General features: G+C 37.0%; 61 protein-coding genes and 5 pseudogenes (1 of these 66 running past the window's edge). 54 read left to right on the top strand and 12 right to left on the bottom strand.

Annotation, left to right across the window (positions count from 1 at the left end):
- Positions 1–131 precede the first annotated feature (131 nt).
- Positions 132–302, top strand: a complete 171-nt coding sequence (locus Q1X33_RS03600) for an LPXTG cell wall anchor domain-containing protein (protein ID WP_104872539.1) — start codon at positions 132–134, stop codon at positions 300–302.
- A 344-nt stretch (positions 303–646) separates the two neighbouring features.
- Here the strand turns inward: Q1X33_RS03600 and Q1X33_RS03595 are convergent, their stop codons facing one another.
- Complete coding sequence (locus Q1X33_RS03595; RefSeq protein WP_071869432.1) at positions 647–730, bottom strand: type I toxin-antitoxin system Fst family toxin; 84 nt, start codon at positions 728–730, stop codon at positions 647–649.
- Positions 731–928: 198 nt separating this feature from the next.
- On the opposite strand from Q1X33_RS03595, the gene Q1X33_RS03590 reads away from it, so the two are divergent.
- Positions 929–1,285, top strand: coding sequence for a helix-turn-helix transcriptional regulator (locus Q1X33_RS03590; RefSeq protein WP_002337567.1), 357 nt, complete (start codon positions 929–931; stop codon positions 1,283–1,285).
- A gap of 379 nt (positions 1,286–1,664) precedes the next feature.
- On the opposite strand, the gene Q1X33_RS03585 is transcribed toward Q1X33_RS03590, so the two are convergent.
- A complete protein-coding gene (locus Q1X33_RS03585; protein ID WP_002337568.1) occupies positions 1,665–2,159 on the bottom strand; it encodes an ATP-binding protein in 495 nt (164 codons plus the stop codon).
- Positions 2,160–3,065: 906 nt separating this feature from the next.
- Between Q1X33_RS03585 and Q1X33_RS03580 the strand changes: the two genes are divergently transcribed.
- From Q1X33_RS03580 to Q1X33_RS03515, 14 genes and pseudogenes are all read left to right on the top strand, one after another.
- Complete coding sequence (locus Q1X33_RS03580) at positions 3,066–3,488, top strand: cupin domain-containing protein (protein WP_002307506.1); 423 nt, start codon at positions 3,066–3,068, stop codon at positions 3,486–3,488.
- Positions 3,489–3,571: 83 nt separating this feature from the next.
- Positions 3,572–4,225, top strand: a complete 654-nt coding sequence (locus Q1X33_RS03575; RefSeq protein ID WP_002307505.1) for an ATP-binding cassette domain-containing protein — start codon at positions 3,572–3,574, stop codon at positions 4,223–4,225.
- Complete coding sequence (fetB, locus tag Q1X33_RS03570) at positions 4,222–4,986, top strand: iron export ABC transporter permease subunit FetB (RefSeq protein ID WP_002337614.1); 765 nt, start codon at positions 4,222–4,224, stop codon at positions 4,984–4,986. The genes Q1X33_RS03575 and fetB overlap by 4 nt, the downstream gene beginning before the upstream one ends.
- A gap of 163 nt (positions 4,987–5,149) precedes the next feature.
- A pseudogene (locus Q1X33_RS03565) lies at positions 5,150–5,368 on the top strand (IS256 family transposase); the annotation flags it as partial.
- Positions 5,369–5,902: 534 nt separating this feature from the next.
- Positions 5,903–6,475: a Dps family protein gene (locus tag Q1X33_RS03560; protein WP_002292150.1), complete on the top strand. Its 573-nt coding sequence runs from the start codon at positions 5,903–5,905 to the stop codon at positions 6,473–6,475.
- 144 nt (positions 6,476–6,619) lie between these two features.
- Positions 6,620–7,324, top strand: coding sequence for a Crp/Fnr family transcriptional regulator (locus Q1X33_RS03555; protein ID WP_005225219.1), 705 nt, complete (start codon positions 6,620–6,622; stop codon positions 7,322–7,324).
- Positions 7,325–7,552: 228 nt separating this feature from the next.
- Positions 7,553–7,891, top strand: coding sequence for a hypothetical protein (locus Q1X33_RS03550; protein WP_003102891.1), 339 nt, complete (start codon positions 7,553–7,555; stop codon positions 7,889–7,891).
- A pseudogene (lgt, locus tag Q1X33_RS03545) lies at positions 7,876–8,730 on the top strand (prolipoprotein diacylglyceryl transferase). The gene Q1X33_RS03550 and the pseudogene lgt overlap by 16 nt, the downstream one beginning before the upstream one ends.
- 146 nt (positions 8,731–8,876) lie before the next feature.
- The gene (locus Q1X33_RS03540; protein WP_003125439.1) at positions 8,877–9,110 is read left to right on the top strand and encodes a heavy-metal-associated domain-containing protein; all 234 of its coding nucleotides are present in this window, start codon (positions 8,877–8,879) and stop codon (positions 9,108–9,110) included.
- A 319-nt stretch (positions 9,111–9,429) separates the two neighbouring features.
- Entirely contained in the window at positions 9,430–11,334 is a 1,905-nt protein-coding gene (locus tag Q1X33_RS03535) for a heavy metal translocating P-type ATPase (RefSeq protein ID WP_005225221.1), read from the top strand.
- A 113-nt stretch (positions 11,335–11,447) separates the two neighbouring features.
- Positions 11,448–12,044 (top strand): annotated as a pseudogene (locus tag Q1X33_RS03530) (HAD-IC family P-type ATPase); the annotation flags it as partial.
- A 63-nt stretch (positions 12,045–12,107) separates the two neighbouring features.
- Positions 12,108–12,344, top strand: a complete 237-nt coding sequence (locus tag Q1X33_RS03525; protein WP_005225223.1) for a heavy-metal-associated domain-containing protein — start codon at positions 12,108–12,110, stop codon at positions 12,342–12,344.
- A 1-nt stretch (position 12,345) separates the two neighbouring features.
- On the top strand, positions 12,346–12,897 hold the full coding sequence (locus tag Q1X33_RS03520) for a DNA starvation/stationary phase protection protein (protein ID WP_005237709.1): 552 nt from the start codon (positions 12,346–12,348) through the stop codon (positions 12,895–12,897).
- 16 nt (positions 12,898–12,913) lie between these two features.
- Positions 12,914–13,606, top strand: a complete 693-nt coding sequence (locus Q1X33_RS03515) for a Crp/Fnr family transcriptional regulator (RefSeq protein ID WP_005225225.1) — start codon at positions 12,914–12,916, stop codon at positions 13,604–13,606.
- Positions 13,607–13,647: 41 nt separating this feature from the next.
- Here Q1X33_RS03515 and Q1X33_RS03510 read toward each other — a convergent pair.
- The 3 genes and pseudogenes from Q1X33_RS03510 to Q1X33_RS03500 form a co-directional block, all read right to left on the bottom strand.
- Positions 13,648–13,980 (bottom strand): annotated as a pseudogene (locus tag Q1X33_RS03510) (transposase); the annotation flags it as partial.
- A 111-nt stretch (positions 13,981–14,091) separates the two neighbouring features.
- Entirely contained in the window at positions 14,092–14,712 is a 621-nt protein-coding gene (locus tag Q1X33_RS03505) for a CadD family cadmium resistance transporter (protein ID WP_005237707.1), read from the bottom strand.
- 401 nt (positions 14,713–15,113) lie between these two features.
- The gene (locus Q1X33_RS03500) at positions 15,114–15,308 is read right to left on the bottom strand and encodes a hypothetical protein (protein ID WP_005225228.1); all 195 of its coding nucleotides are present in this window, start codon (positions 15,306–15,308) and stop codon (positions 15,114–15,116) included.
- Between the two features lie 599 nt (positions 15,309–15,907).
- Here Q1X33_RS03500 and Q1X33_RS16660 point away from each other — a divergent pair.
- The 4 genes from Q1X33_RS16660 (at position 15,908) to Q1X33_RS03485 (ending at position 18,037) form a co-directional block, all read left to right on the top strand.
- Positions 15,908–15,985 (top strand): hypothetical protein, encoded by a 78-nt coding sequence (locus Q1X33_RS16660; RefSeq protein WP_226869574.1) that lies wholly within the window; start codon positions 15,908–15,910, stop codon positions 15,983–15,985.
- A 929-nt stretch (positions 15,986–16,914) separates the two neighbouring features.
- On the top strand, positions 16,915–17,175 hold the full coding sequence (locus Q1X33_RS03495; protein ID WP_213357283.1) for a hypothetical protein: 261 nt from the start codon (positions 16,915–16,917) through the stop codon (positions 17,173–17,175).
- A gap of 22 nt (positions 17,176–17,197) precedes the next feature.
- Complete coding sequence (locus Q1X33_RS03490) at positions 17,198–17,353, top strand: hypothetical protein (RefSeq protein ID WP_249641318.1); 156 nt, start codon at positions 17,198–17,200, stop codon at positions 17,351–17,353.
- A gap of 330 nt (positions 17,354–17,683) precedes the next feature.
- Positions 17,684–18,037, top strand: coding sequence for a nucleotidyltransferase family protein (locus Q1X33_RS03485; RefSeq protein ID WP_060792970.1), 354 nt, complete (start codon positions 17,684–17,686; stop codon positions 18,035–18,037).
- A 574-nt stretch (positions 18,038–18,611) separates the two neighbouring features.
- Here the strand turns inward: Q1X33_RS03485 and Q1X33_RS03480 are convergent.
- Positions 18,612–18,698 carry a type I toxin-antitoxin system Fst family toxin gene (locus tag Q1X33_RS03480; RefSeq protein WP_115224856.1) on the bottom strand — a complete coding sequence of 29 codons (87 nt, stop codon included), beginning with the start codon at positions 18,696–18,698 and terminating at the stop codon, positions 18,612–18,614.
- Between the two features lie 121 nt (positions 18,699–18,819).
- Here Q1X33_RS03480 and Q1X33_RS03475 point away from each other — a divergent pair, with 121 nt between their 5' ends.
- The 3 genes from Q1X33_RS03475 to Q1X33_RS03465 all read left to right on the top strand — a co-directional run bounded on the left by Q1X33_RS03475 (position 18,820) and on the right by Q1X33_RS03465 (position 20,114).
- Positions 18,820–19,053: a hypothetical protein gene (locus Q1X33_RS03475; RefSeq protein WP_005225230.1), complete on the top strand. Its 234-nt coding sequence runs from the start codon at positions 18,820–18,822 to the stop codon at positions 19,051–19,053.
- 312 nt (positions 19,054–19,365) lie between these two features.
- Positions 19,366–19,740, top strand: a complete 375-nt coding sequence (locus Q1X33_RS03470; protein WP_249641317.1) for a hypothetical protein — start codon at positions 19,366–19,368, stop codon at positions 19,738–19,740.
- A gap of 26 nt (positions 19,741–19,766) precedes the next feature.
- Entirely contained in the window at positions 19,767–20,114 is a 348-nt protein-coding gene (locus Q1X33_RS03465; protein ID WP_213357269.1) for a hypothetical protein, read from the top strand.
- 115 nt (positions 20,115–20,229) lie between these two features.
- Here Q1X33_RS03465 and Q1X33_RS03460 read toward each other — a convergent pair whose 3' ends face one another.
- The 3 genes from Q1X33_RS03460 to Q1X33_RS03450 are packed head-to-tail and all read right to left on the bottom strand — an operon-like array spanning position 20,230 to position 21,374.
- Positions 20,230–20,406 carry a hypothetical protein gene (locus Q1X33_RS03460; protein WP_010748115.1) on the bottom strand — a complete coding sequence of 59 codons (177 nt, stop codon included), beginning with the start codon at positions 20,404–20,406 and terminating at the stop codon, positions 20,230–20,232.
- A 50-nt stretch (positions 20,407–20,456) separates the two neighbouring features.
- Entirely contained in the window at positions 20,457–20,906 is a 450-nt protein-coding gene (locus Q1X33_RS03455; RefSeq protein ID WP_229078527.1) for a hypothetical protein, read from the bottom strand.
- Between the two features lie 21 nt (positions 20,907–20,927).
- A complete protein-coding gene (locus Q1X33_RS03450; protein WP_010748117.1) occupies positions 20,928–21,374 on the bottom strand; it encodes a hypothetical protein in 447 nt (148 codons plus the stop codon).
- A 245-nt stretch (positions 21,375–21,619) separates the two neighbouring features.
- On the opposite strand from Q1X33_RS03450, the gene Q1X33_RS16655 reads away from it, so the two are divergent.
- From Q1X33_RS16655 to Q1X33_RS03390, 14 genes are all read left to right on the top strand, one after another.
- Positions 21,620–21,832, top strand: a complete 213-nt coding sequence (locus tag Q1X33_RS16655) for a ChbG/HpnK family deacetylase (RefSeq protein WP_213357281.1) — start codon at positions 21,620–21,622, stop codon at positions 21,830–21,832.
- A 201-nt stretch (positions 21,833–22,033) separates the two neighbouring features.
- Entirely contained in the window at positions 22,034–22,582 is a 549-nt protein-coding gene (locus tag Q1X33_RS03445) for a hypothetical protein (protein WP_225582131.1), read from the top strand.
- Between the two features lie 16 nt (positions 22,583–22,598).
- The gene (locus tag Q1X33_RS03440) at positions 22,599–22,790 is read left to right on the top strand and encodes a hypothetical protein (protein WP_002314345.1); all 192 of its coding nucleotides are present in this window, start codon (positions 22,599–22,601) and stop codon (positions 22,788–22,790) included.
- 795 nt (positions 22,791–23,585) lie between these two features.
- Complete coding sequence (locus tag Q1X33_RS03435; protein WP_225582132.1) at positions 23,586–23,945, top strand: transcriptional regulator; 360 nt, start codon at positions 23,586–23,588, stop codon at positions 23,943–23,945.
- Between the two features lie 346 nt (positions 23,946–24,291).
- Complete coding sequence (locus tag Q1X33_RS03430) at positions 24,292–24,435, top strand: putative holin-like toxin (RefSeq protein WP_221928441.1); 144 nt, start codon at positions 24,292–24,294, stop codon at positions 24,433–24,435.
- Positions 24,436–24,861: 426 nt separating this feature from the next.
- Complete coding sequence (locus Q1X33_RS16650) at positions 24,862–24,954, top strand: hypothetical protein (protein ID WP_139016457.1); 93 nt, start codon at positions 24,862–24,864, stop codon at positions 24,952–24,954.
- 236 nt (positions 24,955–25,190) lie between these two features.
- On the top strand, positions 25,191–25,607 hold the full coding sequence (locus tag Q1X33_RS03425; protein ID WP_347246531.1) for a DUF2599 domain-containing protein: 417 nt from the start codon (positions 25,191–25,193) through the stop codon (positions 25,605–25,607).
- Positions 25,607–26,032 (top strand): thioredoxin family protein, encoded by a 426-nt coding sequence (locus Q1X33_RS03420; protein ID WP_118214683.1) that lies wholly within the window; start codon positions 25,607–25,609, stop codon positions 26,030–26,032. Before Q1X33_RS03425 ends, Q1X33_RS03420 begins: the two co-directional genes overlap by 1 nt.
- 647 nt (positions 26,033–26,679) lie before the next feature.
- Entirely contained in the window at positions 26,680–26,994 is a 315-nt protein-coding gene (locus tag Q1X33_RS03415; RefSeq protein WP_005225242.1) for a helix-turn-helix transcriptional regulator, read from the top strand.
- A 13-nt stretch (positions 26,995–27,007) separates the two neighbouring features.
- Entirely contained in the window at positions 27,008–28,087 is a 1,080-nt protein-coding gene (gene arsB, locus Q1X33_RS03410) for an ACR3 family arsenite efflux transporter (protein WP_118214687.1), read from the top strand.
- A 17-nt stretch (positions 28,088–28,104) separates the two neighbouring features.
- Positions 28,105–29,772 (top strand): FAD-dependent oxidoreductase, encoded by a 1,668-nt coding sequence (locus Q1X33_RS03405; RefSeq protein WP_301969551.1) that lies wholly within the window; start codon positions 28,105–28,107, stop codon positions 29,770–29,772.
- A 121-nt stretch (positions 29,773–29,893) separates the two neighbouring features.
- Positions 29,894–30,250, top strand: coding sequence for a hypothetical protein (locus tag Q1X33_RS03400; RefSeq protein WP_225582134.1), 357 nt, complete (start codon positions 29,894–29,896; stop codon positions 30,248–30,250).
- A 413-nt stretch (positions 30,251–30,663) separates the two neighbouring features.
- The gene (locus Q1X33_RS03395; protein WP_301969550.1) at positions 30,664–31,572 is read left to right on the top strand and encodes an IS982-like element ISEfm1 family transposase; all 909 of its coding nucleotides are present in this window, start codon (positions 30,664–30,666) and stop codon (positions 31,570–31,572) included.
- A 55-nt stretch (positions 31,573–31,627) separates the two neighbouring features.
- Complete coding sequence (locus Q1X33_RS03390) at positions 31,628–32,125, top strand: GNAT family N-acetyltransferase (protein WP_002295755.1); 498 nt, start codon at positions 31,628–31,630, stop codon at positions 32,123–32,125.
- Between the two features lie 36 nt (positions 32,126–32,161).
- Here Q1X33_RS03390 and Q1X33_RS03385 read toward each other — a convergent pair whose 3' ends face one another.
- Positions 32,162–32,845 (bottom strand): PHP domain-containing protein, encoded by a 684-nt coding sequence (locus Q1X33_RS03385; protein ID WP_213357278.1) that lies wholly within the window; start codon positions 32,843–32,845, stop codon positions 32,162–32,164.
- A gap of 306 nt (positions 32,846–33,151) precedes the next feature.
- On the opposite strand from Q1X33_RS03385, the gene Q1X33_RS03380 reads away from it, so the two are divergent.
- From Q1X33_RS03380 to Q1X33_RS03340, 9 genes are all read left to right on the top strand, one after another.
- Positions 33,152–33,904, top strand: coding sequence for an amino acid ABC transporter permease (locus Q1X33_RS03380; RefSeq protein ID WP_003125416.1), 753 nt, complete (start codon positions 33,152–33,154; stop codon positions 33,902–33,904).
- 35 nt (positions 33,905–33,939) lie between these two features.
- On the top strand, positions 33,940–34,752 hold the full coding sequence (locus Q1X33_RS03375) for a transporter substrate-binding domain-containing protein (protein WP_081117244.1): 813 nt from the start codon (positions 33,940–33,942) through the stop codon (positions 34,750–34,752).
- Between the two features lie 12 nt (positions 34,753–34,764).
- Complete coding sequence (locus tag Q1X33_RS03370; protein ID WP_021150492.1) at positions 34,765–35,475, top strand: amino acid ABC transporter permease; 711 nt, start codon at positions 34,765–34,767, stop codon at positions 35,473–35,475.
- Positions 35,472–36,218 carry an amino acid ABC transporter ATP-binding protein gene (locus Q1X33_RS03365; protein WP_054114517.1) on the top strand — a complete coding sequence of 249 codons (747 nt, stop codon included), beginning with the start codon at positions 35,472–35,474 and terminating at the stop codon, positions 36,216–36,218. The genes Q1X33_RS03370 and Q1X33_RS03365 overlap by 4 nt, the downstream gene beginning before the upstream one ends.
- Positions 36,219–36,241: 23 nt before the next feature.
- Positions 36,242–37,462: a PLP-dependent aminotransferase family protein gene (locus Q1X33_RS03360; protein WP_005470347.1), complete on the top strand. Its 1,221-nt coding sequence runs from the start codon at positions 36,242–36,244 to the stop codon at positions 37,460–37,462.
- Positions 37,463–37,474: 12 nt separating this feature from the next.
- The gene (locus Q1X33_RS03355; protein ID WP_118214693.1) at positions 37,475–38,446 is read left to right on the top strand and encodes an NAD(P)-dependent oxidoreductase; all 972 of its coding nucleotides are present in this window, start codon (positions 37,475–37,477) and stop codon (positions 38,444–38,446) included.
- Positions 38,447–38,471: 25 nt separating this feature from the next.
- Positions 38,472–39,224 (top strand): amino acid ABC transporter ATP-binding protein, encoded by a 753-nt coding sequence (locus Q1X33_RS03350; RefSeq protein WP_060792673.1) that lies wholly within the window; start codon positions 38,472–38,474, stop codon positions 39,222–39,224.
- Between the two features lie 14 nt (positions 39,225–39,238).
- On the top strand, positions 39,239–40,411 hold the full coding sequence (locus Q1X33_RS03345) for an MFS transporter (RefSeq protein WP_213357277.1): 1,173 nt from the start codon (positions 39,239–39,241) through the stop codon (positions 40,409–40,411).
- A 92-nt stretch (positions 40,412–40,503) separates the two neighbouring features.
- Positions 40,504–40,950 (top strand): Lrp/AsnC family transcriptional regulator, encoded by a 447-nt coding sequence (locus Q1X33_RS03340; protein ID WP_005470356.1) that lies wholly within the window; start codon positions 40,504–40,506, stop codon positions 40,948–40,950.
- 58 nt (positions 40,951–41,008) lie between these two features.
- On the opposite strand, the gene Q1X33_RS03335 is transcribed toward Q1X33_RS03340, so the two are convergent.
- The gene (locus tag Q1X33_RS03335; RefSeq protein WP_003125427.1) at positions 41,009–41,440 is read right to left on the bottom strand and encodes an Lrp/AsnC family transcriptional regulator; all 432 of its coding nucleotides are present in this window, start codon (positions 41,438–41,440) and stop codon (positions 41,009–41,011) included.
- Between the two features lie 158 nt (positions 41,441–41,598).
- On the opposite strand from Q1X33_RS03335, the gene Q1X33_RS03330 reads away from it, so the two are divergent.
- The 5 genes and pseudogenes from Q1X33_RS03330 (at position 41,599) to Q1X33_RS03310 (ending at position 47,585) form a co-directional block, all read left to right on the top strand.
- Complete coding sequence (locus tag Q1X33_RS03330) at positions 41,599–42,945, top strand: aspartate ammonia-lyase (protein ID WP_081117241.1); 1,347 nt, start codon at positions 41,599–41,601, stop codon at positions 42,943–42,945.
- A gap of 290 nt (positions 42,946–43,235) precedes the next feature.
- Positions 43,236–44,426, top strand: a pseudogene (locus Q1X33_RS03325) (IS256-like element ISLgar5 family transposase).
- Positions 44,427–44,657: 231 nt separating this feature from the next.
- A complete protein-coding gene (locus Q1X33_RS03320; RefSeq protein WP_225001478.1) occupies positions 44,658–45,113 on the top strand; it encodes a GGDEF domain-containing protein in 456 nt (151 codons plus the stop codon).
- Positions 45,114–45,541: 428 nt separating this feature from the next.
- Entirely contained in the window at positions 45,542–46,612 is a 1,071-nt protein-coding gene (locus Q1X33_RS03315; RefSeq protein WP_005225247.1) for a chromate transporter, read from the top strand.
- 769 nt (positions 46,613–47,381) lie between these two features.
- A complete protein-coding gene (locus Q1X33_RS03310; protein WP_005225249.1) occupies positions 47,382–47,585 on the top strand; it encodes a hypothetical protein in 204 nt (67 codons plus the stop codon).
- 75 nt (positions 47,586–47,660) lie between these two features.
- Here Q1X33_RS03310 and Q1X33_RS03305 read toward each other — a convergent pair whose 3' ends face one another.
- The gene (locus Q1X33_RS03305) at positions 47,661–47,810 is read right to left on the bottom strand and encodes a hypothetical protein (protein WP_005237684.1); all 150 of its coding nucleotides are present in this window, start codon (positions 47,808–47,810) and stop codon (positions 47,661–47,663) included.
- Between the two features lie 295 nt (positions 47,811–48,105).
- Between Q1X33_RS03305 and Q1X33_RS03300 the strand changes: the two genes are divergently transcribed.
- From Q1X33_RS03300 to Q1X33_RS03290, 3 genes are all read left to right on the top strand, one after another.
- Positions 48,106–48,306: a cold-shock protein gene (locus Q1X33_RS03300; protein ID WP_005225251.1), complete on the top strand. Its 201-nt coding sequence runs from the start codon at positions 48,106–48,108 to the stop codon at positions 48,304–48,306.
- Positions 48,307–48,372: 66 nt separating this feature from the next.
- A complete protein-coding gene (locus tag Q1X33_RS03295) occupies positions 48,373–48,588 on the top strand; it encodes a hypothetical protein (protein WP_005225252.1) in 216 nt (71 codons plus the stop codon).
- A gap of 716 nt (positions 48,589–49,304) precedes the next feature.
- Positions 49,305–49,347: the 5' end (the start) of a YfbU family protein gene (locus Q1X33_RS03290; protein ID WP_301969549.1), read on the top strand. The gene runs 485 nt beyond the window's last position; the window shows 43 of its 528 coding nt (coding positions 1–43); it begins with the start codon at positions 49,305–49,307; its stop codon lies off the right edge, out of view.

Genomic DNA, 49,347 nt, shown 5'->3' with positions numbered 1-49,347 from the left:
ATTCTACCTTATTTGATAGTAGATTTAAAACTTTGCAACAGAACCGCTGATTATTTAGCTTATTAACGATAGACTCAATTGGTTTATTGAAACATACGCTACCTAAAAAATAATTAATCGTCAAATGATTTTTGAATATAGGAACAACAAAAAAAGTTGAAGCTAAAGAAATTGGAGCAGACGTTCAAAAAGACGGAACAGTTACAGTTAAAGGTTTAGACGGAAAAATGAAAGTTTTACCAAAAACAGGTGAAACAGCAAATATTGCATTGTCTGTCCTAGGTTCATTAATGGTATTATGATCAGGAATCATTTTTAAAAAGAGAATTTAAGTAAATTTAAAAGCATGGTCGCAAGTTTCACTAGCAGCCATGCTTTTATTGAATCATTGTAGGACATTTTAAAGATAAAATTGCCCACTTTAAAATTAAACATGTGCTTAGAATCGTTCTAGGCAACACCAATAACAACAGATAGAATCAGCAACTTGGCTTCATTTTGAAATCATGCTATAATGAATGTGCGAAACGAGATAAGTTCTAATGAATAGCACAAAAGCCCAACCTATTGCGAGTAGGTCGGGCTTTTCTTTGCACTTGTTGCGAATACAAGCGTGTGAGTTAGACAGCAACTTGCTTGCTATCGTCTAATCATCTAACCAATGATCAACTAATGTGATTATTAGACCCACTAAAAGTGGTGCGATAACTAACGAGATAATTTGTTCCATGAATAGCACCCCCTTACGGGGCAAGTTGCCGTTAATTAGTATAGCATACTTAATATTCTAAACAGTTGATAAATTAAGATAAAAGCTAAAATCACTAATCACAAGTGATTTGTGATTAATCACTTGTGATTTACAAGGTGTAACGATATAATTAAATGGAAAACGTGCAAAATATTTACATAAACAGGGGGGAGAAACTTGGAACTAGCATTTAGAGAAAACTTAAAAAAGATGAGAGGTACCAAATCAAAAGAAAAATTCTCCCAAGAATTAGAAATGAGTAGATCAAATTATTCACGAATAGAATCAGGAAAATCAGATCCAACCATAAAAACACTAGAACAAATTGCAAAGTTAACTAACTCAACGCTAGTAGTGGATTTAATCCCAAATGAGCCAACAGAACCAGAATCAGAACAAGTAACATTGGATTTAGAAATGGAAGAAGAAATAATCTCAACTCTCCAAAATCCTCAAAATACCGCTATATCAAGCCATTTCCAGCCTCTACTTTTCCACCCTTGTTATCAATCCCACCAACTCGATGTGGCTTGAGAGGACAGAATGAATGTCATTTGAGTATGTTCGTTCTCGGAAACATATTCACTGCGTTTTTAGCACCATCGGTAGACGGGAACATATCCATTCATGATAAAAAATAACGTGTCTAATTGCATAATCATGATTGAGTAGAGTTGTCAAAAGAATAAACATAACGTATTTCAGTAAGTTTTTTTCCTGTAATTTCAATAATGCATTCATCGTCTTCATTGCATCGCCACTTATTCTTCCGGCTGAATCAATACTACCCCCTGCTCTGAGATGACAATAATGATATCACCTGAAGCTGGTATCCCCTTGTTGGAAGTATATCTTTCAAAAAATTTGACAAAACTTATCATCTAGTACAATTTCCATGCCTAAAACCACAATATTAATATCCCTCGACTACTATAACTTCACCTTCTTCATCAGTTGGGGGTTGAAAATGATCATAATAAGTGGAAGCTGTTTGCTCCGTCAATATGATATCATTTTGATGATTTCCGTTTCTTTTTCGAATACGTTCCATAACAACTTCCTTAGGTGTCTTTATATAATAGATTTTGGGTTCTATGTCGTATTTCTTTAATAATGAAATATATTCATTTCTCATTTCTCTAGACCAAAATGAATAATCGAGAACAATATCAATGTTTTGCATGATAAGTGAAATTAGTTTTTCATCAAGATAGGTTTTAATATCTTCTAAAACCTCCTGAGGTAAAGGATGTTCATTCAAACCTCGTTTGAATGATTCTTCATCATAAGATAGTATTGTCATCCCGGTACTTTCAAATTTTTTTGCTAGTGTTGATTTACCTGCTCCCGCAGGGCCGCACATTAAAATAACTTTACTTTTCGACAAATTATCTACTGTATTTTTCATTGATATAACCTCCTATAACAAACCAAGAAAACATGACACTCTCCTTAAGCATTATTACTATTCACTCTTTTCATGATTTCCTGTACTATTGATGTTTTAGCATTCGCATAGTGCTGGACATGCCTCCATTTATGCATTGGCACTTAATCTCTTATTACTGGAGTTAAATTCATATGATTTTTAATCTGCAAAAAAGTTTATAGCACCGTCGCTTATACCAGAAAATATAACAAACGCCGCATTGTTTTTTGTGCACTTTAATAATCTATTCAACTAAGGAATTAAGCTGGCTGTCAAGAGAGTAATATCGTATCGAATCTCAGGTGGAAATTTTCTGCGGTATCTTTTTTGACTGAAATGACATTAGTGTTTTTTGGGGATTGTGTATGTAAGTATTTTTTAAAATCATTTTAACAAGTTTTGGACAAAAATTCTCATGAAAAAACAGAATTTAAATAGCATGATAAATTAGAGAAGATAGTTTAATGTGCTTATAGGAACACCCCACTTTTACAGTCACAATCAATAACCTTGCTACTTTCTTTCGAAATTGATAAGAGTCTAAAGGATTGACAACGCTTGATAGTGAGCATAAACTTAATGTACGCTAGTTAGTTTACAAGTGCAAACTAAAAAAGTATGATGTGTCGTCTCTGAAATTCTCCCTGATTCAAGTCATAACCAGAGTACATATCGGTTATTTTTTGATTCCATATTTTTTCCTTTATGTGCTGAGGATTAAGGGGTACCAATTGTAATTGCGCATTATATGGTCTTTGTTTAGAATCGCTCTCCAAAAAGCCAATTTTTTTGCATAGAATTTTAGATGTGGTACCATTAATTAGAATTATTATAAATAAGAAGTAGGTATCATTGTTTCAGTACAAAGACTAGGAGGAATGGAAGATGGAAATAGACTACAAGGATCATGGGAAGAAGCCGTATATCATTAATATTGAAGACGCCACCACAGGAAATGATAATTACCGGACGACCATTTGGACAGGCAGTAAACTGCAAGTCACCGTAATGTCCATTCAACCGGGCGATGACATCGGTTTGGAAGTGCACGAAGGCATTGACCAATTTATCCGTATTGAAGAAGGAGAAGGCGTGTGTAAAATGGGGCCTTCTAAAGATAACTTACATGTTCAACAAAAAGTGATGGATGATGACGCCGTATTTGTTCCGGCGGACATGTGGCACAACATCGAAAACACCGGTGATAAGCCGCTCAGACTGTATACCATTTATGCTGGTCCAGATCACCTTGAAGGAACGGTTCACCCTACTCATGAAGACGCCAAAAACGATCCAAACGAACACTGAGGTACACTAGGATGAAACAAAAGCCCTGCACCCGTATGGATGGTCCACTGGTGCAGGGCTTTTTTATAAAGGAGAGATGTGGTATGAGTGATTCATTGTTTCAATTAGAGAAGGTTGGTTTTCAGGCAAACGGAAACCAAATCCTTCAAGATATCTCTTTTACAGTAAACAAAGGGGAAGTGATTGTTTTTTCTGGTCCTTCTGGAAGTGGAAAAAGTACCCTTTTGAAATTAATTGGTACGCTGCTTTCCCCAACTTCCGGAAAAATTTATTATCGAGGTACGGATCTGCAAAAAATCGATCCTGTGGAGTATAGAAAAGAAGTCTCTTATTTCTTTCAAAACGCTTCTCTATTCGATGAGACAGTTCAAGAGAACTTGTCTTTTCCTGCCCGCATAAGAGAAGAAGGATTTGATCGGGAACGTGCAAAAAAATTGTTAGAACGAGTTCAAATACCTGAAACTTACTTATCGAAAGAGGTCAAGGAACTATCAGGAGGGGAAAAACAACGGGTTGCATTGGTCCGAAATTTGATGTATCAACCGAAAGTGTTGCTCCTGGATGAAGTTACCAGTTCATTGGACCAAGAAAACAGAGCGATTGTCCTTGATTTAGTCCGAGACATGATGAAAGACCAACAAACTACGGTGTTGGCCGTCACTCACAACCAGGAAGAAATCGACCAAGCTTCTCGTCTGATTACTATCAAAGGTGGAAAAATGGAGGAATCGAAATGACAAACAATTTGGAAATCAGTAATCTTTCTTTGCTTTTATCCTCTGTCCTCTTGATAGTTGCCTTGTTGATTGATTACAAAGAGAAATTGGGATTAGGAAACGACATTTTTATTGCGGGAATTCGCGCTGTCGTTCAATTATTCCTTATTGGATATGTATTGAGCTACGTATTACGAGTGGATAACAACTTTCTCACTTTAGCGATGGTTTTGTTCATTGTGTTCAACGCTTCTTATAACGCCCATACACGCAGTGAGGGGATCAACCGCTCTTTTAAAATTTCAACGACGGCTATTGGAGTAGGAACAGCCTTGTCCTTACTCATTCTTGTTTTTTCAGGAGTCATTGACTGGTCCCCTTCCCAAATCGTTCCAATTACAGGCATGATTGCCAGCAACGCCATGACTGCGATTGGAGTGACCTATCGGTCTTTGAATTCAAAATTTACGGACCAACGCCAACAGGTATTGGAAAAATTGGCATTGGGAGCCAATAAAAAACAAGCGTCCATGAGTATTGTAAGAGAAAGCGTCAAAACGGGCATGGCTCCTTCAATTGACCAAACAAAAACGGTTGGACTTGTCAGCCTACCAGGTATGATGTCAGGGTTGGTTTTTGCGGGAATTGATCCTGTTCAAGCGATTCGTTACCAAATTGTTGTGATGTTTATGTTGATTTCAGTTACTGCGATTTCTTCGTTTATTGCTAGTTATATGGCTTACCGTGAGTTTTATAACAATCGCAGTCAATTAATTATATGATTTGGGATGATACACTACTCTTAAAACCAGTGGTTACAATTTTATGTAGTTAAAAGAAGACCTCACGAGAATAATTGCAAAAAGAACTTCATTTTTTAAGGAAGAAGGATATTTTTGTCATCGAATCTTTGGAACGACTAGGGCGAAACTATGATGAAATTTTTTATATAGTGCAGCAACTGGATTGATTGAATCCTTTAATAAGCAAATCAAGAAATACAGCCACCGCAAGGAACAGTTCCAAAATGAAGAGTCGATGGAACGTTTCTTAGTCTCGTCTTTTGATACTCACAACCAAAAATTCCTAGGTCGCAGTCATAAAGGTTTCCAACAGGCCGAAGGCGAGCTCGAACAAATGCTGAGTCAACCGATGGAGAATTAGAAACAATCTACAGTAGGAAAGAACCATTTACACAAAATTATTGACGCTCCCAAGCTAAAACTCCTATTAATCGATCTACTAAAAATAAATAAAAAATTCTTTTCAATTTTTATTTATGGTATGACATAAATAAAGTAAAGTTATTCTTCTAGGTTAATCTTATTAATGCTCTTTCTCACTAGTGTTGCATGCAACACTAGTGAGAAAGAGCATTAAATATACTGCAAGGCAAGACATTTGGTAATTGAAGAATAACAAGCAAAAAAATAGCAGTCAGGTCTCTTGACAAAGTATAGTTGCTATTCTTTTTTTAGGCCCTACTTTAATGAAATTTTTGTTTGGAGGGAACGACTTCATTCCTTTGATTATTTCAGTTGAATTTAATAGAGAAGCCTGGCGTCTATTAAGAAATACTTTTCTTGATGAGCGTCAATTTTTTTAACGGAAATCTATCCTATACTAAATTCAGTAAAGAAAAAGGAGGAATCAAAGAAAGCTATTTTAAACAAACCAAAATTATAGGAGGAATAAATCATGACTGAAAATAAAGCTACTCAAGAAAGAACACCCCAAGAAAGATTGCAAGAAGAACAAGAACACAAGGAACATGTTCATCATACGAAAATTAATGCAGCGGCCATTGCGGATCATCTTTTAGGCAACATGCATACATTACATGTGAAACTGCACCAATATCACTGGTATGTAAAAGGAGCCAATTTCTTTACGTTGCATGAAAAATTTGAAGAGTTGTATAACGAAAATGAAAAATGGTTCGACAAACTTGCGGAGCGTCTAATTACTTCTGGGCATAAACCTGCTTCGACAACGGTTGAATTTGAAAAATATTCGATGCTTTCGGAAGATGCAGTTAATAAATACGCTAAAGCAGAAGACATGGTTGAAAATATTATCGAGGACTTCAGAAGCACTCGTGACCTAACTATTCGCGCGATTCGTTTAGCTCAAGACGAGGGTGACGATGCTTTAGAAGATACATTGATTGCTTTTAAAAATGACTTAGACAAGAACATTTGGATGCTGCAAGCGTTCATTGGTAAAGAAGCATTAGAAGATGATGACGCTCTTGATGAGGATGAAGATTAAGGTAAAAGTAGAAGCTGATTTAGGGATTGGAATTCTTTCCAGTCCTTTTTCCATTTTCTTGATGTGCATCAATTTTTTTGTAGTAAGAGACTTATATAATAAAAGCAGCGAATATAAACAAAATAAATAAAGGGGGAGAATGAATTGACTAAACATACCCATCATGAAATTGGCGACCACGCAGCCTGTATCCGCTTGGTTCCAATATTCAATCACTTAGAGGATAGCGCGATGAATTACATTGCTGAAAAAGCCCACACGAAACAGTATCAAAAAGGAGAGTTTCTGTTTCGTTCACAAGAAAAAGAGGATACTTTATATATTATCAATCGTGGGAAAATCCGTATTTATCGATTGGCAGACTCTGGCAAAGAGCAGCTAGTGCGGATCTTGAACCCTGGTGATTTCACCGGAGAATGGACCTTGTTCAACCCGGATACAGTACACGAGGAATATGCCGAAGCAACCCGAGATACCGTTGTCTGTATGATTCAGCAAAAAGATGTCCAAGATTTTCTGGAACAATATCCAGCTATTTCTTTAAAACTATTGGCGGAAATGTCTAAACGGTTAGAAAGTTCAGAACGTCAAACGACACAAGTAGCCTTGGAGAGTGTCATTACCCGTTTAGTTTTGTTTTTGGCAGAAAATGTGGAACCTGAAATGGGCAACTCTCCCACCATCACCCTGCCGATGGAAAAAAAGGACATTGCTTCCTACTTAGGAACGACACCTGAGACCATCAGTCGCAAATTTGGAGAATTGGAGGACGAGGGATTGATTCAACAGCTGTCTGGGAAAAGGATCAAGATTCAGGATTTAGATGATTTATTGCTTTACAGCGAATAATCGGACACACTTTTTTCTACACGTTGGTGTTCTGTCGCTCTTCATTAACAACGGGACAGAACTCAGTGCTTTTGCTTCCATCTGTCCGTTTTTGGCTTTTTTAAGACAGAACGACCTTCATTCATTGGAAAAATAAAAGCACAAACATGATAACCCTCAAGTTTTTTTGTTTTATTTTTCTTTAAGATAGGGTTGTCGAACAAAACGTAAAAATAAGTAGGGGTGAATGTGCATTATTTTTGGGTGATAGTTGCCATCACGTTGTCAGCAGCGGGTGCATTCTTTGTCGTCCCTTTCACCAAGAACACGATTGGCGGCGAAGCAAAAACGTCTAACGTTGTTGAGGCAGATAGGTTAGCTATGGAAAAAGAAGAGGAAGTTGTAAAAGGAGCCGGCGTAATCGGACACGGAAAAGTGGCGTATTACGAAGCGAGTGACCAGGGAGATAAAAGTGTATTCACTGTTTGGTTTCCATGGAGCTTAGCCGGAATCTTGTTCAGCATCACCATGACTAGAATGACGCGAAAAATTGAAGAAATGGAGCAAATAGAATGGAATTCGTATTAGGCGTTTTGAATCCCCATGCGGTGGAGATTGGTTCTGTTGTGATTCATTGGTATGGAGTCATTATTGCAGCGGGCATATTAGCGGCTCTCCAGTTGAGCACCAAGGAAGCAAAGAAAAAAGGACTGGAAGAGGATACCATTATCGATATGGCCTTATGGGCAATTCCGATTGGACTCCTCGGCGCTCGGCTTTATTATGTGTTATTTGAACTTGGTTATTATCTGCAAAATCCAGGACAAATCCTTGCGATTTGGAATGGCGGCATTGCGATTTATGGGGGATTGATTGCAGGAGGGGGTACGCTATATTGGTATGCAAAGAAAAAAGGTACTTCTTTGGCACTCGTTCTTGATATTTTAGCGCCCAATGTATTGTTAGCCCAGTCTATTGGTCGTTGGGGCAATTTTATGAATCAGGAAGCTCATGGTGGACCGGTTACTCGTCAATTCTTGGAAAATCTTTATTTACCTGAATTTATCATTGAACAAATGAATATCAATGGTACCTACTACCATCCGACTTTTTTATACGAGTCATTGTGGAGTTTGTTGGGCTTTGTCCTCATCGTCACTATACGGAACCGAAAACAGCTTTTGCGTCAAGGAGAAGTCGCTTTGAGTTACGTTTTGTGGTACTCAGTGGGTCGGTTCTTCATTGAAGGTATGCGAACGGACAGTTTATGGATTGGCGAGTAGATCCGCGTTTCACAAGCCTTGTCTCTGGCCCTGTTTATTGGCGCGATTGTAGTATGGTTTATACGCAGACAAGACTATCCACCAATTTATTATTATTCTGATGGCAATAAGGGGCAGAAAAAGACTATTAAGATGGTGAATTGAGCAAAAAGATAAAAAGAAGTGCAAAACTTGATATGCGTCAATTTTCGTTTGCTAAAAGTGAGATATACTACAGTTGTAAAGAGGAAAAGGCAGTGTTCATTAATCTGCTGCGGATAAAATAAAAACAAATAAAGGAGATAGGAATTATGGAAAAAGCTATATTGCAATTAGAAACGTTGTCTTGTCCAAGTTGTATGCAAAAAATTGAAGGTGCCTTGAAATCAGTTAACGGTATTGATAAAGACAGCATTAAAGTATTATTCAACTCCAGCAAAGTCAAAACCAATTTTGATTCAGCTGTCACTTCGATTGAAGAGATTCAAAAAGCTATCGAAAACGTAGGCTATCCGGTCCTTAAAGCAAAAGTCAAGGCCGCTTAACAGATTAAATGAACTAGGCAATTCTGGAAGAAAAGCTATTTTTCCGGGATTGCTTTTTTGTTGCAATCCGATTCGAGGTGCTTAGAAACGATAAAAGAGAACTTTCTAAACTTGATAGCCGTAAATTTTTATTCGATAAAAAGAGGGTATCGTTATAACTGTAAAGAGGAATAAGTGTCATTGAGGCTGTTAGATCAAAAAAATAGTGAGAAGGGACACGTATTTTTTCAAAACTTGATGTCAGTCAATTAATTACTTAGGCAATTATCTTATACTGTGTTTATCAATAAAAGAGAAATTAAATTTGGAGGGAAAAAGCATGCAACAATATATATTAAGCAAGAAAAATGTTATCACCGTCATCAGTGGATTGTTAATCGCACTCGGTTTCTTCAGTCACTTTGTTTTAGAAAACGTAGGACTTTCAGAGTGGTCTTTAATCATCGCCTCTGTCTTTGGGATTACGCCAATTGCCATTCAAGCGTTTCAAGCAATGAAAGTCAAAGTCATCAGTATTGATGTCTTAGTCAGTATTGCAGCGATTGGTGCGCTTTTTATTCAAAATTATGAAGAATCGGCTATTGTCACGTTCTTATTCTTATTCGGACACTACTTGGAACAACGAACATTGAACCAAACGCGATCTGCTATCAAAGAATTGACTGAAATGGCACCCGAAAGCGCCTTGAAACAAATGGATAATGGCGAATTTGAAGAAGTAGAAGTGGATGATGTAGATGAAGGGGATATCTTGCTTGTTAAAACGGGTGCGAAAGTTCCAGTGGATGGCACAGTCCTTACGGGCGAAGGGCATATCAATGAAGCTAGCATTACAGGGGAAGCTGTTCCGGTCAACAAGCTAGCTGATGCAGAAGTTTTTGCAGGAACCATTTTAGAAAACGGAACGATTCAAATCAGAGCTGACCGAGTTGGTGAGGACACCACATTTGGAAAAATTATTGAACTCGTGGAAGAAGCACAAGATTCTAAATCCGAAGCGGAACGGTTCATTGATCGCTTTTCTAAATACTACACACCAGCTGTCTTGGTTCTGGCAATTGTTGTATGGGCGTTCAGTCAAAATATTGAGTTAGCAATCACCATCTTGGTTCTAGGTTGCCCAGGCGCATTAGTTATCGGAGTGCCTGTCTCAAACGTTGCCGGTATCGGGAATGGTGCTCGTAACGGTGTTCTTTTAAAAGGGAGTGAAGTCATTCAAGACTTCAGCAATGTGGATACAATTGTATTTGATAAGACAGGTACTTTAACTGTCGGAAACCCAACCGTTGCAGCGACTGAACTGTATGAAAAAGATTCTGCTGAAACGCTTGGCTATCTGGCCAGTGTGGAACGGGAATCAGATCATCCATTAGCAAAAGCGGTCTTAAATCAAATTGGAGAAACAAATTTTTATCCTGTTGAAGGAACTGAAGTCGTGAAAGGCGGCGGAATCGTTTCAAGTGTAGCTGGACATAGAGTGGCTGTTGGGAATGTGGCCTTGATGGAAAAAGAAAATGTCACTCTCAGCAAAAAAGTGCAAAAAGATGTCAAACGGTTTGAACAACAAGGGAACTCTCTCGTTTTGACAGCGGTCGACGGTGAATTAAAAGTACTGATGGGCATTCGCGATCAAGTCCGTCCGGGTGTGAAAGCTAATTTGCAGGAATTAAAAGACTTGGGCGTGAAAAATCTAGTCGTTCTTTCAGGAGATAACCAAGGAACCGTTGATGTGGTCGCCGGCGAACTTGGTTTGACCGAAGCTCACGGCCACATGTTGCCGGAAGACAAATCGGCTTATATCGGAAAACTTCAACAACGTGGTCAAATTGTAGCCTTTGTTGGAGATGGCGTTAACGATAGTCCGTCCTTAGCTTTAGCAGACATTGGAATCGCAATGGGAAGCGGAACGGACGTAGCGATTGAAACATCCGATGTCGTTTTAATGAACTCGAACTTCAGCAACTTGCCTCACGCATTAGGATTAGTAAAAGCCACCGCAAATAATATGAAACAAAATATCGTGATTTCAATTGGAGTAGTGTTGGTCTTGTTGACCAGCGTCTTCTTCAGCGAATGGATGAATATGTCTATCGGAATGTTGGTTCATGAAGGTAGTATCTTGGTGGTAATTTTCAATGGCATGAGATTAATGAAGTATAAGTTGAAAGGTCGAAAAGAACAAAAAGAAGTATCAGCACCTGCAGAGAAAGTAAAAATATCTTAAGAATAAATTAGAAGAGGCTGAGACAATAGTCCATCCTTGAAATGACAAAAGCGGAAACTCAGATTTTTAAATCTGGGATTTTCCGCTTTTTTGAGTTCTTGAAAAAAAAGAAGAGTATTGTATTAACGGCAGTTGATCGTAAGTTAATTATTTTAATGGGAATCCGTGACCAAGTTCGAGCAGGTGTTAAACAAGACCTACAAAAATTAAAATCACTTGGTGTTAAAAATCTCACTGTATTATCAGGGGATAATCAAGGCACAGTTAATTTAGTTAAAAAGGAGCTAGGATTAACCGAGGCTCATGGCGATATGTTACCTGAGGACAAGCAAGCGTTTCTAAAAGAAAGACAGTCTACTGGTGAAATTATTGCTTTTATTGGTGATGGTGTGAACGATAGCCCTTCTCTAGCTACTGCAGAAGTAGGGATTGCTATGGGAAATGGGACAGATGTGGCTATTGAAAGTTCAGATATTGTTCTAATGAATTCCAATTTTAATCGTCTCCCCCATGCTTTAGGTTTAGCTAAAGGGACATATGCGAATATGAGACAAAATATTCTAATTGCTGTTGGTGTGGTGATAATATTATTGGTTAGTTTAATATTTAGTGAATGGATGTCTATGTCGATAGGTATGTTAGTTCATGAGGCAAGTATTTTAGTAGTTATTTTAAATGCAATGAGATTAAGAAGATATCAATTAAGATAATTGATCTATGTCAATTATCTTAAAAGAAATGTCCTGTATAATTTATTTAAAGGAGTGATAGATATGACTAAAGCAACATTAAAATTAGAAACATTAACTTGTCCATCGTGTTTACAAAAAATTGAAAGTGGTTTAAAACAGACAGCTGGTGTAGAAAAAGATTCTGTAAAAGTACTGTTCAATGCAAGTAAGGTAAAAGTAGATTTTGATGAAGAACAAGTCAATTTGAGTACAATTGAAAGAGCTATTGAAAACCTAGGATATTCAGTTATTAGTTCAAAAGTAAAGGAAGGTGTATAAAATGACAACAGCAAATGAAAGACAAGAAAAATTAGCTGCTGAAAAAGCATATAAAGAACACATTCATCATACTAAGATTAATGCTGTAGCTGTCACAGATCATATACTTGCTAATATCCATACCTTACATGTAAAATTACATCAATATCATTGGTATGTGAAAGGCACAAATTTCTATTCATTGCATAGTGTTTTTGAGAATTTATACAATGAGAATGAGACATGGTTTGATAAGATTGCAGAACGTTTACTAGCTTCAGGATTTAAGCCAGCTTCAACAACTACTGAATTTCAGGAATTTACAATAATTTCTGAAGATCCGTCTGAAAAATATTATTCTGCTGAAGAAATGGTCATACAGTTAGTAGAAGATTTTAGGACTAATCGTGAATTTACCGTTCGTGCAATGCGTTTAGCACAAGAAGAAGCAGATGATGCATTAGAAGATTTACTAATTAGTTATAAAGATTACTTAGATATAAATATTTGGCAACTTCAAGCCTTTGTTAACAAGGATGCGTTAGAAGATGATGACTATATAGATAACGATTAATTAGGAGGAAAGCTGTATGGCACACCATCACCACCATAGTCATATAGATTGTATACGTTTAGTTCCGATTTTTAATCACCTAAATGAAGAACAAATGAGTTTAATTGCGCAATCAGCGCAAGAAGTACATTATGCAAAGAATGCGTTGTTATTTGGAAATGGTGATAAAGATGACACACTTTATATTATAAATAATGGGCGTGTACGTGTTTATAACTTAAATGAATCTGGTCGTGAACAAACTGTACGCATATTAAATCCTGGTGATTTTATGGGAGAAGTGGCTATTTTTCAAACTGAAAGTTACCATTCTAATTATGCTGAAGCAATATCAGAAGTGAGCATATGTAGAATTCATAAAAAGGATATGGATGACTATTTAGGCGCTTACCCAGAAATTATGAGAAGAATACTATCAGATGTTACGAAACGTTTACAGGTATCAGAAAAGCAAACGATGCAGGTTGGTATGGAGCAAGTAGAGTCTCGTATTATTGATTTTCTATCAGAATACGTTGAAGATGAAGAAAACCATACTTATGTGACTTTACCAATGTCGAAAAAAGATCTAGCCTCGTACTTGGGTACAACCCCAGAAACAATAAGTCGTAAGTTCTCATCATTGGAAGAGAGAGGTTTAATTAAACAGCATACTCAAAAATATGTTGAGATATTTGATTTAGATAAGTTATTATTTGCATCAAGTTAAGTTAAATGGTTCTGTGTCAAATAGTATTGGTCAGCAACACTATTTTTACCAAATGTTGAAAAATGAGGAACAGGATCTTCTAAACTCAAACCTAAAAACCAGCGATAAGCGATATTCACTTCTATTTCTTTTATTGTTTGTCTCATACTTTTAATACCAAATAGATATTGAATCATTGGTAATTTAATTAGAAGAATAGGATCCAAGCTAGGACGTCCTTGGATTTCATCGTATTTCTCTTTAACCAATTCATAAATAAAGGAGAAATCAATACATTGATCTATTTGCCGCAATAAATGGTCCTGTGGGACCAAGTCTTCAAGAGAAAAGAAACCGATTTGTGCGCGTTTACTCATATCTTGTTTTGAGAGCATCTGGATACACCTCCAATTGATACTCTTATTTTAACGGATAAAAAAAGACAAAGCACTAAAAACTAGTACTTTGTCTACAGTCTGAAAGCCCCATTTAAGGGGCTTTTTTATCTATAAAATAAAGTTCAGAAAAGTCTCAATCGTGCCACTTTCATACATGATGTATAGTCCAAGTGGAATGAATACTAAGGGCACAATGATTCGCTCGTATTTTTCAATTGTCTCGGATATTAACGGAATAGAAGATAGCACCCGACTAAGCTCGCAAAAGATAATTATGCCGATTGCAAACACAAGCAACGCCACGAGGGTCTGTGACCAATCTAACGAAGCAAAATAAGGTATATAGATACCTAAATTATCTCCGCCAGACGCAATTGTCAGCAATGTGACTGTCCAAAACAGTTGATTTGCCTTGCTTTGTTCTAATCTTTCAATAATTTCTTCCTCTTCTTCTTCCTCACCTTCTCCAACAATTGCAAAGCGAATCCCTAAATAGATAGGGATTAAACCAAGCAATCCAACCATCCATGCTTCAGGCACGAAATTGACGACATAAGCAGCAACTAAACTCGCCCCTACAAGTAAGCCAGTTCCTAGATATTGCCCCGCATAAATATGCCATTTCTGTTTATTCTGTGATAGCTGTGCAAATAAAATAATTAAAATAATTAAATAATCGATACTGGTGGAAATATAAACACCAATAGCAGATATGATTGTCTGTCCCATAAAAAAACCTCCAGTATTAGTCAGTAATAAATCAGCAGATTTTAGGAGAGCACAGACACATTAATTTAGCTATCGCTAATGGGTAATGTCGAACGTAGGAAAGCATTTTACTCCTCCTCAAAACGTAGTTACAAAGTAATTTCTAACTGGAATTCGGTGACTACTTCCTTGTAAAGTATAACCCACTATACTTTACAAGGTAAAGTGTGGGCTCTCCGAGGGGTCTTGCAGACGGCTCTGTCGGCTCTTTTGAGCCGAGTATCAGCGCACCCTTATGGTGGCATTTAGCTGATACCTGTTTGACGTTTTGCTACTCTACCTTTTCGGTAGGTATGCAAACCTCAAACCAAAATAAAAACCCCCTTCGACTTTCGTCAGGGGGCTTTTATATTTAAGTGCATTTAATTTTGAAGATTACCCTCAAAATATAGACCAAAAACATCGACATTATTATTAATGGTTTGATGAAAACGAGTGATATTTTTGAACGTAAATTCATCACTATGATTTTCAAAGTATCTTCTTAACTGAATAATATTTTTTAAATCATTATCTGCAACAACAGTTAATAATTCATCTTTAAATTTACCAGTCATCTCTCAAAAATCTCCTAGCTATTTTTCTTCTTTAACCACATACCGTCAATCATCTTGTTGATTGCTAAAGTATTATTATTAATTGCCACGTCAAACAATTCATCTGATTTTTGAATACAAATCATTAAAATGGTAATTATGATATTGATTTTTGGGATTCTTTTCCAGCTGGAATGGACGAGTTAGCGAAAATTTTTAGAATGGTTGTCATGGGTGAAGATACCGTAAAAGGAATTGCATTAACTATGGAAATATTGCGGATGCTGCGACTATAGCTAAAGAAGCCTTAGAGGCGTTCTGTGACTTACTACAAGAAGAAGGAAAAGGTTGCTTTAAAGATCCAGAAAAAATTGCCAAATCATTCAACGTGCAATTACCATGAGTTATCGTTTAGGTAGACTTGCACAAGAATCCATCAATGTCGTTCTAAGTGTTCTTGTACGTGAAATTCGTGCGCTTGAAAAGAACATCAAAGACTTGGAAAAGCAATCAAGCAACTATTTGTCGGCATTCGAGAATATCAATATTTGCCCGGTGTTCCAGGTATTGGAAAGGTGTACTCCACTTAATTAATCGTTGAAATCGGTCAAATTGAACGATTGGAAAATCAAACAAAATTGGCAAAATATGCAGGCTTATATTCGAAAGTCAAACAATCTGGTAACTGTCAGTCATAAAATACACCTCTGACAAAACAAGGGAATCGCTATTTTGGATACTACTTAGTTAAAGCTACCAACTCTATAAAAAAGTATCTTCCTGAATATAAAGTTTTTTATCAAAGCAAATGTAAAGAGGTCCCAAATATAAACACAAACGAGCAATCGTCTTAAGTTACGCGTCTTGTGGATACGCTACTACGTAACCATCGACTCTACGCGTTGCCAAGGAGAGTAATAGGTAAATAACATTCTGTTATTGACGCAAACCTTTGAAATCCCCTGTAAAAAATTTGATTTTAGACGGAGCTAGTTAAGTGCGCTTCAAAACAGGTTACACAATAAAAATATTTTCAATCTTCAACTTGACTTATTACCATTAGATTTATTGACAAGAGCCTTTAAAATATATCTATTTTCGGTTTTTTATATTCAACAAGAAAAGACAAGATTCTCGAAGTACTGGAAGATTCTCGTCTTTTCTTTCATTTCATTGTTATTTAAGAGTTATCGTTACGATAATTTTGTCCATTTATTTTCTTAAAATCACAACTAAATTTTATCATAAAAAAAATGATTCCTATAAGTTAGACTAAGAATCTAACTTTTGGGGATCGGTTCAAAAAGTCTAGTTTCTTTATAAATTCATGAAATTATCAAATTCTAAAAATTCATTATATCCGAGAATGATTGAGGAAGAGAACAAATCTCTTGTCGAAGAAATAAAAAATGCACGAGAAAAAATTGCTTCTTTCACTGAAGAAAAAGAATATCAAGTCGGAGAGTAGTTAGCAAAAACGTAAGATTCAATCACCACTTTGGAGAATACGATTGAATCATTTAAAGGGAACATTTCAGATAATCAAACCAAAATTTCTGATATCGAAAAGACGATTCAGTTGATTGAATCGAAAATTGACGAACTCAAAAAAGGTGTGTGAGATAACATGTCAAAGAAACGAATTCCGGTATTTTTAGACACGGAACATGAAGATGCTTTGAAAGAATTAAAAACCTATCTGCCCGTTGACGTGGATATTAAAGATAGTCCGATGATTCGATATGCGCTGCTTGAATTACTTAATCGGGTGAGAAAAGAAATAAATTTCGAAAAAAAAAGTATTGGATTCTTTGTCTTTATTAGAGATTATGACCAATGCAAAATTGGAGCAAGATCATACCAAAATACAAGACTTTTTTTCTTCTGATGTTTATCAAGAAGCAGTCACAATGAGTAAGAAAGTTGTTCGAAATAAGAACTATCGCTTTAAAAACAGGAAGGACGAATCAAAGAAAGAAGAAAAGAAAAAGGTCAAATCTGTTCAAGAAGATGTCAAAAAAGAACGTGATTTTAATGATATTGTTTCCCAATATTTACCAAAATAATTGAGGGTTGATGGTGGCACCTAGGTGGCACTTTTTACAAAAAGTACCACCTAGGTGCCATCGGTAGTGGTATCTGGGTGCCACTAAAAAAGCCGCAATGATATCACTTTGAAATCTCTTAAAACCCAATAGGCACAGCCTATTTTCCACCTTCTAACTAGAAGGTGGGGGTATCTACCTTATGCTCTTTCCCTTTTTTTGATCTAAAAGAAGCAATCGATTTACCTGTTCCTTCCCTTTTTTATCAATATTTTTTCCTAAACGGTGAGTATAATTGTCGCTTTTCATTTTTATTTTAATATTCAAATTGAAGACAAGGAGTTCGGTTATTTGATTTATACAATTAGTGACATTCAAAAATTATGTACACCAATATTTTTAGAATGGAAAATAAAAAAAGCTTTTCTGTTTGGGTCATACGCTCGAAACGAAGCAACAGAAACCAGTGATTTAGATATTTTAATCGACGGTGAGGGGTCTTTGCTCCAAAATATATTTGATGTGATTCGGTTAAAAAGTAAATTAAGTAGCGCATTAAAAAAAGAGATCGACCTTATTACACTACGTGCAATCAACGCAGAAACAAACCAAAAAAGAAACCCACTTCTCAAAGAAAATATAGAAGCAGATTGTGTAATGATTTATGATTTTAAAACGAGCGACTCATTTAAAGTAAAGGGTTGAAGCGCAGATACCATTGATCAATTTTTACAAAACTTTTGATTAGTTAGAGAGAAAAAACTTTGCAAAATAGTTTACTTTCGTTATGATAAAAAAGAGAAATGGCGTACAGCGTTTGCTGTGCAGACGCTGTAGGATTTTTGCGCTAGCAAAAAATCCTTGTAGCCTTTCTGGTGTCACTTCAGCTTGCTGTGAGAGCAGAAGTGACCGTGAACCCCCATTTACTAATAGGGGGGTTAGGAAACGACTTCCTACATGTAACGAGGTCAGAAAAACCTTAGTGCTGCAAGGGATTGAGCATTTTTAAAGTTGGTTACATTTTTGACCGATAAAAGTTGAGAATGTAACCAACTTTTTTAGACAGAAAATCGCAAATAGTTTTAATGTAAAAAAACGATCGGTACTGATTGCTGCATTTTGATTTTTTCAAAATTTCTTGCTATAATAAATGTGCGAAGCGATATTAAAGAACAAGCATGTTTACACCAAAAAGCCCTCCTACTGCGAATAGGAGGGCTTTTTTTGCGCTGTTGCGACTCCAGCGTTGGGGCCAGAAGGCAACTGCTTCGACTATCGGCTAATCGTCTAGCCAGCGATCAACTAGTAAGAGTACTAGACCCACGAATAGTGGAGCGATAATCAGCGATATTAAAGTTTCTAGCATATTTACACCCCCTCACGGGGCAGTTGCCATTAACGAGTATAACATGAACAATTCAAGTGATCAGTTGTTTCTTTATTTTCTATTGTCTTTATAATAATCCATAAAAAGAGGAGTTGATCTTGTGCACGGTGCAGAGGATTCTCGGCTAACCTATGAACTTTCCCGCTACTTGACCAATACAGAATGGGATCGAATCGAACGAACCAAAAAAATTTATGAAAGGATCAAGAGTGAGGAAGAACTGAACCAACTCAGTAAATCCACAAAAATCCCTTTCGACCATTTACGGCTGATCATGCAAGGTGAGATCATAGCGGACGACTATATACTAAAATTACTAGAAGAAAACATGTAGTTTTCTTACTACATGTTCCTCTACTTTGATTGCTGCATTCAATCGGTTTCGCTTGGCAAAGCGAATTCATGTATACTAAAAGAAAAACAAACGAGGTGGCACCCTTGTGACAACGGACAGATAACCAAAACAAATGTTGACAGTAAAAGAACTTGCTGAACTTTTTGGTATCAGCAGACAAGCTATGAGGAAACATGCTGACAACCTAGAACCAACGTACCTTGCCAAAAACAGCCAAGGGTATAAGACAGTTCTGTGGTCGGGAGTGTTGCACCTTGCTGACAAGCTAGGACGTGGCTAGGACGCGCTGAGTTGCTTGAAGCGTTCGAAATTCCTGACGTAGCAAGCTCTGACAGTATAGAAACGAAGTTGTTTGCACAGTTGCAACAAAAGGATGCACAAATTGATCAGCTACAGTCGTTATTAGCCCAACAACAAAAACTTCTTGATCAGCAACAACAACTAACTTTGCAAGCGAACAAACAAATACTGTTTCTGACGTCGCAGGAACACTTCTCAGAAGATTTAAACAAAGAATGCAACAATGATACCAAAAATTTTAAAACGTCTCAAAGTGGTTATGAGACCCCCTCAGAACATAAGGGGAAATTTACTCCTGAAAATGAAGTCGTGCGACTGAAACAAGAAGGACAGAAGAAGTGGTGGCACTTTTTCCGTGAAACCTAAGATAGCGTTGAAAGGATGAATTGTGTATGTCGTTTTCAGCTTACGTTGACAGCTATCCTGTGACTGCGTATATCGTAGGTCACCTTGGTTTATCAGTGGGTGATTTTTGTCGACAGTATGAATTCGATCCCACAATCGTCACGGGCGTCACGGGGTGGCGAACAGCGAATCGTTCCGTTTTCTCCTTGCCTGCTGACTTTGTGGAATGCCTGGCTATTACGTCCGACAAAACAGCGGATCAAGTCCGCTACATTTTACGCTTGTTAGAAAAGCAACATTTCGCTTATCTTGCGACGAGTCCAGTTTGGAACATAACACCGTTCCAACTCGTCCCCCCGATTTCTTCACAAAAGACCCAAAGAGAAGAAGCTTGATTTACCGACGTTTTAGGCTCCCAACATAGCTAGACCAATTGAAAATCACAAAGAACGCCCGTCAATCGTTTGATTGACGGGCGTCTTGTGTTAACTAATATTTAAACTAACTGAGTTAATCCAAAAGTGTTATTGTTGCGATTGCTGTTTTCAATATGATTAAGTGCTTTTTTGTTGTTTCAACTTCTACTCTCATAGAATCTTCAAAAATATTTATTACTGTACCTCTAATATTTTCTATTTTATCGTTTAAAAATAGAATGTCTACTTGTGAGCCTAATAATACTTTCATTTCTAAATACCTCTTATTTCCTTTCAAGAATCACTTTTTTAGATGGCATATTACCATGTATTATAAACTCGAATATGATCCAGAACTTCCTCTGTCGTGCTTACTTGCTTGATATAAATTGCATACCCACTTACCCATTCATAACCATTTCGAACATTTAAAGCCTTATAGCGCTTATTATAATAGTCCCCAACTGCTGCTCCTGTAGCAATTTTATGCTTTCTATAAGCTGCAGATAGAACATCCACTCTGTAAGCACGTGTGCGATTAAAAACTGGTATAGGATCTTCAACAGTATATTTATATACAGATCCAACTTCTTCTGTCGAGTAACCATATTCTTCTAAAATCGAGCTAATTGTTTCTAAGTCTTCAACTTTTTCTAAAACTACCGTTTCGTTGTCAATAGTAGCAACCTTCGTTTCTGAAGCTTCAACATTTTTAGAAAACAATACGCCCAAAGACAAAACTACTCCCAATAAAAACAAATATTTCTTCATGCACAACACTTCAAACTATTGCTAATTTTGATTGATTTGATTCCACTTATCTTTCGCATTAGTAAAAACATATTTAACAACTTTTATATCTTCACTAGAAACTGTTTTTCCAGTTGTTTCGTCTATAACGTTAAAACTCGAATCCATGTGTACCGTTTCACTGATATTTCCGCTTTTTGTCCATGTCACTTGAAAATCATTGTCATTTCCATCGTAATCAACTAATACGCCATTTTCATAATCTGTAGCTGTAATAGGAAGACTGGCTGGCACTTCGAATATATTTTCAGTATTAAGTTCAACAACAGAATACCCAATATCATTTTCATTGGTAGTATACGTTCTCCCAGTTTTTTCCCATGTTGAAACTTGGGAATACAAATCAGAGAGTTTATTGTTTTGAACTGTAGCAAGTCCTGTAACTCCCCCACTCAATACCACAAAAAACAAAATAACTACAATCACCATTTTTTTGAGCACTTCATATTTTTCTTATCTTCTCCTTTCTTTCGAATTTCTTACTCGAACATTTAATATTTTGAAAAGTTTAAATATTGTGAAAATTATATCGAATCAATATATTTATATCAAATAAATTTATCGAACAAGCAAGTGGACTATAAATCCGTCCACTTGCTTGTTCTTGTTAAGGATACATCGGAATGGGACTATCTGAAGTGGTTTCCAATGACTGAAGCCAGTCAAATTCTTCGCTGATTGAGGTAAATGGACTCTTCCCTCCCAGATTTGGACTGCCAGGGGGGCAAATCGATCAAGCTGAAGTGATAAAAGAGTTTGATGCCCAACTGGACTATTTAACTAGGCTTGGCTTAACTATAAGCTACTTTGATACGCATATGCTGCTCGAACTGTATTATCCGGAATTAATCCCGATTTTCCGTGAGTGGACGAATCAAAAAGGCTGATTAATCATCTTGACTGGTACGATCTGAGACAAGACCTAGTACCTCACAGCGTTCCTACTGTAGAAACCGGTTTAAAGCTTTGGATAGATTGGCTGAGTGAACGAACGGAAGACTATCGGTTTACGTTGATGCATCCAATGCTGCCTAGTCGTGAGGAATTGTCATTTACCAATAGTCGTTCATCTATTTATTGATTATGATATGTTGGTTGAATTACTGAATACCATGAAAGACAATGGCCATTTTGAAGAATTCAAACAGCTGGCAAAAGAGGAAGATATTTTCAAGAAAGCTACTTATGGTGAGGGAGATCCTAACAAAGAGAAAAAATCATTTTACGAGGGCCGAATGTACGGGCCGGATGGCATATATTATCGATTAGGAAACAGTATCCTCCAAGAACTGAAAAAGGAAAATGATTCTTCCCAACAAGACAACCCTTTCCGTCCGTCTTCGCTATCAGGTAAACAAAACCCTAACAAAGAAATATACAATAGAATGAAACAGGAGTACTTCAAGGGGAAAGAAACGAATGAAAGTCGATCACCGCCAAAGCGAAATCCAAATGAGCGAATCAAACCATTTAAGGAATCATTCAAGTATCGTCGGTCGGTCACAAATCAAGTCAAACACCTAGAACGGGTGACGAGCAATGAATTTGATCAATTCAAAAATAAAGTAGCTTTTGAAAAGCTGCAGCGTGAAATCGAACAAGCAAAAATGAGTCAAGAGTCAGACCTATTCAATTAGGAGAAAGAGGAAAGTCATGGAAAATTATTACTTTATCAATAGCGTGGATCCAGAGAACCAAATGATGCGTATTCAAGAAGTGGGTGCTGGCGAAATGAGTGCGCAACAGGTACGTATCACGAAAGAGGATGCCGATGTTTATTCTTTAATGTTGGATGAAGCAACGCAAGAAGGGGAGCCGTTGATCGTTCAGCTGGATCTAAAATAAAGTCAAAATCAGCCGTAGAAAAATTTTTTTCGACCAGTACAAATAAAAACCGATTTTCTTTTTTTAGAAAGTCGGCTTTTAATAACGAAGCTAATTTAGTTGAAGTAGTTGCTCAATAATCGAAGAGCTGCCTGGTAAAAATAAAAGTAGACTACCTATGACTAACAAGATCCCTAAAACAAAACAGGCTATTACGAATTTGGTTGATCTAGATACTTCTTTATTTGAAACACTTATGATCAACAAAGTTATACCGACAGCTAACGTTAAAAAATACCAAAATCCCATTGTTATCGCCCACTTTCTTTGAATAGTTTTTACTTTCAAACTGTTTAATAAATTTTATCATAGACAAGAAGAACTAATCCTTGTACAAGAAAAATATATGTAAAGTTTAAACTTTCTTATACTAAATAAACTAAGTATTTAGAAAATTGATCGTAAACCACCTTCAAGGAAACTGATAGAACAATTTAAAAATTGTTAGAGTTACTTTCAATTAGTAAATAGCAGAATAAAAAAAATAAGATCGGCGAAAGCCGGTCTTTTTTTGGAGGGAAATTTGATGGAAGAATAGGACAATAATCGACAAGAAATAGACAATAGTCGATTAGCAAGAGCAAAAAGAAAGTTGGAACGTCTGAAGAGAGACTACAGTGCGCAAATTTCAAGAGTCTTTGACCATCAAGCACAAACAAACGGTCAGCCGAGCTGGTCTATCAAGTAAACGAGGGCGAACATCAAAGAAAAAAGTCTCTCGAACAGTGACTACTTTAATATGAAAAGAGGAAAAACGTGCGATTATTTGATGTTCACCAATTTGAATTACCTGAAAAAGAGGTGATTGATTGGGATAAAACCAAAAGAGAGATCGGATCGATGTTCTCTAGTTATCTTGTTTCAAGAGAAAGGATGGGATTGACGAGGATGTCGCCGATACATTCAACGTATTCGCTCTTAGACCAAGATATACCAGAAATCAAACACTCTAGCTTTGTTCAAGAAAATCAGCAGTTCAAACAAGAGTTTCTTTATTTTCACCACTTATTTTCTTTGGGTCTGACGGCCATTAGCCATCCATATAAACCAGAAATCACCGATCGGAGACGAAAGATTTTTTTGATGCGTTTTGTCTACGGATTATCAATCATGTGAGCGATCGGATCCATTATCAGAAAAATGTGATCGTCGATGATTCTCAATCCAGCTTACTGCAGTTTGCGAATGCTTTGTCTATTTTAGCTTTAAAAGAACAAGAGATCTCTGCCTGATGTTGGTACTTTTTTCTATTGATCACTTCGGGTTGTGTCCACAACACGGTTTCTGAAGGAGCGATGGTGGTAGCTGGAGCGACTGAAGGAACAAGCTTATTGGCTTAAATAATGTTGATAAAAAAACGCTAAAAACCTTGATAAATATAGGTTTTCAGCGTGGGTTATGGTATAATATGAGTACAGTAAAGTTTGTGACGGTGGCTATCTTTTGGAAGGTGGTGATGCTTATGAAAGTAAGTGTTCACTCTTTAGAAAGGAGAAGCTTTTTGTCTGTAGCTGAAGCATTAGGGCTAATGATTAGTTTCGGTTCTTTAATCGCAACGATCATCTTTGGCATCCTAACAGCAGTGAAAAATGACAAAAAAAAATAACCGTCTACTTTAGCAGGTCACGGTTATTTTCGTTTAAATAATAGTACTGCCACCGTCTTAAACGGTGCTGTAGGGGAGTTGTTCGCGCAACTCCTCTTTACATATTTAGTATAGCAAGATTTCAGTGAAATATCAACCTTTTGCTCTACAGACGTGCCTTGCACGTCTATTTTTTGGCCCTCTTAAGTGGTGGAGGCGGCTGGAACATGGAGGGCAAAAAAGATCACTTTTCTTTCTTAAAAAAGGTCTAATTGCCACCATTGTTCCGAAATATAAACAACCATTTTCTCGTTATTCTTAATCCATCAGGTACTTGAAACACCTTTCATACGCATGAAGAAACTGAGTGAACAATGAAAAATGGTACAACAGAAAATAAGGGCACCTTTTTAGATCTTTTCAGGAATCGGAGGATTTCGTTTAGGGATGGACCAAGGTGGCTACCGATGTGTTGGGTATTGTGAGATCGATGGCCATGTCAGAAAAAGTTATCAATCAATTTTTGACAAAAAACAGTAGGTAGAAATGCATGATATCACAAAACTTTCAGATGAATTTATTCAAGGAATAAAAGGTTTTTCAGATACTATTTGAAATGGTATATTTTTAAAAAAGGAGGATTTTAAATGAAAAAAGTTATTTGGTCAATGCTTATTTTAGGTTCTGTTATTGGTAGCACATCAATCGTATCAGCAGATTCTATCTCTAATAGTGAGGACACCGTGGAACTATCTCCTAAGTAGGAACAAGTTCAAATAGCAGTCGAAAACAATGATGTATTATCGGAGGTTTCATGGGCTTTAGATTATACACAACCTGTACAAATTCAAGCATTAGCAAAAGCGGTAAGTGATTACAGTCATTCAGATTATTTTTCTTCGGTAAAATGGATCACTAGAGATGGTAAAGTATCTTTGAGTATAACTCCTAAGGCTATATTAACCAAAAACCTTCCTTCAGGAAATGGAGGAGCTGCACATATTGGTAACGCTTGGAACAAATTATTGCCTAAACATAAAAATGATAAGAATTGGAAAAACACAAATGGTATGCTAGATCAATATTTGTGTCATGCACAATGGGCCAGTGGTATGAAAACTCCATGGAATATTGAGCCGTGGAGACCAGATGTTAGCTATGCTGCTACTGTTGCAAAGGCATGTAATCCTTAATGAGAATAGTAATTAAAGTTATTTCAAGTATTTTTGCTTTGATCTCGATTTTGCTTGTATTATTTTTGTTTAAAAATCAGTTGACCTCTGGATCAGTATTTTCATATAGTTATTATGAAAAAGAAATCTCTGCAAAAACTTCAGTGACTACTAAATCAGATATTAATAACTTTGACTATGTACTATTTACAAGAGAATCTTGTCCGTATTGCAATGCATTTGCTCCTAAACTATTTTTATCTTCTCAATATGAAGATAAAAAATTCTTGATTATAGATACGGACACAAAAGAAACTAATCCTTCTACTTTATGGTATATTAATGAGTTAGAGATAACCGAAGTTCCAACTACAGTAAATATGAAAACTAAAGAGCGCTTATCTTATACCGATCAAATTGGTAGCATAAATAATTTTTTAGAATAGAGGTTGATTTGATGTTAGAAAATATCGTTTTTTTTCTTACTGTTGTCCCATTTTTGCTACAAGTGTTTTTGTTACTTATAGTCTATAAAAAGGATAATAATCGAGAAAAATATAAAAATTACTTACTTTATATAATTACTATATTGAATATCATTTCAGTTCTTGCATTTTCTGTAATGCAAGGATACCTTGTAGATGCATACGTAATTGAATCAACATACGTAATGTTCGTCCCTGCAGTCCTAACAGGAATCGCTGCTTTAATTACATTTATAAAGATCTAATTAGAAAGAGGACAATTATTGTTCTCTTTTTTGTTAGGATAGGGTGCTCTTGATATTGTCGATTTATTGTGCCGCTAAGACAAAAATAGATGAGAATAATATGGTTTTCTATTTTCAAGTTTAATACAAAAGGGTCAGAAACTTAAGGGTTTATGAGCTCTCTTTGATTGCTATAACTATAAAAGAGTTCAAGATAGAATATTCTTTAACAGTTTTTCTATGCTAAATTAACCTACAGTGAGAGTACTAACTATGCTATTAATTCCTATTTACTTAGAAATTATGAGTAAACAACTTGACCTTATATAGATGGTTGTCTATATTACATATATAGACAACCATCTATATAAGGAGGGTCGAAAAATGAATTATGAATCTCTTTCATTAGTATTAAAATCTCTAGCGAATCCAAATCGTATGAAAATAGTAGATGTGCTTTCTTGCGGTAGTTTGTGTGCATGTGATTTACTTGAATATTTTGATTTTACGCAGCCTACACTTTCTCATCATATGAAAGTACTTGAAAAAGCGGGTGTCGTTTGTGTAAGTAAAAAAGGGCAATGGCACCATTATTCATTGAGGGAAGAATTTGTTGTAGAATTTATGGAATCTATTCAACAATTACTTGTAAATAATGAAGATAACTGTGTATGCAAAGTAAAAGAAGAATCTAAGTAGGAGGAAAGTAAAAATGAAATCAAAAGTTAAAGCTGAAGGGTTAGGCTTTTTTGAAAAGTATTTAACTCTATGGGTAATTTTGTGTATGATAATCGGAATATTGATTGGACAGTTTGCTCCAGCTATCCCTGATACATTAAGTCAATTTGAGTATTTTCAGGTCTCAATTCCAACGGCTATTTTGATATGGTTGATGATTTATCCTATGATGTTAAAAATTGATTTTACCAGTATTGTTCGTGCTGCTAAAAAACCTAAGGGATTAGTTATCACGTGCGTTACTAATTGGCTTATTAAACCGTTTACGATGTATGGCATTTCAGCACTCTTTTTTTATGTGATTTTCCAACAATTGATTCCAATAGAACTAGCAAAAGAATACGTCGCTGGTGCGGTTATTCTAGGAGCTGCACCATGTACAGCGATGGTTTTTGTGTGGAGCTACCTAACAAAAGGTGACTCTGCCTATACTTTGGTTCAAGTCGCAATCAACGATTTAATTATCCTAGTATTATTTGCACCTATTGTTGCTTTTTTGCTAGGCGTTGATAATGTAAGTGTCCCTTTAGCCACTTTATTACTGTCAACTGTTCTATTTGTAGTTGTCCCACTGTTTTTAGGCTTCATTACTCGAGTGTTGATCATAAAAAAAAGAGGTTTAACCTATTTTGAAAATGTCTTCTTGAAGAAATTTGATTCAGTGACGATTATTGGTTTATTACTAACTCTGATCATTATTTTCTCCTTCCAAGGTGAAAGAATTATTTCCAATCCATTGCATATTTTATTGATCGCAATTCCTTTAACGATTCAAACGATTTTAATATTTACAATTGCTTATAGTTTGTCAAGATTTTGGAAGTTGCCACACAATATTGCTTCTCCTGCTGGAATGATAGGAGCAAGTAACTTTTTTGAGTTGGCAGTAGCGGTATCAATATCACTTTTTGGATTACAGTCGGGAGCAACTTTAGCAACAGTCGTAGGCGTACTTGTGGAAGTGCCAGTTATGTTAATTTTAGTTAAGGTTTCTAATAAAACAAAAGACTGGTTCATAAATCCGGAATCTTTGAGTGAAATCAAGAACGTATAAAGGATAGGTGTGGAGAAATGAAAATCATCATTATTGGATCTGTCGCTGCTGGAACAAGTGTCGCTGCAAAAGCAAGAAGAAATACTGAAGATGCAGAGATTGTTTTGTATGATAAAGATATGGATGTGTCTTACGCAGTTTGTGGGATTCCATATGCAGTGGGGGGAGAAGTGGAAAACTTTGATGAACTGACGCCTCGTAATGCTGAATGGTTTAAAAAAAGGTACGACGTAGATATTCATACCTCTCATGAAATAACTCTGGTTGACTATGATAAAAAATTGGTGCACGGAATCAGTCTAATTACAAAAAAATCATTTACCAATAATTTTGATGTTTTAGTGTTGGCCACAGGATCGGTTTATAATACCCCAGAAATATTTGTTAATAGACATTTTGAGAATGTTTTTCAGGTGAAAAATATTTCGAGTGGGAAAAGTATCAAGAAGTTTGTAGATGAAAACGAGCCAAAAAAAGCAGTTGTCATTGGTGCTGGATATATTGGTTTAGAAATGGCCGAGCAGTTACAGAGACTAGGTCTTGAGGTCTCGTTACTTCAACGAAGTAAATATCCCATGTCCCATTTAGACTGGGACATGTCTTCAAGAATCATTAATGAAATGAAAAGGAAAAACATTGCCTTTTTCCCTGAAGAAACCGTCAGAAAAGTTAACGGTGATGGTAGTCTGAAGTCTATTGAAACGGCTAAAGGAACTATCTTTTCGGCAGATATTTTTGTATTAGCTACCGGAGTAAAGCCGAACACCGCATTAGCAAAATCCATGGGAATTAAATTAGGAATTACCGGAGCTATAGAAGTAAACGATAAGTTAGAAACCAATTTTCCAAATGTTTATGCTGTAGGTGATGTTGCAGAAAGTTTTGATCGCATAACTAGGCGACCAATTTATCGACCTTTAGCTTCAACAGCCAATAAAATGGGAAGGATCGCAGGAGATGTTATTACAGGTGGCAATCTACGACACAAGGGAATCTTAGGAACTGGTATTTTACGATTCTTTGATTTAACAATTGCTCAAACTGGTCTCACAGAAAAAGATGCTTTAGCAAATAATATAGCTATTACTACTTTATATAATATTAAACCTAATAAGCCGGACTATATGAATGGTAAAGAAATGGTGATCAAAGCAATCGCAAATAAAGAAAATGGGAAGATACTTGGGGCTCAAATCATAGGTTATGATGGGGTAGATAAGCGGATCGATGTGCTTGCTACTGCTATTTCATTTGGCGCAACTGCTGAAGATTTATTTCACTTGGATTTAGCATATGCTCCACCTTTTTCTACAACAAAAGATCCCATTCATTATACTGGGATGGCTTTGAACAACGATATAAATAATGATACCCCGTTAATGACCCCTATAGAGCTATTGAGAAGAATTGATGGCGGCGAAAAATTACAAATTATTGATACCAGATCAAGAAAACAGTTTGAAACTTCGAAAGTTGAGGGAGCAATTCACATACCTTTAGCTGAGTTAAGAGATCGATATGAGGAATTGGATAAAGAATGTGTGACAGTAACTTATTGTAATAAAGGCGTTACTGGAAATGCAGCACAAAATATTTTACTGAACAAAGGATTTAAACAAGTTTATAATTTATCCGGAGGAAATAAAAACTATCAAGAAGTTTGTGAAACGATACAAAAATTATGATAGAATTCTAAATATTGGAATAATTAGGAAGAAACTTATTTTGAGGTTTGATGTAACATTTGTATTTTTTTTCAAGCTTCATTTTTTTATATATTATGGACTATTAGAGGTGAAATTGAAGATGGTAGATTTAACTAAAATTGAATACCGAGTTTTGATTTCATTATATGAATGCGAGGGAGGGATAACAAAACGTAACTTTGTAAAAAAATACCCAGAATTTAAGCTGAATACAGCTTATTTAGTTATTGATCGGCTAGTAGACAAAGGGTACTTAGAAATGAATTACTCAAAAAAAACTGAATTATCAGAAAAATTGTTTAGTCCAATTAAATCAATAACTGACTTCTATTCTGATATGTTTGGTATTTGCGCTGTTGATCGTACGATGAAAAAAGTAATACGTGAACTAACTGATTATAGTCAAACAAGTTTTATTCTAGATAAAATAAGAGAAGAAAAAAGATATGCAAAATAAATTTATATAGTTGGAATGAAAAGGTAAAATCTCATACTTATAGTCTTAGTATACAGTCAAAAAGAAATGGAGAAATGTCTATGGGACTTTTACATTTGCTTTATGTAATATTGTATTCAATTATAGTAATTAGCTTACTTATTTCCTATGATTTATTTGTAAAAAATTTTAAGAAACTCCATTTACGATATTCTTTTAAAATAATTATTGGTTTAATATTATTTGTATCGCAAATGTATTTTACACTCTCAGATTTTCCACCAACACTAAATATTATAGAACCTAAAAAATTAAAGTATTTTACCCGTGGTGCTAGTTAATTTTTTCCTAGAGGAAAATGTCTAAACATGTTGGTAAATCAACAAAAAAACGCATATAGTAGTCTCAAAACTCCCAAGAAATGAGGACTACATATGCGTTCATCAAAATATACTGAACATTATACAGATACTTTTATAACATTCAAGGAAATTATGAGAACTGTTTCTAACATATACCACAATTGTGTACCAGATAAGATTAAAAACCGAAGAAATACTGATCAACTGAAGCAACGCGATACAGTGATTATTGCTTGTGTTATATGGGGCATAATTAATGGCTATACTAGCCAAAGAGCCACGTATAGAGTGGTTTGTTCCGTCTTATTTCCTAATGGTGACTTTCCTAGTAGGAGTCGATTCACTCGCTTAAGTTCAAACTTAGCTTACACTATCAAGATTATTCGATACTTTTTCATCAAGAAGCTCACCAAAAGTGAACTAGTCGGAATTATAGATAGTTTTCCTAGTCCATTATGTAAACCAGTTAGAAATAGACAAGCAAAACTATTGAATCAAATAGCCAAAGTTGGCTATAACTCAACAAAAAAATCTTATTTTTATGGTCTTAAAATTCATATGATCGTTACTAAGACTGGCTTTCCGATTACTTACTCAATCACGAATCCAGGTGTCCATGACGTGAAAGTGTTAGAGACTTTATCGGAAGAAGCGAATCTTCCCAATATCCTAGGGGACAAAGGATATATTAGCCATAAAATCCATGAAAAGCTTGCCCTTAAGGGCATTACTATATCCGTTCCGCCACGTAAAAACATGGATAAATCAGAAAAACTAGACCACAGCTTACTTGGAAAACAAAGAAAAACAGTTGAGTCTGTTTTTTCTTCCTTAGAAAAATTAGGTTGTCAAAATTTCAACTCACTTTCTGTTAAAGGGCTAGAGAGTAGATTTGAAAGCATATTACTGGCTTACAGTGTTCTATTAAGTCGAGCACAACGACGTTTTGAAGGAACTTTGAGATATTCTTTAGGATATTAAAATTAACTAGCACCACGGGTGATTTATAGTATACTATGTCAAAAGGAGGAGTTAGATGAACAATCAAATCACACTAGCGTATTTAGATTATGATGATCTAGATGCTTTACAAGTTGTAAGTGTTGTCAGTTTTTATGAATCGTTTATCGATGGCGCAGATCCACTTGATATGCAAGGATATTTACAGACACAATTGACAACTGAAATATTGGCAGTAGAATTGGCACAGTCAACCAGTAAATTTATTGGTATTAAGGATCATCAAATACTCATTGGTTATATGAAAGTCAATGATGAAAAAGATGCTATAGAGATTCAACGGCTCTATCTGCTCAAAGATTATCAAAACAAAGGGTTAGGGCAACGGTTACTCGATGAAGCGAATCGTTATGCTAAAACGAAACAAAAACGTTATTTACGTTTGACTGTTTATGAAAAAAATCATGCAGGTATTCGTTTTTATGAACGTCATGGATTTAAAAAAATCGGGATCAAACATTTTCCTTTAGGAAAACAAGATCGTATTTGTCCGATTTTAGAAAAAGAAATCTAAAAAAACGTCCTCACTTTTGATGCTGAGGACGTTTTTTTAGACTGGTAATGGAACCATAATTCGCTTTCCTTTTTGATAAATCGCTAATTCCGTCACACCTTTTGCTTTTAACAGAGCAAAAAGATCATCGAAATGGAAACGGAAATGTTCAAGGTAATGCCCATCTGATCCAACACTAAACAAGGTACCACCACGTGAAAGATATAAATCGATGACATATTCATATAACGCTAAATTGTCATACAAGTAAGCGCTCTTAGCATTTAATTCGAATGCCAATTTATTTTTGATTACTTGATCTAGAATCGTTAAAAACTGCGCTTCATATTGTTTAAATTCAGCAACGGATAGACCAAATACCCGAAAACCATAGTCAAAATGAGCAAAGACATCTGCTTCTATAACAACTAGTGCTTCTGAAAGTTGTGCAAAATACTGAGGAATCACAATAGCAGGATCCATATCTTTGACTTCGTCATCTAAATAATCAAATTGACCATTATGATGCACACTGAGTAATTTTAAATCGTAATCTTTATCGGCTAAATAGTCGATGATCCGATCCTTTTCAGAAGCGATGTAACCGATTTCGATGCCTTTTAAAACACGATTGCCAAAACGCTTATTTAAGCTATCGATTGTTTGACTGTACATTTCATAATCGGGGATATCATCGACTTTAGTAACAGGATTGGCTAAGTCAAAATGTTCAGTTGTCACGACGTAACCATCGTAGTTTGTTAAATAGTCCTCATTTCTTGGGAGTTTTGAGACTACTGTATGCGTTTTTTTGTTGATTTACCAACATGTTTAGACATTTTCCTCTAGGAAAAAATTAACTAGCACCACGGGTAGTATTTTATATTCTTATATTAAAAAGAAAGATGCCGTTTGCATCTTTCTTTTTTTAGTTAAAAGGGAGAATTTATAAAATTAATGAAGTTTTAGTAATGAATCTATTGAAAAATTTTTTTCCATTAGTAATATTGTCTAATAATCAGAATATTCAGAAAAAGGAGGGGCAATATGTCGGAATTTTTTCAGTGGAAATTAGTTTGGGAATATTTTCCAAAGGTTTTAAGTGCTTTGCCGGTTACGTTGATGATAGTAGCAGTGGCGTCGATTACAGGATTGCTTTTAGGGATTTTACTTGCATTTATTCGTGTCGAAAAAGTGCCATTTCTGAGTCAACTGGCGGCAGTCTTCGTTTCATTTATTCGAGGCACACCGATATTGGTTCAACTGTATGTTGTGTATTATGGTGTACCCGCCTTATTACAAATGATTCAAATCGATGTTTCCTCATGGAATAAAATTATTTTCATCTATATCACCTACGGATTAAATACTGCTGCCTTTCAGTCTGAAACTTTCCGGGCTGCGATTCTAAGTGTACCGGTCACACAGAAGGAAGCGAGTATTGCTTGCGGATTGACGAAAACACAAATGTATCGACAAGTGATTTTACCGCAAGTTGTCCGTGTCGCATTACCTGCATTTGGTACAACTACGATTGCACTGCTGCAAGACACATCGCTGGCTTTTACCATTGGGGTAGTGGATGTTGTCGGCAAAGCGCGAGCGATAGGCGCAGTGACCTTCCATACACTTGAAGGCTATGTCGGTGCGGCGATCTTGTTTATTACCTTAAGCTTCCTCTTAGAACGTGTTTTCACCGGTCTGGAACGTCGGATGAGTTTTTCGAAAACAAAACAACAAACAGCAAAAGTACCACTGATATCATGGACCAAAAAACAGCAAAAAATCAAAACAACATAGGAAAATTTTGGGTAGAGGGAAAGGGAGGAATTCAAATGAAAAAAACGATTTTAGGTGCAATTACATTGGTGACACTTTTTGTTTTAGGGGCTTGCGGAAGCAGTTCTGCCGACACTGCAAGCAGTGGAGCAAGTGATGCAACAGAAATCAAGGTGGGTACTGGGAATGAAGCATTGCCATATGCTTATTTAGACGAAAATGGTGAATATGATGGCTATGATGTCGCCGTCGTTAAAGCAATCGACGAAAAATTACTTGATTATACCTTTACCTTTGAAGGAGCGGATTTCCCAACGACGTTATCAAATTTAGAAAGCAATAAAGTCCAGATGGCTGCCTATGAATATGAAGTCAATGATGAACGGAAAGAAAAATTCGTCTATGGGGATGTTGGGTATGTGGTCTGGGATACGTATATTGTCTCTGATCCAGATGCCGGTACGGTCTACGATAGCTTCGAAGATTTAGCAGGAAAAAAAGTCTATGTGACGACTGCTACTAACCAAGCAGCAATGGCTGAGGCTTATCTGGCAGAAAATCCCGATGCTTTTGAATTGGTTTATGGGGAATACAACAACGAGCAAATCGTACAAGCAGTCACTTCAGGTGCGGTCGATGCAACGTTAGCACCAGAATATCAAGTCGATAATTGGAACAATTCATTTAGTGAAAATCTAGAGATCGGCAGCGAACCAGTCCACAACTCAGATGCCTACTTATTGTTCAACAAAGAAGCTGACCAAGACTTTATTGATGCGGTCAATACAGCATTAGAGGAATTGAAAGCAGATGGAACGATCAAAGAATTATCAGAAAAATATCTAGATGGGGATTACGTCCCAGAATAGGGAGGAATGGCGATGAGTTTTCAATTGTCTATTATGATCGAAGCGCTGAAAACAGCAAGTCATTATATTGGTACGACGCTTTTTATGGCGTTGACCGCACTAGTCATTGGCGCGGTGGTTGGGTTGATCATCGCCTTGATTCGTCTGTATAGGATCAAGATCCTCGCACCAGTGCTGCAAGTGATTGTCACGGTCTTAAAAGGGGTCCCAGTGGTTTTAGTGATTTTAGCGTTATATCTTATTTCTGCTAAACAGTTTGATATTTGGGCGGAGTCGATGCATTGGACTTTGCGATTTAAAGATTTCAACATGGTTTGGATAGCGATCGCCGCCTTGAGTTTAATGTCTGCTATCAATAGCAGCGAGATTTTCAGGGGCGCATTTGCGGCAGTCAAAAAAGGGCAGTTCGATGCAGCCAAATCGATCGGCATGACGAACTTACAAGTCATCCGTCGTGTGCTGCTCCCGCAAGCCTGGCCGATTTCATTGCCCATGTTCAGTAATTTGCTGATCTCGTTGGTTAAAGCGTCGGCCTTAGCTTCCATGGTCAGTGTTGTCGATGTTTTTGCGGCAGCTAAAATCACGGCCCAGCAAAATTATCGGTTTTTAGAAGCGTATGTGGCTGTTGCGATCATTTATTGGCTGATTAGTTTGGTCATCGAAAAAGGGGCACAATTACTGGAAAATCGGCTGTTGCGCAAACTAAGGAGGGCCGCATTATGATGAAAGTAACGGATATCCATAAGCGATTCGGCAAACAAGAAGTGTTAAAAGGGATTGATCTTGATGTCGCTAAAGGCGAAGTAGTCGTCTTATTGGGGCCTTCCGGTTCGGGAAAAACGACCTTCTTGCGTTGTCTCAATTTTTTGGAACGAGCAGATCAAGGTGTGATTCAATTGGGAGAAACCACCACCACATTGCACAAAGCAAGTAAAAAAGAAATATTGACCCATCAACGGCAAACAGCGATGGTTTTCCAAAATTATGCCTTGTTTCAAAATAAAACAGCCAAAGAAAATATCATGATGCCATTGATCGTGACCAAAAAACAAAGCAAAGAAGCTGCCCTGCGAACAGCAGAGGCTTTGTTGGATCAAGTCGGTTTGTCTGAACGACAAGATTTTTATCCTAGCCAACTGTCAGGTGGACAACAACAGCGTATCGGGATCGCCCGTGCGTTGGCGTTGAATCCTAAGGTCATCTTGTTTGATGAACCTACCTCGGCATTGGACCCGGAACTAGTGGGACAGACATTGGCGCTGCTCAGAGAAATTGCGGAAGCCGGTGCGACCATGGTATTGGTGACCCATGAAATGAAATTCGCGTATGAAGTAGCAGACAAAGTCGTTTTCATGGAGAATGGACATATTGTTGAACAAGGCACACCGCAACAAGTATTCGAGGAAACCAAAGAAGAACGAACCAAAGCCTTTTTAGCCCGCTTTACCACACAGCTGGCCGGCTAACAACTATGCAGGGAGGAAATAGAATGGCCTATCAATTCGCACAACGTATCATGACATTAGAAGCATCTCCATTAAGAGAGAATGCAAAAAAAAATATGGAGTCTGCAGCAGCTATTTCCTTTGCTTACGGATTTCCACCGACAGAAGCATTTCCAATGGCTACATTGAAAGAGATCTCGCAAAAATTATATAACGAAGCGGACCCAGAGTCTTTCTTGCAGTATGGGGCATCAGAGGGGTATCCGCGCTTACGGACCTTGATCAAAGAACGTTTGCGTCAATTGTCAAATATCGATAACGAAGAGGAGGTGCTGGTGGTTTCGGGCTCGACCCAAGCCATGGATTTGGCGGTAAAAGTCTTTTGTAATGAAGGCGATGTGGTGTTATGCGAGGAGCAAACATTTTCCGGTGCGGTGAATGCTATCAAAGGATATGGGGCGATACCAGTGCCGGTACCGATGGATCTTGCAGCAGAATCAATGGATCTTGACGCTTTAGAAACAATCCTCAAAACAGACGCAAGAGTGAAAATGTTGTATCTGATCCCCACTTTCCAAAACCCTTTAGGCACATCAATGCCATTGGAAAAACGTAAAGCCATTTATGCATTGGCATGTCAATATGATGTGCTGATTTTTGAAGACGATCCTTACGGTGAGTTGTTGTATGAAGGTACACCGATCCCTAAGATGAAAACATTAGATACCGAAGGACGAATCATTTATGCGGGATCTTTTTCAAAAATTTTGGCACCCAGCAGCCGGATTGGTTTTATGATGGCTGCTGGTCCTGCAATGGAAAAATTGATTTTGGCCAAGCAATCCGCCGATTCCCACACCAATTTTTATTGGCAAGTGGTATTGGCCGAATATATGGATCATCATGATTTCGAAGGTCATGTGGCCCAATTGACCTTGTTGTATCAAGAGAAATATGCCCGCATGCTGCAAGCATTACAGGCACTGCCAACGGATAAGCTTACCTTTATCAAACCAACAGGCGGCTATTTTATCACCTGTTTCCTATCGACTGAGATGGACGCAGAGCGGTTCTATGATTACCTTGATGAGGCGAAAGTTGCGGTCATTCCAGGCAATATCATGAGTGTTGCGGGAAAAGGCTATGAGCATTCATTTCGGCTGAATTTTACGAAGCCGACATTGGCACAGATCGATCAAGGGATCGCTTTATTAGGTGATGCGTTGGAATACGCTATGCCGCCAGCATATGAAGGGGTCATTTAGGAGGTGTTGCCAATGAAATTGATTTATTACGGGGTAAGTGAAGAGGAAATTGCTTATATCGAACGGTGGCAATTTATCCACAAAACACCAGTGACGATCGTAATGGAGGGCTTGTCTTGGGAGAATATCCATTTGGCAGCAGGGCACGACGGCATCTGTTTGTATCCTAGTCTGGCTATGCAGCAAGATGAGTCCCTGTACCAACGCTTGCATATTTTAGGGATGAAGCAGTTATCGATCAAATCAACGGGGGTCGACGGTGTTCGTTTTGACTGGGCGCAAAAGCATCAGTTGACGGTCACCAATGTCCCTTCTTATAGCCCAACATCGGTGGGCCATTACACTGTGATGTCGATCTTGATGGTTTTACGCAATATTCCAGCAATGATCAAAGGAAAACTTGATCGACGGTCTGTGATTGGTCGGGAGCTACAAGACGTAACAGTCGGTTTGTTAGGCACTGGTCGAATCGGTGCTCTAGTCGCAGAAGCGATTTATCATATGGGGGGACATGTGATTGCCACTAGTAGGAGTGAAAATCCTCGGTTGAAGGGGATTGTCGAATATGTGTCCTTTGAGACCTTGATTGCTGCATCGGACGTCTTGTCGATCCATATCCCGCTGACAAAAGCATCAGAAGGGCTATTTTCGGCCTCTGTTTTTGCACAGATGAAGCCTGGCAGTTGTCTGGTCAATACGGCACGTGGGGGAATCGTTGATACGGATGCGTTGATTGCCGCACTCGCGCAAGGGCGTTTGTCTGGTGCTGTATTAGACGCTATCGCCAATGAAGAACGGTATTTTTCAGTTGGGTGGGATCAAAATCCTTATTATCAACAGCTGAATCAACTGCCAAATGTGCTTTTGACCCCGCATATTGCGTATTATACCCAATTGGCTGTACAAGAAATTGCAGAAACAGCTTTGAACAATGCAAGAGATATTTTGCTAGAAGGACAATCTGCCAATACGATCGCGCTTTGAGCGATAGAAAAGAAAGGGTGGGAGTATGCTGCAAGCAGAAATCAAAGGATTGAAGAAGTCTTTCGATAAACAAGTCATCTTAAAAAATGTTGGCTTACAAATTGAACGTGGGGAAGTTGTATGCATCATTGGTCCTAGCGGCTCTGGAAAAACGACCTTTTTGCGTTGCTTGAATTTGTTGGAGCAGCCTGATGCGGGGAGTTATTCTATCGGTGACTTCCAGTATGATCTCGCACATATTGGCAAAACCCAACGATTGGAGATTGCCCGCAAAACAGCGATGGTCTTTCAATCCTATGAGCTGTTCAGCCACATGAATGTGTTGCAAAATGTGGCGGAAGGACTACGCACACCACGGCGTTTCCCAAAAAAACTGGCAGAAAAAGCAGCGTTATCTGCCTTAGAAAAAGTGGGTTTGGCAGATAAAGCTATGATGTATCCTAGTCAACTGTCTGGCGGACAGCAACAACGTGTAGGTATCGCCAGAGCGATGGCTTTGACGCCAGAATTATTACTGTTTGATGAACCCACTTCAGCGCTCGATCCAGAACTTGTCGGTGATGTCCTAAATGTCATGAAGCAACTGGCTGATAGTGGGCAAACGATGATCATCGTGACGCATGAAATGCAATTTGCACAAGAAGTCGCGGATAAAGTGATATTCATGGCGGATGGTGTGGTGGTAGAAGCGGGAACACCAGAAGAAATTTTTGAGGATCCGCAAGAAGAATGTACACAGCAATTTTTGACACAAGTACGTTTTCAATTAGCTGTATAGAAGCGAGGCACAATATGGAAAAGGTGAACAGCTCTAGTCGGCTTTGGTCGAAAGATTTTTACTTAGTGATGGTGGTCACGGTACTAGCAATGACAGCCATCACGACCCAAATGGGGACTATGCCGTTATATGTTGCTTCTTTAGGTGGTTCTAAAGCAGTATCCGGCGCCATTGTAGGTGTCTTGGGGCTATCTGCTTTGTTTTGCCGTTTGCCAATCGGTGTGGCATTGGATCGATATGGACGCAAAGTCTTGCTTTGTATGGGATTAGCCATTCTGTTGATTGATTTTAGTTTATTGAATCTGCTGCAGGGGCTATTGATGCTTTTTTGTCTGCGCATCTTGCAAGGGGTGGGCAATAGTTTGCAAGCGACAGCAGCAGCGACGATGGCAGTTGATACGATTCCTGAAGGCAAATTAGCAGTCGGATTGGGGTATTTCATTATCGCCCAGGCTGTGCCGAGTGCCATCGGCCCGTTGATAGGACTTGCTGTTGTAGAAAATTATGGATTTCCTGTACTTTTTCGGATGGCTGCCTTGTTGAGCGGAACAGCTTTTTTGTTGAGTTTCTTTTTGAAAGAACAGCCCTTTTCACGGAGGAATACGCACTCTGGCGAAGCGAAATCATCGTTACGAGAACTGCTTCGCATCAAAGCGGTTGTGTTTCCTAGCGGTATCCTTTTTTTGATATGCTTTGCCAATTCTGGCGTGGTGGCGTTTATTGCACAATATGCCCTTGAACGTGAGATTATCGGCGCAGGCTATTATTTTACGGTCATGTCGATCATGACGGTCACAACACGGGTCGTATTTCCACGTTTGCTCGCCAAAATCCAAACGGCTACATTGATTTATGGCAGTTTATTATTGATTTTGGTTTCTTTTTGTCTGTTGCCATTTACGACACAGCTCAGTAGCTTGCTTCTGGCCGCGAGTTGTTATGGTGTCGGTTATGCCGGCTTATTGCCTGTGATGAATACGATTGTATTAGAATCGGTGTCTGAGGCGCAGCGAGGGCAAGGGACAGCGGTATTTTCAGCAGCCTTAGATGTAGCTTATGGAGGTGGGGCTTTTTTGTGGGGAATCATCGCCAGTCTTTTTGGCTTTGACATGATGTTTTTTGGGTGTGGTCTGTTTGCTTGTGGGGCGATGATTGTTTATCGCTATTTCCAATTATCTCAGCGTTGATGTTAGGAAATTTAACATAGGATGTAATCTGCAACTTGCGCTTCTGTTGTTTTCTCGATAAACTGAGAAAATAATGAGAACGGGGGATGATTATGGATAACTTAGACCGCAAGATACTGAACATCATGCAGCAAAATGCCCGAGTCACTGTCAAACAGATCGCAGAGCAATGCTTTATTTCATCGCCATCTGTTTCTGTGCGGGTACAAAACCTTGAAACCCTTGGGTATATCCGTTCTTATCAGGCACTGATCGACTACCAAAAACTTGGTTATCTGATCAAAGCGTATGTCCATTGCGCAGTGAATGCCAAAGATAAAGAAGCCTTCTATGCCTATATCGCAGACATCCCAAATGTGATCGAGTGTGACTGTATCACTGGAGATTATTCTATGCTCTTGAAGGTTTATTTTAGTGATACGGTCGTCTTGGATCGGTTTATCACAGATTTGCAATTTTATGGGGATACCAAAACCCACATTGTATTTTCAACGAATGTCGGACCACGAGGGTTGCAAGTGCCAGTCGATGACCAGTGACCCCTGTATATAAAAAAAGCGTGCCTGTCTATGTGAGATAAGCGCGCTTTTTGGGTTTTCAGAATTGATATCCTCGAGAGGGAACTGGCGTCGAGAAAACGATTTGGGTGTTGGTTCGACCGAATTTTTGCAAGTCATTGATAAAGCTGTCCAATGATTTGGTAGAAGGGAAAACGACTTTGATTAACATTGAATAAGGGCCGGTGACACAATCACATTCCAACACATTGGGGATCGCCTGTATGAAAGGATAGAAACTTGCTTTTTGCTGTGGTTCGATCGACAGGTGGATAAATGCTTTGATCGGCAAGCCGGCTTGTTCATAGTCAATCGTCGCTTGATAATACAACAATTGCTCGGTTTCTTCTAAATGTTTTATTCGTTGGGAAACAGCAGGTGCAGTGATGAATAACGCTTCACTTAACTTTTTGATCGATAACCGACCATTTTGCTGCAACAGATTCAACAACTTTTTATCTAGTTCATCCAAATACTTTCCTCTTTTCTGTTTTTGTACTGTTTCTCTTTGTTTTTCAAAGTGAAAGGAATCAATCTCAAGGATTAACAAAGAGATGGCTGAAAAGGCTCGTGTCTTTTTCTCTTATGTGATATTTTATCACATATAATACAAAAAGGGGCGTTTAAATCATGATGAGGATCGAATCAGATACAATTGGCAGTCTACCTATATACGAGGGGGCTTATTATGGTATTCATAGTTATCGCGCAAAAGAAAATTTTGCTTTCACTGATCAAAAAGTTGATCTGACGATGATCAAACAAGTAGCACGTATCAAAGCCGCAGCTGCGCTAGCCAATCAACAATCTGGCACGCTATCCAAAGAAAAAGCACAAATCATTGTGACTGCTGCGGAAGAAATCATCATGGGCAAGTGGGATGAAGAATTTATTGTTGATACATTTCAGGGGGGAGCAGGAACATCCACCAACATGAATGTGAATGAAGTGATCGCCAATCGCGGGTTAGAATTGATGGGGCATAAGAAAGGGGAATATCAATATCTTCATCCTTTAGACGATGTCAATCAAAGCCAATCCACCAATGATGTCTATCCTAGTGCTGGGAAACTGGCTTTGCTTGTATATATTGAACAATTGGATGAAGCGCTGGTACAGTTGATTGACAGATGGCATATGAAAGCGAAAGAAGTTCAGCACGTGGCAAAAATGGGGCGAACCCAACTGCAAGAGGCGGTGCCAATGACAGTAGGGGAAAGTTTCGCTGCATATGCCCACAGTTTGACGCGTTGCCGTGAACGGCTGCACCACTTATCGGCAGAACTATTGACCTTAAATATGGGTGGGACAGCCATTGGGACAGGTCTTAATGCGTCCTATCGCTATCAAGAATACCTCTATCAAGAATTGAACCGACGTTTTCCAAGACCCTTACGGCCAGCGAATGACCTGATTGATAGTACACAGCATACCGACAGTTTCGCCTCGATTTCAGGTGGATTAAAAACGATTGCCATCACATTGAACAAAAGCGCCAATGATCTGCGTCTCTTAGCCAGCGGTCCGCGAACTGGTTTTCATGAACTCAACTTGCCAGCAAGACAAGCAGGCTCATCGATCATGCCGGGCAAAGTCAATCCAGTCATTCCAGAAGTTATCAGTCAAATTGCATTTCAAGTGATTGGAAATGACGGTGCCATCACCTTTGCGGCAGCTTCCGGAGAATTGGAATTGAATGCTTTTGAGCCGGTGATGTTCCATAATTTATTTGAATCATGTCAACTGTTGACTAAAGCGTGTCAAATTTTTGCCGATAAATGTGTGGCAGGTATTACCGTCAATGAAACAGCTTGTTTGAAAGCTGTAAATAACAGTACAGGGACTATTACAGCCCTTTCACCGCAAATTGGTTATGAAAAAGCCACTGCTTTTGTCAAAGAAGCATTGGAAAAAAATTGTTCCATCGAGGAGCTATTAAAGCAAGAAGAATTCTTGCGGACAGAAACTTATCAGTAAGGAAAAACTGAAATATCCATATACCTAAAAGCATAAAAAAAATAAAAAACTTATCTGTAGTAGGGATTTGTGTCTGGTAAAAGACACTCAATCTCGCTGAGGATAAGTTTTTTAGATTTTTGTCAATGAGTCAAACAAAAGTATGGTAATCCATCTTAAAATTTATATAGACAGAATGATATTCAGTTTAACTCAGGAGAGTGTAAAATATTTTGTGTAAATAGAAAAAAGGAAGTCCCTTCTGTAGAATAGAGTTACCACAACACATTCACAGAAGAGAGGACTTCCCTATGAACGATTTTACTACAGAAATTCTAAAGACTCTAGCGAACAAAGGCGATTTGAATGAATTATTCCGTGTCCATTTGGAGAAAGCAGTCAATACGCTTCTCAAAACGGAGTTAACAGCTTTCATAGATTACGAAAAGTATGATCGCATTGGTTGTAACACGGGTAATTCTCGTAACGGCTCCTATGACCGTACGGTCAAGACCGAGTATGGGGAACTTCATCTCCAGATTCCGCGCGACCGCAATGGTGAGTTCAAGCAACAGACTGTTCCTGCTTATAGACGGACGAATGACATGTTAGAGGAGACCGTCATTCACCTCTTCCGAAAAGGTATTACCATGTCGGAAATCGCAGACTTGATTGAGAAAATGTATGGGCATCACTACACGCCCCAAACCATGTCCAATATAACAAAATCATTTACAGAATAGGTAACGGCGTTTAAAGGGCGGGAGCTTCATGACCGTTATGCTGCTATTTATATGGACGCAACGTATATTCCGTTAAAGCGGAAAACCGTCGCCAAGGAAGCTATTCATATCGCAGTTGGCATTCGCCCGGACGGATCAAAGGAAGTATTGAGCTATGCGATTGCACCGACTGAATCCATCACGATTTGGGAGGAAATTTTATTGGACCTTCAAGAGCGCGGTTTGAAAAATGTCCTCCTGTTCATCACGGATGGCTTAAAGGGGATGGTAGGAGCGATTAGTCGGTTCTATCCCAAAGCTCGTTTTCAACATTGTTGTGTACACGTTTCCCGTAATATCAGTCACAAAGTGCGTGTCGATGATCGTAAGGAAGTCTGTGATGATTTTAAAATGGTGTATCAAGCCTCATCTAAAGAGGTGGCGTTGGAAGCACGTGGTGCTTTTGCGGAAAAATGGAAAACCAGCTATCCAAAAGTGGTTGAATCGATTCTTTCGAACGATCACTTGCTCACTTTCTATGATTTCCCCTTGGCCATACGCAAGAGTATTTATTCTACGAACTTGATTGAATCCTTTAATAAGCAAATCAAGAAATACAGCCACCGCAAGGAACAGTTCCAAAACGAAGAGTCGATGGAACGTTTCTTAGTCTCGTCTTTTGATACTTACAACCAAAAATTCCTAGGTCGCAGTCATAAAGGCTTTCAACAGGCCGAAGGCGAACTTGAACAAATGCTAAGCCAACTGATTGAGAATTAGAAACAATCTGCAGTAGGGAAGAATCATTTACACAAAATTATTGACGCTCCCCTAATGATGGCTGGATTGAATTCTATGCTCTTTTTTGAATATAAACTTACTTTTTGGGAATATCTATCTTTGTTTATAGGGTCTATAATTATTTGTATTTCTTGGCAATACTATCTAAGTACTCAAAAATAATTCTTAAAAGATATAAATAGAAAACTTATTGAGAGAAACTACGATGAATTGACGAAAGTTAAAAATCTTAGAAGCTTAAATGAAGACGTAGATAGTATGACAGATGTTGAAAAGGAAAAGCTTATTTTTGTTATGATGGATTTAGATCATTTTAAAAGAATTAATGATCACTATGGACACATTACAGGAAATCGTGCTTTAATATTCTTTTCAAAAAAAATAACAACTTTTCTTAGTGAAGCACACCAAGATCAAGTAGAGGTTTATAGATATGGAGGCGAAGAATTTTTAGTTATTTTCAAAGACAGTACATTAAAGTCTGTTCAAAAGACTATATTAAGATTTCAGGCATTCTTATTAAAAAATAAGTTGAATATTGGAGGGGAAAGAAAGATTACGCTTTATTTTTCTGCTGGCATTTCTAAGTATGATTCTTCTTTAGATGTATATGAACTCATCAATCAGGCTGATCAAGCGCTGTATGCTGCAAAAAAAAGGAGGTAGAAACACAGTTGTTGTTTATTCTTGATTTATTATGCAATTAAACATGATTTTGGCTTGATCAAGATCTCTTGGACGGTTAATTTAAAATAGTATTGTTTAACAAGGGCATTTTACTTGCTATATATAAATAATTGTTCTAAAATTTTCTAGTGTGTCTCATTAAAAGAGTAGCGGAGAAAGCAGATTGGGGAAGTCTTCTTTTTATATGTTGCTTTTATATTTATAGGTGAGTAAATCTACTGTAATGATAATATATTTATCGTTTTTCAGAAGGTTTCATCAAAGGACGCAAAGAGAAAGTTCTATTTTTCTCTTTGCGTCCTTTTCTAAACTATTTATTGGAAAGTAAAGATCTACTAAACTGAAACCAATCATTGATATAACAAATCAGCACATAACTTAATATTTCTCATGCTATTGGAGGGCTTATGGAAGAAAATAAATACATCGAGATTGTTAAAGTGTTCTCAAAACTTGGGTTCTTTGCTTTTGGTGGACCAGCTGCTCATATCGCTATGATGGAAGAAGAAGTCGTGGATAAAAGGCAATGGATGTCTAAGGAAGAGTTTCTAGATTTATTAGGATTTACTAACTTGATTCCTGGTCCAAACTCTACAGAGATGGCAATTATATTAGGTCATCGGCGTGCTGGAAAATGGGGATTATTTTTAGCAGGTATTTCATTTATTTTACCAGCAATGGTCATTGTAATGATTATAGGGCACTTTTATAAATTATATGGAGACCTTCCTAGAGTTCAAACAATTATGGAGTATATAAAGCCTGTCATTGTAGCAATTATTGTAGCAGCTCTAATAAAGCTTTTTAAAACAGCTATAAAAGATATGTCTACATTTATTGTTTTTTGCCTGTCTCTGCTTTTGGTTGTTTTTGGTGCTTCGGAACTAACTGTGTTAATAGTTGCCGCAATACTCTTACTATTAATAAAAAAAGATTGGAATTTTAAAAATTATGTCATAGAGCCATTTAGTCTCTCAATTTTATTTTTAACTTTCCTGAAAATAGGTTTACTTTTATATGGTAGTGGCTATGTATTACTTGCGTTTATCCAATCAGAATTTGTTGATAAGTTACAAGTATTGACCCAAGTTCAAATGATAGATGCCATATCTGTAGGCGAATTTACTCCTGGGCCTGTATTTACTACAGCAACTTTTATTGGATATTTACTTTTCGATATCCCAGGTGCTTTGGTAGCTACAGTAGGGATTTTTTTACCATCGTTTCTACTGGTTCTTATATTAGCACCACTATTTTCCAAGCTTAAACAATCCAATACATTTTCCAAAATGTTAATTGGTATAAATGCGGCAGCATTAGCATTGATGGCTAATGTTACCATCCAATTAGGACAAAATATATTTGTTGAATGGTATTTCATTTTAATTTTTTTTATTAGTCTATTAGGTATTCTTAAATACAAAATTAACTCTGCATTCTTCATCTTAGGGGGAATTCTATTAGGTCTATTTTTATGATTTAGATTAGATGATCTATTGATAAGAGTTTTGCATAAGAATGTTAGGGTATTTATGTATAAAAACAATAAATTTTTTTTAGGTAAGGGGTAACATACTATTGTAAAGATATCTGATGTTGAATTGAAATTTATTTGATTATGTAATATGTATTTTTAAATAGCAGAAGTGGTTAGTTAATCTCTCTTTTCGCTGAGTTTTTTATTAAGGGAAGGACGTGATTTTCCTGAAAGTTGAGAAAGAAGAATTTAAACGAGTTATTAATGACGCGTCTCACTTAGAATATAATTATATTCATCGGGATTTAGAAAAGATTACTGATCCTAACTTGAAGGACGAAGAAGTAGAGTATTTGATTTTAAATCAAATACATCACAGACTTTTAAAAAATTCACACAGATCGTTATTTGGAAATAAAATAATAATAAAAAGTATTGATGAAAAAGATTACAAGTTATTAAGATATTATGTGGAAGCATTATCGGAAAACCACTATAGAACAAAATAGTATTCCTTAAAGACTTAGGTTTCGAAAAGTTAATTATTACTTATGTGAATGGTTTTTAAATAAATGATTGCTTGGTAAAAAATGATTATGAATTCTACAATATTGATTTTAACGGATCAGAAATTATAGGGCTTTATTAACATAAAAAAAGCAATTTTTAATCTGTGATGATTGGCTTGCTAGTTTGTGATATTTTTTTAGTTAAAAGTTACTTGCATTTGCTATGTCTAACTGTAGGTAATACCATTTTGGAGGGATGATATGGAAGAAAGTGAGAGTTTTGAACAGCACTGGCTATTGTCATCTAGTATCCAACGTGTAAAATATCTGAAACTTCTTTCCGCCTATCCAAAAACTACTTGGACGGAGGAGGAAAAGAAGGTATTTCTCTGGTTGTGTCAGATGGATATCGATACACTTGAAACAATGGAGATCATTTTTAGCAAATTAGCGCACAAAAAATGAATAAGACAGCTACTCATTCTTACAAGTAGCTGCCTTTAATATGAAAAGAGCTTGGCCATTAGAGAGTTTCACTCCTTATGCTAGTTTTTCTAATTCATGTACTGCATTTTCGATTGTAGTACCGGTTGCCACTTTGGTTTCATCGTTTTTAGAAAAAACAATAAACAAGTTTAAGTTAGTGTCCAAAGTAACACGATAATCAATTGTTTTGTTAGTGAATGTCATAATACATTCTCCTCTCTCAAATAGTGACGAAAGGTAACGATAACGTTCATAGCGAAATTCTATATAGATAGTATAGCACATAAAAAATAAAACAGTGTATAGTGAGTGATAAGTTTATAAAAAAATAATATTTTTATGTAAAGTTGCAACTAAAGAGTTTGTGTGGTATACTACTTGTAGTGATAAACTTTGAAACGTATTAAGAGTGCTATACAGAAATTTATACTCTCCTTTTGCTTATCAAACAATTATTGCAACAAAACGCATTCGTAATGATGCACAAGGAGGAAATAGTATGAATAAAGGTACAGTAAAGTGGTTTAATGCAGACAAAGGTTTTGGTTTTATAACCGGAGAGAATGGTCAAGATGTCTTTGCTCATTTTTCTGCGATTCAAGCAGATGGATTCAAGTCTCTCGATGAAGGGCAAGCAGTCACTTTTGATACTGAAGAAGGTCAACGTGGTATGCAAGCCGTTAATATCTACAAAGCTTAAACGATTTTTTCAACCGTCTCAAATGCTTGAGACGGTTTTTTAAATACTCAAAAAGGGGAGATTATTATGGGTTTTGGACAATGGAAACCAATGCAACCATCCATCGAAGGAGTGGCTTTTAAAAAAAATCAACAAGTCACATTTAGATTTAGGAAAAAACAAGTCATTGGAACAATTGTAAAGTTGTTAAATAATTCAGCAGTCGTCACCTTATCAATCGCCAAGGTGACAGATACTTCTGAAAAAACAGTGATCAATTATAAAAAATTAATGGCGATTTGAATCAAGTCTCATTTATTAGCGAAGCTACCTATGTAACGATCTTAAACTTTGGATAGCTGAACGTGGAAGCTCTTATTTTTAAGGGCTTTTTTAGCTGTGCTGCAAGAACAGATGCAATAGAAGATGTTTATCCTATTTTTATGACAAAATTACTGAGTCTTTTTTCTGTTCTATATAAAAGGGGCAGTATAATATATTCTGTCGGTATTTTGGTTTGTTGGGGGACAAAATGTATTATGTAAAATCAAATCTAGAATACTATGACGTGAATTATACAGAGTATTCAGAAAATTCCTGACTTCTAAGCACTCTTTTTAAATACCACAATTGGCGTGTATCAATTTAAATCTGTATCAATAAACGTGTAAATAAGTTCTTGTTCATTTATAAATTAGGGTTATAAGTATTAGAACAAATATTGGCTGGTGTCAGAAACTTAAAAGTTTTTGATCCTTTATTTTAAAGTCCGATTTTACAGCTTTTCGGCAGCTCATTTAATTATGGTCAGAAATAGTTGCTGAAACTTTATTCTATTAGCAAAGAGTTCGGAAGGTATAAAAAGGAGACGGGTATCATTCGCCATTAACACCATAAATAATTATAAAATCCGTGTTCACCTACAATTAGATTTAATATATAATACTGGGTGTAATAGCCTATATTTTAATTTCCAAAAGTTAGGTTCTTATTGACGAACAAGAGAGGAAGAAAAATTTATGGATAAATTTCAGAGATTATCACTAATAAATCAATTTGAGT

Source organism: Enterococcus sp. B2E4 (assembly GCF_030499455.1).
In the GTDB taxonomy this organism is placed as follows: Bacteria; Bacillota; Bacilli; order Lactobacillales; family Enterococcaceae; genus Enterococcus_D; species Enterococcus_D casseliflavus.
The sequence above is the reverse complement of the archived record's forward strand: the minus strand, read 5'-3'. Positions and strand labels throughout refer to the sequence as shown.

Excerpts from the sequence above, each read along its gene's own strand:
- Q1X33_RS03450 (WP_010748117.1), bottom strand. The coding sequence starts at position 21,374 with ATGGTGATTGTAGTTATTTTGTTTTTTGTGGTATTGAGTGGGGGAGTT.
- Q1X33_RS03505 (WP_005237707.1), bottom strand. The coding sequence starts at position 14,712 with ATGGGACAGACAATCATATCTGCTATTGGTGTTTATATTTCCACCAGT.
- Q1X33_RS03500 (WP_005225228.1), bottom strand. The coding sequence starts at position 15,308 with ATGACTGGTAAATTTAAAGATGAATTATTAACTGTTGTTGCAGATAAT.
- Q1X33_RS03430 (WP_221928441.1), top strand. The coding sequence starts at position 24,292 with ATGAAAGTAAGTGTTCACTCTTTAGAAAGGAGAAGCTTTTTGTCTGTA.
- fetB (WP_002337614.1), top strand. The coding sequence starts at position 4,222 with ATGACAAACAATTTGGAAATCAGTAATCTTTCTTTGCTTTTATCCTCT.
- Q1X33_RS03330 (WP_081117241.1), top strand. The coding sequence starts at position 41,599 with ATGATGAGGATCGAATCAGATACAATTGGCAGTCTACCTATATACGAG.
- Q1X33_RS03535 (WP_005225221.1), top strand. The coding sequence starts at position 9,430 with ATGCAACAATATATATTAAGCAAGAAAAATGTTATCACCGTCATCAGT.
- Q1X33_RS03365 (WP_054114517.1), top strand. The coding sequence starts at position 35,472 with ATGATGAAAGTAACGGATATCCATAAGCGATTCGGCAAACAAGAAGTG.
- arsB (WP_118214687.1), top strand. The coding sequence starts at position 27,008 with ATGAAATCAAAAGTTAAAGCTGAAGGGTTAGGCTTTTTTGAAAAGTAT.
- Q1X33_RS03525 (WP_005225223.1), top strand. The coding sequence starts at position 12,108 with ATGACTAAAGCAACATTAAAATTAGAAACATTAACTTGTCCATCGTGT.
- Q1X33_RS16650 (WP_139016457.1), top strand. The coding sequence starts at position 24,862 with ATGGACCAAGGTGGCTACCGATGTGTTGGGTATTGTGAGATCGATGGC.
- Q1X33_RS03480 (WP_115224856.1), bottom strand. The coding sequence starts at position 18,698 with ATGCTAGAAACTTTAATATCGCTGATTATCGCTCCACTATTCGTGGGT.
- Q1X33_RS03560 (WP_002292150.1), top strand. The coding sequence starts at position 5,903 with ATGACTGAAAATAAAGCTACTCAAGAAAGAACACCCCAAGAAAGATTG.
- Q1X33_RS03580 (WP_002307506.1), top strand. The coding sequence starts at position 3,066 with ATGGAAATAGACTACAAGGATCATGGGAAGAAGCCGTATATCATTAAT.
- Q1X33_RS03540 (WP_003125439.1), top strand. The coding sequence starts at position 8,877 with ATGGAAAAAGCTATATTGCAATTAGAAACGTTGTCTTGTCCAAGTTGT.
- Q1X33_RS03575 (WP_002307505.1), top strand. The coding sequence starts at position 3,572 with ATGAGTGATTCATTGTTTCAATTAGAGAAGGTTGGTTTTCAGGCAAAC.
- Q1X33_RS03370 (WP_021150492.1), top strand. The coding sequence starts at position 34,765 with ATGAGTTTTCAATTGTCTATTATGATCGAAGCGCTGAAAACAGCAAGT.
- Q1X33_RS03390 (WP_002295755.1), top strand. The coding sequence starts at position 31,628 with ATGAACAATCAAATCACACTAGCGTATTTAGATTATGATGATCTAGAT.
- Q1X33_RS03345 (WP_213357277.1), top strand. The coding sequence starts at position 39,239 with ATGGAAAAGGTGAACAGCTCTAGTCGGCTTTGGTCGAAAGATTTTTAC.
- Q1X33_RS03310 (WP_005225249.1), top strand. The coding sequence starts at position 47,382 with ATGGAAGAAAGTGAGAGTTTTGAACAGCACTGGCTATTGTCATCTAGT.
- Q1X33_RS03520 (WP_005237709.1), top strand. The coding sequence starts at position 12,346 with ATGACAACAGCAAATGAAAGACAAGAAAAATTAGCTGCTGAAAAAGCA.
- Q1X33_RS03375 (WP_081117244.1), top strand. The coding sequence starts at position 33,940 with ATGAAAAAAACGATTTTAGGTGCAATTACATTGGTGACACTTTTTGTT.
- Q1X33_RS03445 (WP_225582131.1), top strand. The coding sequence starts at position 22,034 with ATGTTGGTTGAATTACTGAATACCATGAAAGACAATGGCCATTTTGAA.
- Q1X33_RS03360 (WP_005470347.1), top strand. The coding sequence starts at position 36,242 with ATGGCCTATCAATTCGCACAACGTATCATGACATTAGAAGCATCTCCA.
- Q1X33_RS03420 (WP_118214683.1), top strand. The coding sequence starts at position 25,607 with ATGAGAATAGTAATTAAAGTTATTTCAAGTATTTTTGCTTTGATCTCG.
- Q1X33_RS03415 (WP_005225242.1), top strand. The coding sequence starts at position 26,680 with ATGAATTATGAATCTCTTTCATTAGTATTAAAATCTCTAGCGAATCCA.
- Q1X33_RS03595 (WP_071869432.1), bottom strand. The coding sequence starts at position 730 with ATGGAACAAATTATCTCGTTAGTTATCGCACCACTTTTAGTGGGTCTA.
- Q1X33_RS03405 (WP_301969551.1), top strand. The coding sequence starts at position 28,105 with ATGAAAATCATCATTATTGGATCTGTCGCTGCTGGAACAAGTGTCGCT.
- Q1X33_RS03315 (WP_005225247.1), top strand. The coding sequence starts at position 45,542 with ATGGAAGAAAATAAATACATCGAGATTGTTAAAGTGTTCTCAAAACTT.
- Q1X33_RS03400 (WP_225582134.1), top strand. The coding sequence starts at position 29,894 with ATGGTAGATTTAACTAAAATTGAATACCGAGTTTTGATTTCATTATAT.
- Q1X33_RS03440 (WP_002314345.1), top strand. The coding sequence starts at position 22,599 with ATGGAAAATTATTACTTTATCAATAGCGTGGATCCAGAGAACCAAATG.
- Q1X33_RS03355 (WP_118214693.1), top strand. The coding sequence starts at position 37,475 with ATGAAATTGATTTATTACGGGGTAAGTGAAGAGGAAATTGCTTATATC.
- Q1X33_RS03495 (WP_213357283.1), top strand. The coding sequence starts at position 16,915 with ATGTCAAAGAAACGAATTCCGGTATTTTTAGACACGGAACATGAAGAT.
- Q1X33_RS03380 (WP_003125416.1), top strand. The coding sequence starts at position 33,152 with ATGTCGGAATTTTTTCAGTGGAAATTAGTTTGGGAATATTTTCCAAAG.
- Q1X33_RS03350 (WP_060792673.1), top strand. The coding sequence starts at position 38,472 with ATGCTGCAAGCAGAAATCAAAGGATTGAAGAAGTCTTTCGATAAACAA.
- Q1X33_RS03295 (WP_005225252.1), top strand. The coding sequence starts at position 48,373 with ATGGGTTTTGGACAATGGAAACCAATGCAACCATCCATCGAAGGAGTG.
- Q1X33_RS03515 (WP_005225225.1), top strand. The coding sequence starts at position 12,914 with ATGGCACACCATCACCACCATAGTCATATAGATTGTATACGTTTAGTT.
- Q1X33_RS03395 (WP_301969550.1), top strand. The coding sequence starts at position 30,664 with ATGCGTTCATCAAAATATACTGAACATTATACAGATACTTTTATAACA.
- Q1X33_RS03340 (WP_005470356.1), top strand. The coding sequence starts at position 40,504 with ATGGATAACTTAGACCGCAAGATACTGAACATCATGCAGCAAAATGCC.
- Q1X33_RS03300 (WP_005225251.1), top strand. The coding sequence starts at position 48,106 with ATGAATAAAGGTACAGTAAAGTGGTTTAATGCAGACAAAGGTTTTGGT.
- Q1X33_RS03490 (WP_249641318.1), top strand. The coding sequence starts at position 17,198 with ATGAGTAAGAAAGTTGTTCGAAATAAGAACTATCGCTTTAAAAACAGG.
- Q1X33_RS03465 (WP_213357269.1), top strand. The coding sequence starts at position 19,767 with ATGTCGTTTTCAGCTTACGTTGACAGCTATCCTGTGACTGCGTATATC.
- Q1X33_RS03455 (WP_229078527.1), bottom strand. The coding sequence starts at position 20,906 with ATGAAGAAATATTTGTTTTTATTGGGAGTAGTTTTGTCTTTGGGCGTA.
- Q1X33_RS03460 (WP_010748115.1), bottom strand. The coding sequence starts at position 20,406 with ATGAAAGTATTATTAGGCTCACAAGTAGACATTCTATTTTTAAACGAT.
- Q1X33_RS03585 (WP_002337568.1), bottom strand. The coding sequence starts at position 2,159 with ATGAAAAATACAGTAGATAATTTGTCGAAAAGTAAAGTTATTTTAATG.
- Q1X33_RS03305 (WP_005237684.1), bottom strand. The coding sequence starts at position 47,810 with ATGACATTCACTAACAAAACAATTGATTATCGTGTTACTTTGGACACT.